Here is a 55,259-nt window from a genome sequence, read left to right as displayed (position 1 = left end):
TAGGCTTGGTCCGTATTCGCATGCCTCCACCCTTAGGGGTTTCGATTTCAAATGCATCCGTACTCCTCACCAGATCGCTCAGTTTGCTGAAGCCGTAGGTGCGAGGGTCAAAATCTGAAAACAGGTTTGACAGCTGCTTTCCAAATGTGCCGAGCAATACCCAACCATCCTCACTGTCCATCTGACCAATGACTTTCTTGAGTATGGGCATCGCAGCGCTGGACGATTGAAGCGGCTTGGCTGCAGGCGCGGTATCTTGAATGTTGGCCACGCCACGTAGAAGATTTTCGGTGTAGATGAAACGGCGGCATGCCTGCCGAAAACTCTCCGGTGTCTTCTGCTCGCCGAACCCGAATACATCGACACCCTGTTCGCGAATGCGGGCGGCAAGCCGGGTGAAATCACTATCGGAAGAAACCAGGCAGAAACCATCGAAGCGACCGCTATGGAGGAGATCCATGGCATCGATCACCAGCGTGATATCTGAGGCGTTCTTCCCGGTGGTATAGGCGAACTGCTGCTGCGGAATGATCGCATGCTTTGACAAGACGTCAGTCCATCCCTTCGACCGGACGTTTGAAAAGTCACCGTAGATGCGGCGGACGCTGGCTTCACCAATCTTCGCGATCTCCGCGAACAGGCCGTCGGCAATCTTGGCGGAAGCGTTGTCGGCGTCGATAAGAACCGCAAGGCGAGGTGATCGGGGCTCGGGAGGCATGCGACACTTCCTGCGGCTGGCGCCCTCTCAAGATTCGAACTCTAGCCGGCGAAACCATTGCCAAACCACGGTTCGCGCTACTTGCTGTTGTAGCAGAGGTGGGCTGCAAACAGGAATCTAAGGAATAGAAATCGTGACATTGTCAAGATTTCAATGGACCGCCAGAAATGGCGGAGCCGGCCCGGGGACGGGGCCGGCTCCTTTCACCCGGTCGTTGGGGACGGGGAGGGTGGGGACTCGACCGGGTTTCTCCTGAAGCGCCTCGCATTCACGCGGCGCGCTTGAGCTCTGTTCTAGCGGACGCTGGCGACCGCGTCGGAGCGGCCGTCATTGATCGTCACCCAAGCACCGGAATTCTGGTCCGACTGGCGCTTGAGATAGGTGTAGTCGGTGTCCGTCCAGGACAGGACCTTGGTCTCGAGATTGTCGAGGATGAATTCTCCGAGGCTGGTGCGCACTGTCAGCACCGCGTGGCCGTCGCCATTCGGCTGGCGCGCCACCGTCATCAGCAAATTGCCGGCCGGCATGCCCGCATCCATCAACTCGCGGCGCTTTTCCAGCGCGTAATCCTCGCAATCGCCATAGCCATTGGCCGGATAGGCCCAATATTCCTCGACACCGTAGTTTTCCATGTCGGTGCGCGGCTTGATGCGGGTGTTGACCGAATTGTTGACGTTGACGATCGTCGCCCACAGTTTGCGGGTCAGTTCGATCGGCGCACCCTTCGGGGTCCGTTCGCTGCATTCGCCAGGACTGCGCTGGCAGAACTCATAATGACCAACAGGCTGGGTGGTGCGTCCGCCGGTGTGCATATAGGCCGGTCCCGCGGCATATGCTGATCCCCAAGCGGAAAGCTGCATCGCCATTGCCACCAGCAACAGCTTGCCCCTCGTTTTCTTCATTGTTGTAGTCTCCCCGTTCGAAGGAGACATTGCCACATGTGGATTTATTTGACGCAAAAGCGCGAAGTAGATATTGAGTAAAACTCCAGTAGAATAAAAATAAAATTTGAATCATTTGAGTATTAATTCGTTTGGATCTTGAGGCGCGAATCTCGGCGCGCGGAGGGCTCCCAAGCCCGCCAAGAGTGGGCTAAGCATGCCGGTCATGGCGTCGAAAACAAAACCGGCCACAAGGGCCGGTTTCCTGGAGTGTCGCTGTCGGGCCTGCTCAGGTGCGTGGCGTGTTGAATTCGGAATCGAGCGTTTCGGGGCGCTGGATCACAGCGAATTCGATGGCGACGCCGTCCTCGAAATGACGCACGACCTGCCCGCGCATGGTGCCAAGCATGACCTGGATGCCGATCGCCGGTTTGACGTCGATCTCGACCGCGGCGCCGGAGAGCGAAAGGTCGATGATACGGCACTGGTACTGGCGGCCGTCGGTGAGCTGCAGCACGCTGGTCGGATTGCGCGGCGCGACGCGCTCGTGGCGGCGATCTTCCGGCAGGTCGAGTTCATGCTTGTTGGCGAGCCAGGTCAATTGCGCGGCCAGCTTGTCCTTCTTGCGATCCGACGCGATGACGGTCATCGCGAAACCGTCCTGCAAGGTGCGCGTGACGACACCTTCGATGCGGCCGATATGATCGATGTAGGCAATGATTTTTTCGCCGGGCATGCCGATGCGGTCGGTGCGAAACGCGACGTTGCCCGGTGACATGTCGACGACCTGGCAGGGGTGTTCGGTGCGGTCTTCCAGCATGAAGCGTCCGTAGATTTTGACCCGGACGCGCTGAAAGTTACGCCTTTCAGCTTGGGACGGCGCATAGTCGACCGCCGCTGACCTCATGACTGCCTACACCCCGTTTGGCATCCCGCGCGCCGATGCGAGGAACTTCATCAGAGAAGTACAACAAGGCGGGTTAACAAAGGGAAAAAGCGGCGCTCCAAGGTTTCCTTTTTGCAGGCCGTGGTGCCAAAACAGCGGCGCGGTTTTGGGCGACGTGCATCAGGCCGCAAACGGACTATTCCTCGCGCCCGCCATCGAAGACGACGAGATGGCGGATGCGGCGCGCCCGGCCGAGCGCCGAGATCGTCTCGGGTGCTCCAAGTTCATCGGGAACGAGCGAGGGAACATCGATCGCCGGACGGTTGTTGAGGAGCTCCTTCTCCGGATCTATGACGCGGATCGAATCGATCAACGCGTCGGTGATCGGGTCGGCACCCAGCCAGAAGGGCTTCTCCACGGCGCTGATGACGCCCAGGCAGCGTGGATTTTCGACGCCGCCGTCAAGCGGCAGGGCAAGCAGTTCGAACTTGTTGGAGCGCCCGTTGCGGCTGAAGCCCTCATAGCTGATGAGCACGACCGACTTCTGCTCGAAGACGCCGTGGATCAGCCGCGAGACGAGCCGTTGATCCTTCTCGCGCCACAGCGACGGAAAGGAAAACCCCTTGAGCTCGCGGCCGTAGCAGGCGCAAAGCCTCGTGCCGGCCAGCCGGAATACGGCTTGCCCGCGCGTGTCACGTTCCAGGATAAAGGTGTCGGCCAGCAGCGACTTGATGTCGGCCGGCTCGACCTCCGAACGCTTCGGGGCAGGGCGTCCGTCACGCAGGCGATTCCAATATTGGAACAGCGTGATCGATCCATTCTGATTCATGCTATGCTGCTCCGCGCATTCTGTCGTCTGATGTCCCATCGGTGAACAGAAGGGCGCCCTCCGATGACCTACATGCGTTGCGGAGCAGGAAGCGTGCCAGCGTCGTTAACACTTGTTCACGGGTCGGGGCCGTTAAGGTTAACAAGTGGTTTACGTTGCATAGAAGCGAGCCCCGTGGCACACAAAAACCACTCCAGAAGCGGTCGTTTCGCGACGATCGGCAGCACTTCAGTCAGAGTTTTAGGGGAGCAGGGGGCTCGACCAGCCGTTCAGGGGAAACCTTGAACGGCTTCTTTTTTGATTCGCGCCAGGCGATTCGGGGTTAACGGCGGGCGTGTATTTCTACCTGCCGACAAGTGCTGGCAACCATCCCGGCGGTCGCTAAGGCGGCATCGTCCGATCGCTATGCGACGAAAAATCTGCGTTCCGTGGTCGGCTGGTGTGAACTATCGCTTCTTCCCCGGGCCGAAGGTCAGCGCCAGAGCGCCAACCAACACGACACCCTTGACGAAGTCCTGCGTGTAGTAGGGCGCGTTCAGCATGGTGAGGCCGTTCAGGAGGACGCCGACGAAAATTGCGCCGGCCACCGTGCCGATCACATGCGGGCGACGCTTGTCGAGCACGGCATAGCCGATCAGCGAGGCCGCCACCGCATCGAGCAGGAGCGAGTTGCCGGCCGAGACGTCGCCGCGGCCGACACGCGAAGCGACGATCAGCCCTCCCAACGAAGCAAGCGTGCCGGACAGGATATAGGCCCAGAGTCGATATGCCTTGGTCGGCGCGCCGGATAGATGCGCGGCCGTTTCGTTGCCGCCGATCGCATAGAAGACGCGTCCCCAGCGCGTACGCTCCATCAGGAACCAGGCGAGGATGGCGACCACCGCCATGACCACGACAGACAGGGGTACGGTGTCGAAGAGCCGTGACCGGCCGAGGATCAGGAAAGCCGGATCGTAAGCACCGGGAACGGACGAGCCGTCGGGCAGCACCATGCCGGCGGTGATGGAGCGGCCGCCGGTCGGGATTAGCTGCAGGCCGGCGAGCAGGAACATTGTCGCCAGCGTGGCGAGAAGATCGGGGACGCCGATGCGGACAATCAGCAGTCCGTTCAGGAGGCCTATGAAGGCGCCCATCAGCAAGACCAGACCCATGGTCTGGGCCGCATCCAGCTGCCATACGACCATGGCATAGCTTGCCGCCATCACCGACGAGGCGGCGATGCTGCCCACCGAGAGATCGAAGCCGTCGGCCGACATCGTGATCGAGACCCCGACGCCGAGGATCGCCACGACCGAAACCGCCTGCAGGATGGAGAACAGGTTGGCCGAGCGGATGAAGGCGGGCTGCGCGTACCAGAAGCCGATCACCATCAGTGCCAGCAGCACGAACAGCGCGTAACGGCGCGTTTCGCGGAAAAGCGATGTGCGCGGGGCGGCCTGCTGGACCGTCGTCGGGTTCGTCATCGATGCTCTCCGGCCTTTTCGCTCTCGACCTTGCCGATCTGGTCGGTCAGCGGGCCATGGCCGTCACCGGCCTCGTGAAGGGAGTGATCGCGCATGACGAGGATGCGGTCGGCAACCTCCAGCGCCTCTTCGGTGTCGCTGGTCGCGATCAGCGTGGCGGAACCGCTTTGGCTGTTGCGGATTGCGGAGATCAGGTCGGCACGCGCCCCGACGTCGACACCCTGGAAGGGCTCGTCGAGCAGCAGCAGCCGGCAAGGTGCCGCCTGCCAGCGGGCGAGCACGACCTTCTGCTGGTTGCCGCCGGAAAGCTCGTCGAGCGTGTCATCGGGGCCGCGCGCCTTGATGCCGAGCCGGGCGATCGCCTCGGCGGCAACCTTGCGCTCGCGCGCGACCCGCAGCAGGCCGTCCGGAAACCAGCGCCGCAGATGCGGCAGGGCGATAGTACCGGCAATCGAGGCGCCGGGAACCTCGGGCGGTAGCAGCGACGATGCCCAGCGGTCCTCGGCGACCATGAAGACGCCGTTTTCGATCGATCGCGCCGGCCCGTTGGAAAGCCACGGTTTTCCATCGAGCACGAAGCTGCCTTGCGCCAGCGTTTCCAGACCAAAAAGCGCGCGCAACAGCCGGCTCTTGCCAGAGCCAAGCGTGCCGGTCAGAGCGACGACCTCGCCGGAGCGCAGATCGAGATCGAAAGGCCTCGCACCGGGAATCAGTTGCGCACCCTTGATGGAGGCGATGATTGGGGCCGCCGAAATCTTGCCGTCATGGGTGGCGGCTTCCAGCGTCCGCCCGATCATGGCCGCAACGGCGGCCGGGAAATCGATCGGTTTGGCAAAGGCGCCGACGATGCGACCGCCGCGCATGACCACGGCGCGGTCGGCGATGGCGGCAAGGTCGCCCAGCCTGTGCGAGATGTAGAGGATTGCCATGCCGCCCGCGCGCAGCCGCCGGATGATGGCGAAAAGCCGGTCCGCTTCCGTGGCCGAGAGGCTGGATGTCGGCTCGTCGAGGATTAGAACGGAGGCCTTGGCCGCGACGGCGCGGGCGATGGCGATCAATTGCCGCTCCGCCGGCCGCAGGTCGATGAAGTCGCGGTCGAGCGGCAGGTCGAGATCGATCAGCGCCGCGATGGCGCGCGCACGCCTGCGGATCGACCGGGCCGAGACGAAGAAGCGCTCGCCCGGCTGGCAAAGTTCATCGAGCAGAAGATTCTCCGCGACCGTCAGTCCGGCAGCCCCCGCCTGATCCGTCGCCTGATGGACGGTCGCGATGCCGGCGGCCTTGGCGGCGCTGGGCGAGGCGAGGGCGACGATCCCGCCGCCCAGGGTGATCGTTCCGGCGTCGGGTACATGCGAGCCTGAAAGGATTTTCACCAGAGTCGATTTGCCGGCGCCATTGGCGCCCATCAGCGCCACGACCTCCCCGGCTGCCACGGTAAGATCGGCTCCAGCGAGCGCGCGCGTCGGGCCAAAGGATTTTTCGATCCCGGCGACAGCGACGGCAATGGGGGCGGCGGTGAGGGACAATTGGTTCAGCCGGTTACAGGTTGAGCGGGAACTGGGAAAGGCAAGCAAGCCAACGGGGCACGGTCGTAATTGTCAGCCGCCATATTCCATGATCGCCAGTCCGGCATTGTAATCCGGCGAATAGACGATGCCGTTGGCGTCGACGAATACGTCGGTCGACTGGATCACTTGCGGCCGATTCGGACGTTTGTCGACCATGCGGCTGGGAGCCGGCGGCACCAGCGCCCCGGTCTCCTTTGGGCGATAGGGATCGGAGATGTCGAAAACGCGCACGCCGGCATTCTGGTAGGTTGCAAAGATCAGGGTGTCTGACACAAAGCTGCCCGGCCGGTTCTCGTGCAGATTGTGCGGACCGAAATGTCCGCCCTTGGCGGTGTAATCGGTCTCGTCCGGGGTCGGCAGGGTCGAGATCGAAATCGGGTTCGCCGGATCGCGTATGTCGAAGATCCAGGTGAGCTTGCGCCCATCCTCCTCATGGTCGAGCACGGCCTCGTCGGCGACAACGAGCAAGCCGCGTTTGAGCAGCGGCAGCGCCGAATGGGTGCCGCCACCATAGGGCGGCGACCAGTTCCTGTGGCTGATCAGCCTCGGCAGGGCAGGGTCGGCGACATCGAGGACGGTCAACCCGCCGTCGCGCCAGCAGGCATAGGCGGTATCACCCTCGACGACCGCATGATGCAACGCATAGCGGCGGCCGTCGGGCCAGCCGGGTGTCTCGCCGCCGGCAAGATGCATTCCTGGAATCCACCAGCGACCGGCCTCGACTGGCCGTGCCGGGTCCTGAAGGTCGACCGTCAGCAGGATGTAGTCGCTGTAGCCGTCGAGAAGCGCCGATACGTAGGCGTAGCGCCCGCCGACGTACCAGATGCGGTGGATGCCGATGCCGTCGACCGGGAAGAAGCCGATCTGGCGAGGCTGCGTCGGCTTCGAGATGTCATAGACGGCCATGCCGGCCGACCAGGTCCGCGCCGCGCCCGAACCAGACGCGGTGCCGATCGTCTCGCCGATCGACTGGGTGTAGTAGACCTTCTCGTCGAACGCGAAAGCGGCGTCGGCGAACAGATCGCGTGCATGGACGACCAACAGCAGATCCTCATGCGTCTGCAGATGGATGGTCCAGGTATTCGGCAGCGCGGGCACGAACACCGTCCCGCCCGGATTCTTGGGATCCCGTACATCGATGATGGAAAAGCCTTGTGACCAGGGATGCGCGACATAGGCGAAGCCGCGATGCACCATCACCTGCAATCCGTCCGGCCGCCCGCCTTGGTCGGAATGACCGATCAGGCGCATGTTCCTGGAATAGTCGGGGGTGGGGACAGAAACCATAATTGTCTTTCAAAAGGTCGGTCCGGCGTACTTTGCCTGTCGCAGCGGGTGGTGTGGCGGAGGCAGGCGCAATCATCCCCCAGCAGGCCGGGGGATGATTGTTTGGATCGCTGATTTTGTGAAGGCGCTGAAGCTCAATTCGTCGCCGGGATCCACGGTGCCTTTGCGGCATCGCTGTCCTTGAAGGCCGGGAATTTCGCCTGCAGGTCCTCGATCGTCTTGATGTTGTTGTCGACGAGGTCCTTTCTGGTGACGAGCGTCGGCTGGATCAGCACCGAATGGCCGGGATTCTGTCCGGCGATCAGCTGGGCCAGCGCGCGCACCGAAGCCTCGCCGACGACGGCCGGGTTGGTTGCCGCCGTCGCCACCCACGGGCTATTCGGTTCGAGGATGGCCTGGATGTCCGAGGTCGAGATATCGACACCGTAGATCTTCACCTTGTCTGCCACGCCAAGCTCGTCGATGGCGAGCTTCACGCCACGGGCGAACTCGTCCCATGGGGCGAAGACGACCGAAAGCGTCGGGTTGGCGGTGAGCACAGCCTTGGTCTGGTCGGCGACCGAAGCGGCAACGGTGTCGTTGACCACGCCCCAGGTGGCGACTTCCTTGATGCCTGGGTACTTCTTGCCGAAATCCTTCCACACCGCATAACGGCGGTCGAGCGGTGCGAAGCCGGCGACATAGAGGACGCCGCCGTCGAATTTCTCGCCCTGGTCCTTGACCGCCTGGTCGAGCACGAGGCGCGCCATGTCGGCATCGGACTGCTCGACCTGCGGGATCTTGGGGTTGTCGAGGTTGGTGTCGTAGGCCACCACTGGAATGCCGGCGTCAAGCGCTGCCTGTGCGACGTCCTTGATGGCTTCTGGCTGGCCGTTGTTGATGATGATGCCTTGCACGCCGAGATTGATCGCCTGCTGGATCAACTGCCGCTCGGTGTTGATGTCGTTGCGCGCCTGCGAGATGTTGGCCTCGATGCCGAGCGCATCGGCCTGGCGCTTCACGCCGGCCTCGAATGCCTGGAGCCAGTCACCGGAGCCGAGGAAGCTGACGACGGCGATCTTGACGCCGCCCTTATCGAAGGGTGCCGGCGCGCCGGATATGCCCTGCGCCGAAGCCGCGGTGGCGAGACCGGCTATGCCGGCGGCTGCCGCCAGCGAAAGAATATGCTTGATCATGTGGAGACCCCTTTGAAATTGGCCGCATTCTAGGGGGGAGGCCCATCGCTTCCGAGAACGCTCATTGCGAGTTTTTCAAATCCCGGAGCATTTCCACTTCGCTTCCTTTCGGTTTCGTAGCAAATGAAGACGATGCGGTGCCGGGCGTTCGCTGTTGAGAAAACAGAATTGTTCCAACCCGGACATCCTTGCTCTAAAGGACGCGCAGGAATTCCTGGACCAGATGCGCATGAACGAACCGGTAAACCCTTCGGACACGGAACAGATGGACGACGCGCCGCGACGACGGCGCGAGCCGGTGTTCAACCTGCCACCCGTCGTGTTGGCGGTGATCGGCATCTGCGTCGTCGTCTACCTGTTGCAGCAATATGTGTTGAGCGAATCCCAGCAGATGACATTGCTGTATGACGGGGCCTTCATCCCCGTTCTCTACACCGGGCAATACGGCTTCGACTGGTTCCTGTTTTCGCGGCCCTTCACCTATGCCTTCATGCATGGCGGCTTTGCTCATATCGCCATCAACATGGTGTGGCTCGCCGCGTTTGGTTCACCATTGGCAAACCGCCTGGGAACGCTGTGGTTCGCGCTGTTTTTTGCCGCAACCGGGTTGGCTTCGGTCGCGCTTTTCTGGGCGATCCATCCTTATGGTGAGGCGCCGCTGGTCGGGGCTTCCGGTGCGATATCAGGCATGATGGGGGCTGCGGCGCGTTTCGGCTTCCGCACCGACCGTTCGGCCGGCAAGGCCGCCTTCGCCGGCCCTGTGCTGCCGATCGCATTCGTATTGCGCTTGCGCGGTGTCGTGATCTTCCTCGCCATGTGGATGGTCATCAATCTCGCCACCGGCCTGCTCGGGTTTGCCCCAGGGGTAGATGGTCAGATCGCCTGGGAGGCCCATATTGGCGGCTTTTTCGCGGGCTTCTTCGGCTTGCGTTGGTTCGACAGGCGATGGCAGGCGCCTGAATGGGAGACGACCGACCACCGCACTTGAAATGCAACCGATCACGGCGCACGATGTTCACTCTTACGTGAAGGCCGGTCAGGGCAGGAACCGGCAGGCAAAGCAGAGGAGGACGCCATGACGGTGAAGGCAATTCTCGAGAGAAAAGGCCATGACGTGTTGACGCTCGGGCCGAACGAAAAGCTTAGCGAAGCCATCCGCATCCTGGCAGAGCACAAGATCGGTGCGCTGGTCATCACCAATGGCGATCGCAAGATCGTCGGCATCCTGTCAGAGCGCGACATCGTCCGGGTTGTCGCCCGCGAAGGTGGAGCCGCGCTGGATATCGCCGTGCGCTCGGCAATGACGCCGAAGGTGAAGATCTGCAACGAGAATCACACCGTCAACGAGGTGATGGAGATCATGACCCGAGGCCGCTTCCGCCATCTGCCGGTGGAGAAGGACGGCATGCTCGATGGCATCGTGTCCATCGGCGATGTGGTCAAGCGCCGCATCGAGGATGTCGAGCGCGAGGCCGACGAGATCAGGGCCTATATCGCCACCGCCTGAGCGGCGAGGCGAACCGCCGGCCGGAGAACCGACCGGCGGAGCCGTGGTTTACCTGTTGTCGAGTTCGGAGCGGACGAGCGCGAGCCCGCGCCGGGTGATGCGGTAAGGGCCGCCTCCCGACGAAGAAACCGCCTTCTTACGCTTCAGTTTTCGAAACATATCGAGATCGACGCCCGGATAATGCCAGCCGTCGCGGGTCAGGCATTTGACGGAGGCGATCCGCTTTTTCTCGTTCTTTTCGATTTCAATGCGTCCACCCTGCGCGAGCAGGTGCAGGATGCGCTGTTCTATGCGCGAAATGTCCATGTGAGAGTTTTCCGGGAAAACAAAAAATGCCGCCGCCGCGAAGCTTCGCGGCACGGGGTTTCGGTTTTCTGCCCTGCCTCGCCAGGAGGTCAGGGCCTTACCGGGACTGAGCGTAAGTGGACATCCACTCTCCATTGGAATGAGCGTCCTATAGGCGAACGCGGCTGAAAAGGCCAGTCCGTGGCTTTGCGCTTGTCTCTTTTGGCGGTTTGCACTAGCGAAGTTGCAAATCAGAATGTGCATTAATGCAGCTTCCCATCATTCCAGTTCGCAGGCCGCCATGTCCCTTATCGACACCCGTACTCCTGACGCAAAACGCCTGATCCCCGGCGCAACCGGCGACTGGGAGATCATCATCGGCCTCGAGGTCCATGCGCAGGTCACTTCGGAAGCAAAGCTGTTTTCGGGCGCCTCGACGGCCTTCGGCGCGCCGCCTAACGCCAATGTCAGCCTGGTCGATGCGGCGATGCCGGGCATGCTGCCGGTCATTAACGAGGAATGCGTCAAGCAGGCGATCCGTACCGGCCTGGGGCTGAAGGCGCAGATCAACCACAAGTCGGTCTTCGATCGGAAGAACTACTTTTATCCCGACCTGCCGCAGGGCTACCAGATTTCACAGTTCAAGCAGCCGATCGTCGGCGAGGGCACGGTCATCGTTTCGGTGGGCCCGGACCGCCAGGGCGAATTCGAGGACATCGAGGTCGGCATCGAGCGGCTGCATCTGGAGCAGGATGCCGGCAAGTCGATGCACGACCAGCATGCGACCATGTCCTATGTCGATCTCAACCGCTCCGGCGTGGCGCTGATGGAGATCGTCTCCAAGCCGGACATGCGCTCGGCCGACGAAGCCAAGGCTTATGTCACCAAGTTGCGCACCATTGTACGCTATCTCGGCACCTGCGACGGCAACATGGACGAAGGTTCGATGCGCGCCGACGTCAACGTTTCGGTGCGCAAGCCGGGCGGCGAGTTCGGCACGCGGTGCGAGATCAAGAACGTCAACTCGATCCGCTTCATCGGCCAGGCCATCGACTACGAGGCGCGCAGGCAGATCGCCATCCTCGAGGATGGCGGCAAGATCGATCAGGAGACGCGGCTGTTCGACGCCGTCAAGGGCGAGACGCGCTCGATGCGCTCCAAGGAAGAGGCGCATGATTACCGCTACTTCCCCGATCCCGACCTTTTGCCGCTGGAATTCGACCAGGCCTATGTCGATGCGCTGGCCAAGGAATTGCCGGAACTGCCGGACGACAAGAAGGCGCGGCTGATCGCGTCGCTCGGCCTGTCCGTCTATGACGCCTCGATCCTGGTTTCGGAAAAGCCGATCGCCGACTATTTCGAAAAGGTGGCCGCCGGCCGCGACGGCAAGCTTGCCGCCAATTGGGTCATCAACGATCTGCTCGGGCAATTGAACAAGGCCGGAAAAGACATTGAAAACGCTCCGGTTTCGCCCGAGCAGCTCGGTGCGGTCATCGATCTGATCAGGGATGGCACCATCTCCGGCAAGATCGCCAAGGACCTGTTCGAGATCGTCTGGAATGAGGGCGGCGACCCGCGCCAACTGGTCGAGAGCCGTGGCATGAAGCAGGTCACCGACACCGGCGCCATCGAGAAGGCCGTCGACGACGTTATCGCCGCCAACCCTGACAAGGTCGAACAGGCGCGCGCCAAGCCGAGCATGGCCGGCTGGTTCGTCGGCCAGGTAATGAAGGCGACCGGCGGCAAGGCCAACCCGCAAGCCGTCAACGACCTCGTCAAGGCCAAGCTGGGCATCGAGTAGCGCCGTGTTCGTCCGCACCGCAGGTGAACGCGACCTTGCCGCTGTGCGGACGCTGCTGGTGGAAACGTGGCATGCGACCTATGACGCCATTTATGGCGCTGCCAAAGTCGCCGAGATCACCGACGAATGGCACTCGATCGCTTCGCTCCGCTCGCGGCTGACGCGGCCCAACTCGGAATTCCTGGTGGCCGATGACGGCAAGCGGATCGGCGGCATGGCTTTCGCCGCCGCCACCGCCGATGCGAAAATCATCCTGTTGAACCAGCTCTACGTCCATCCGGACTGTCAGCGGCGGGGGATCGGGCAAGCACTGCTCGACGAGGTCGAAGCCAGTTTCCCGGAAGCGCGAACGTTGCGCGTCGAGGTCGAGGAGGCCAATGGCGGTGCCATCGCCTTCTATCGGTCGAAAGGGTTCTTGCCTGTCAGTGCCGCGGAAGAGTCCCGTGATACCTCAAGGCCGACGACGCTGAGTTTCGAGAAACCGCTGGGATAGACCACCGGGATGAATAGAGCGATCAAGCCATGCGTCATCGCGGCGTTTGCTGTGCCGGCTCACGACGGATATGCAAGGGCATGACCAAACTGTCCCGCATTACAGCGCTGGCGCTGCTCGCCATCATCATTTTCGCGACCTTGTCGCCGATCCAGATGCGGCCGCACCTCGCTGAAGCGAATGTCGAGCGTGCCTTGGCTTATGTCCTGCTGGGCTTCGCCCTGGCGATCGGCTTTCCCAACCGACTGTATCAGGTCGTGATCTTTGTGGCTGTGACCGCCGGCATGCTGGAACTGCTTCAGCTCATTGATCCCGGTCGCCATGCACGCCTCATCGATGCATTGGTGAAAGCCCTTGCCGGGGTGGTTGGGATCGTGGCGGGACACCTGATCGTCAGGGCCGGCGGACAAAAGAGCGAGAGCTAGGCGCGGCGGCAATCCGCCGGGAGTGCGGGACCATCGACCTTGGTCGCGGCCCGTGTCTATCTGGCCGAAGCCTTCTCGCTAGGCAGCGGGAACCTCCACATTGTCGATCAGCTTCGTCTTGCCGAGCCATGCTGCCGCAAGAAGACGCCCTTCGCGGTTTCGACGCCATGGCGCAAGCGTCAGGCTTTGGCGTGCCTCGACATAGTCGACCTTCTGAAAGCCGGCGGCGATGAGGGCGCGGCTGGCCTCTTCGGTTGCGTCGCTCTGGCCGGCGCCTGCCGCCAGGGCCGCAGCCGTATTGCGCAATATCACGTTGAGCTGGCGGGCGATCTTCAGTTCGGCCTCATCGAGATAGGCGTTGCGTGACGACATGGCGAGACCATGCGCGTCGCGGATCGTCGGTGCGCCGATGATCTCGACAGGCAGGTCGAGGTCGCGGCAGAGCTGCCTCACCACGCAAAGCTGCTGGTAGTCCTTCTCGCCGAAGACCGCACAGTCGGGCGTTGCCTGCAGGAGGAGCTTTGCCACCACGGTGGCGACGCCGTCGAAAAAAGTCGGCCGAAAGTCCGATTCGAGCCCGGCGGAGGGGCCGCCGACCGAGATTTTCGTGGCGAAGCCGGCGGGATACATCTCGCCAACCGTCGGTGTGAAGGCAAGGTCGGCTTTTGCCGCGCCCAGCCGGTCGAGGTCGCGGGCGAGTTGGCGCGGGTACTTGTCGAGGTCTTCGCTCGGCGCGAACTGCGTCGGATTGACGAAGATCGACACGACGCAGCGCTCGGCTTTTTGGAGCGCGATCCTGACCAGCGAGATGTGTCCGTCATGCAAAGCACCCATGGTCGGCACCATGGCGACACGAAGGCCGTCGCGCCGCCAGTCCCGGATTTGCGCGCGAAGTGCGGCCACGCTGTCGACGACGACGGGTTGGCTCATGCGTCGTCCCTGCTGTTTGTCGCCGAAAAGACATGGCCGGGGCCGGGGAATGTCCGGCCCCGCACCTCGGCTGCGTAGCTTTCAGCTGCACGCGAGATCACGCTGCGCAGATCCGCGTATTCCTTGACGAATTTCGGCACGCGATCGACGGTCAGCCCGACCATGTCGTCGATGACCAGGATCTGGCCGTCGCAGTCGCCGCTGGCGCCGATGCCGATGGTTGGAATGGCGATGCGGCGGGTGATTTCGGCGGCGACCCTCTCGACCGTGCCTTCGATGACGACCGAGAAAGCGCCGGCGTTCTCGACGGCAAGCGCATCGCGAAGCAATGCCGCAACAGCCTCCTCGGTGCGGCCTTTGATCTTGTAGCCGCCATCCTTCTCCACCGATTGCGGCTGCAGGCCGATATGTCCCATGACCGGAATGCCGGCGGCGGCGATGGCCTCGATCTGGCTGATCATGTCGAGGCCGCCTTCGAGCTTCACCGCCTGGCAGCCGGTTTCGTCGACGACCCGCCGCGCCGAGGCGACGGCTTGCGCTGCCGTTGCCTCATAGCTGCCGGCCGGCAGGTCGACGACGACGCAGGCCCTGGCCGAGCCGCGCATCACGGCCTGCCCATGTGCGATCATCATCTCCAGCGAGGCGCCCAGCGTCGTCTTGTGGCCATGCAGGACCATGGCGACACTGTCGCCGACCAGAAGCAGGTCAACATGGTGATCGAGCAGACGGGCGATGGGATAGGTATAGGCGGTCAGGCAAACGATCGGCGTGCCGCCCTTGCGGTGGCGAATCGCCTCGGCGCTGATGCGAATGTCGGTGGTCGGCAATTCCGTGGCCAATCGTCACCTCCTTTGGCCTCAAGCCGGGCTGGATGCAGGCATGGGCGCGCAGAGCTTTAGAAATACCGTAAAGGCTTGGCAAGCGTGCATGCAGTGACCGGCAGGATCACAGGCTTGTGTCGGGTTTCCGGCAAGCCATTTGCGCGCACGCCGTGGCAAAAGCCTTGCCTTCGGCAAGGCCTGACGCCATAAGCAGGAAAACGGGCGCTGCCGGCGCGAGGGTTTTGAAATGAAGACTTTCCTTACGCAGTTTTTCACCTGGTGGAACAGCCAGACGATTGGAACGCGCCTGCACACCTGGCGGTACGGCAAGAAGGTCGGCCAAGACGAAACCGGCAATTTCTACTACGAAGGCGGCATCGATTCGGAAGGCCGCACGCGCCGCTGGGTCATCTACCGCAATTATTCGGAAGCTTCGGCGATACCGCCCGGCTGGCACGGCTGGATACACCACCGCGTCGACGTCGCGCCGTCCAGCGAGGACTACAAGCCGCGCGACTGGCAAAAGCCGCATCAGCCCAATCTGACCGGCAGCCCGGCGGCCTATCGCCCGAAGGGCTCGGTGCTGACCAATCAGCATCGTCCGCAGGTTACCGGCGACTACGACGCCTGGACGCCCGGGTCGTAATGGTAGGGTGCAGGCCGGTGCTTTATCGCCACAATTGGTGTTTAGCTGCTTGCTGATCAGAAAACGGCGACTAGCCTTGGCGATCGACAGAATCACCCGGGCGCGAACCACCGGTATCCTTGCATGAGCTTTTTCAACCTGACATCGATGGGCGGTCTGACGCTAGCCGCCGGTCTTGCCGTCAGCACCGCGGCGTTTGCCGCTTCGCCGACCCCCGCCGCCCCCGCGCCGGCGCCAGCCCCGGGATCGGACCGGGTTACCAACGCCGTTGCCGAGTTTGCCGGTATCGACAAGATCACCGGCCGCATCATCACCTTCGATGTCTATATCGACGAGACGGTGCAGTTCGGTGCTTTGCAGGTGACGCCGCGCGTCTGCTATTCGCGGCCACAGACCGAAGAACCGAAGACAGATTCCTTCGTCGAGGTCGACGAGATCACGCTGGACCGCAAGATCCGCCGCATCTTCACCGGCTGGATGTTTGCCGAAAGCCCCGGCCTCAATGCCGTCGAGCATGCCGTCTATGACGTCTGGCTGAAGGCTTGCAAGCAGAAGTCGGATGTGCCGGCGCCCGATGGCGCCAAGGCAGACTCGACCAAAGCCGAGGCGCCCAAGCCCGCCGCGGCCAAACCGAAAGCCGCGACCGCTCCGGACGTGACAGAGCCTGGCGTGACGGAGCCGGACGCTTCGGACCCCGATACGACCGACACCAACTGATCCTCCGGAACCGTCCTTGCCACCATACGTTGGGGCACGGATGAGCGCGCATTTATGCGCAGGGAGGATCTTCCGATGTCAGACAGCAAGCGGATCACGGCCGGCAAGACAGAGTTGCTGGAACTCGAAAAGGGATTCTGGACGGGCGACGCGGCCTACTATGCGGCCAATGCCGACACCGAATGCTTGGTGGCGTTTCCGCAGATGGCACAGGCGATGGACAATGCGGATCTCGCCAAGACCGCAACCAAGCCCAACCGCTGGCGCGACCTGAAAATCGACCTCAAGGGTATTATCGAGCCGGGCAGCGACATCATCATGCTGACCTACGAGGCACATGCGACACGCGAGAACGGCGAACCTTACGCCGCGCTGGTCAGCACCGGCTATGTCCATCGCGTCAACGGCTGGAAGATGATGTTCCATTCGCAGACGCCATTGGAAGCCGCCACTGGGAAGTAGGCTCAATCTTCAGGGATAGAATTGGGCGTCAGGGATAGAATACGGCCTCGCCCTTCAGCGCGTCGGCCAGCATCTTTTCATATTTGCCGCGCGGCACGTCGACGGCGCCGAAGCGCTTGAGGTGCTCGGTGGTGAACTGCGTATCGAGCAGCGCGAATCCGCGTGCCTTCAAGCGCTCCACGAGATAGAAAAGGCAGGTCTTGGAAGCGTCCGTCTCCCTGGCGAACATGCTCTCGCCAAAAAACACCCGGCCGAGCGACACGCCATAGAGGCCACCGACCAGCCGGTCCTCGCGCCACGCCTCGACCGAATGACAATGGCCTATCCGATGCAACTCGACATAGGCTTCGCGGATCGGCGCATTGATCCAGGTCGAGCGCCGTTCCACCCGCTTCTCGGCGCAACCGTCGATCGTGGCTTCGAAATCGAAATCGAAACGGATGTCGAAGGGGTTCTTCTTGATCGTTTTCCTCAGGCTCTTCGGTGCGTGAAAACCATCGAGCGGGATGATGCCGCGAGTCTCCGGCCGCACCCAGAACACCTCCGGGTCGCCGGCACTTTCTGCCATTGGGAAGACGCCCGAGGCGTAGGCCTTGAGCAGCAGGTCGGTGGGGATGCGATAGCCGGGCGCGTAGGGGCGGGTCATCGCGTCTCCGCGCTACTCTTCCTTGGCCAGATATTTTTCCAGCCAGTGGATGTCATAATCGCCATTGGCGATGTCGGCATTGCCGACGAGATCGCGAAACAGCGGCAGCGTCGTCTTGATACCGTCGACGACGAACTCGTCCAGGGCGCGGCGCAGGCGCATCATGCACTCGACGCGATTACGCCCATGCACGATCAGCTTGCCGATCAGGCTGTCGTAATAGGGCGGGATCTTGTAGCCGGAATAGACGCCGGAATCGACGCGGATGCCCAGGCCGCCCGGTGTGTGGAAATGGGTGATCGTGCCGGGCGAGGGGGTGAAGGTGCGCGGGTCCTCGGCGTTGATGCGGCATTCGATGGCGTGGCCGTTGAACTTTATGTCCTCCTGCTTCACCGAGAGGCCGCCGCCGGAGGCGACGCGGATCTGCTCGTGCACGAGATCGATGCCGGTGATCGCTTCGGTCACCGGATGCTCGACCTGCAGGCGCGTGTTCATCTCGATGAAGTAGAACTCGCCATTCTCGTAGAGGAACTCGATCGTGCCGGCGCCGGAATAGCCGAGGTCGGCGATCGCCTTGGCGCAGATGCCGCCGATGCGGGCGCGCTCTTCGGCATTGAGGGCGGGAGAGGGCGCCTCTTCCCAGACCTTCTGGTGGCGGCGCTGCAAGGAACAGTCGCGCTCGCCGAAATGCACGCCGCGGCCAAAGCCGTCACCAAACACCTGGACTTCGATATGGCGCGGCTTTTCCAGATATTTTTCAATATAAACGGCATCGTCGCCGAAGGCGGCACCGGCTTCGGTGCTCGCCGTCTGCAGGGCGATCTCCAGGTCAGCCTCGGTGAGGGCGACCTTCATACCGCGCCCGCCACCGCCGGCCGATGCCTTGATGATCACGGGATAGCCGATCTCGGCGGCAATGCGCCTGGCTTCCTTCTGGTCGGTGACGGCGCCGTCCGAACCGGGCACAACCGGAATGCCGAGGCGCTTGGCGGTTCGCTTGGCCTCGATCTTGTCGCCCATGATGCGGATATGGTCGCCGGACGGACCGATGAAGGTGATGTTGTGCGCGGCCAGTATGTCGGCGAACTTGGCGTTCTCCGACAGGAAGCCGTAGCCCGGATGCACGGCGTCGGCGCCGGTGATTTCGCAGGCCGCAACGATCTGATGGATGTTGAGATAGCTGTCGCGCGATGGCGGCGGACCGATGCAGACGCTCTCGTCCGCGAGCCGCACATGCATGGCGTCGGCATCGGCGGTCGAATGCACCACCACCGTCTGGATGCCGAGTTCCTTGCAGGCGCGCAGCACCCGGAGGGCGATTTCGCCGCGATTGGCGATGAGGATCTTCTGAAACATCAGGCCCGCTCTACTCGATCACGACGAGCGGCATGCCATATTCGACCGGCTGCGAATCCTCGAAAAGGATCGCGGTCACCGTGCCGGCGCGTGGCGAGGGGATCTGGTTCATCGTCTTCATTGCTTCGATGATCAGCAGCGTCTGGCCTTCCTTGACCTTCTGGCCGACTTCGATGAATGCCTTGGCGTCCGGCGACGGCGCCAGGTAGGCCGTGCCGACCATCGGCGAGGTGACTGCGTTCTTGGAAATATCTGCCACAACGGGCAGAGCTACGGAGGCAGCTTGCGCTGCTGCCGGCGCATAGGCCTGCTGCGGCGCTGCGATTGCATGAACAGCCGGCGCCTGCCGCGAGACGCGCACCTTCAGGTCGCCCAGTTCAACCTCGATCTCGGTGAGGTTGGTGTCGTTCAGTATGCCCGCCAGATCGCGAATCAGTTGCTGGTCAACACCGGTCTTCTTTATCGACATTTTCGAGCCTTCTGTTTGTTGGCCGGTCATAGGCGTGCGGCCAGCGCCTGTAGCGCCAGCGTATAGCCGAGCGGCCCAAAGCCACAGATCATGCCGACGGCGACCGGCGCGACCATGGAGACGTGGCGGAATGGTTCCCGCGCATGGATGTTGGAAAGATGAACTTCGGCCACCGGCAACGGTGCGACGGCGCGGATGGCGTCGTGGATGGCAATCGAGGTGTGGCTGTAGGCGCCCGGATTGATGACGATGCCGACAGCCTTGTCGCCGGCTTCCTGAATCCAGTCGACAAGGTCGCCCTCATGGTTCGACTGGCGGAAATCGATCTCGAACCCCAGCGCCGTGCCTGCCTGCTTGCAGTCGTCGGCGATCGCGGCAAGCGTCTTGCCGCCATAGATGCCCGGCTCGCGCTTGCCGAGCGCGTTGAGATTGGGACCGTTCAGGACGAAAACCGTTTTCAAAAAGCCGACCTTTCCCGGCGCCGTCATCAAGCCGGCGCGCTGGGCCCTCTATAATGGGCATAACCGCCCGCGGAAAGAGCGCAAGTGCGTTCTTTCACTGTCCACAACAGGCGGAAATGTGCCCGTGAGAAATAGCTGGCGAGCAAGATCAGAGCGCGGCTTTCGCCGCCTCGATCTTTTCAGCCAGCACTTCCTGCCCGAGCGCCCCGAACACCACCTCGTTGCCGACGACATAGGACGGCGTTCCGGTGATCGCCAGCTTGTTGGCAAGATCGTAGGTCTTGGCGAGGGCCTCGTTGATTGTCGGGTCCTTCATCTTCTCGCGCAGCGCCGCTTCGTCGGCACCGAGCGATAGCGCGACCTTCATGGCCGCCGCCTCGGTGGCGCGCCCCTGGCCACCGAGCAACGCATTGTGGAACTCGCCGTACTTTTCCGGGTGCATCAGGTGGAAGGCCATCGAGACCACGCTCGCCTTCTGCGAATCCGGTCCGAGGATGGGGAATTCCTTGAGCACGAAACGCAGGTCCGGATCGGTCTTGGTCAGCGCCTGCATGTCGTCGATGGCGCGTTTGCAGAAGCCGCAATTGTAGTCGTAGAACTCGACGATGGTGACCTTGCCGTTGGGATTGCCGACGACGCCGTCGAAGGCGGAGTTGAAGATCTGGTCCTTGGCATCCTTGATCACGCCGAGATGAGCGATGCGCTGCTCTTCCTTCTGCTTGGCCTCAAGCGCATCCTGGACCTCCAGGAGGACTTCCGGGTTTTTCAACAAATAGTCGCGGATGATGCCTTCGACCTCGGTGCGGTCGATCTTGGTATTGGCCGCCGCCGTCTCGACCGGCTGCGCGGTACCGGCCTTGGCGATCTGCGGGTTTCCGGCAACGAATCCGAAAGCCAGCATGGCCAGGGCGACCGCAACCCCCGTGGTGCCCAGCAGCAGTGCCTTTTTCATCGTTCCTGTTCCTTCTACCTGTTTTCCGGTCTGGCTATGTCGTGGCGCGCGACCGGAAGGTTCACTTGATCTTGGTTGACGGCCTGTAGTTTATGATATCCTGGGCGCGAAGCCAGCGCGGCTCGCCGCGTTTCATCTGCTGTTGCGCCCGCATGGCGAAAATCTTCGCATCCTTGTAGCTGCCGGAATAAAAATGGCTTTCGGCGGTGGCAAGTTCAGCGCCGGATATGTCGCCCAACTCGCCATAGGCCTGTGCCAGATAGCGATATCCGGCTGAATTTTCCTTGTCGCGACCGAGGCCATTGTTGATCTGCACGACGGCTTTTTTGAGGGAGTCGGGCGTGCCGACGGCCATCAGCGCCTGACCCACGGACACCGGCAGCAGACCGGACCGAGCCGAATCGAGGCTGACCGCCTTGGCGTAAGCGTCCGCAGCTTCCTTGGGTTTGTTTGCTTTCATCAGGATGTCGCCGCGCAGTTCCTGGAAGTAGGCATTTTTCGGCTGCGCTTTGATCAGTGCATTGGTCTTGGCGAGAGCGGCGGCGATGTTGCCGAACAGGTAGGTCGACTGGGCGTCGCCGTACTGCGCGGCGAGGGTTCCTTGCATCTTTCGCATCAGCCGGGACGCGGCCGCCTGGCCTTCCATGTAGACGGCGATCTTCACCCGCATCATGTCATGGCGCTGCTGCAGCGCGGGCGGGTCCGGCCTGTCGACATTGGGGTCCTGTTTCACCAGCACTTCGAGATTGGCGATGCGGTCCTGCGGCATCGGATGGCTGATCCGATACGGATCGACCTGGGCGCCCGAAAGCGACAGTGCGGTCTGGAAGCGGCGGAATGTCTTCAGCATGCCCATGCCGGACTGGCCGGTGGCATTGAGATAGGTGATCGCCGAGCGGTCGGCCGTCATCTCCTCGGTGCGCTGGTAGGCGAGGATGCTGCGCTGTGCCATCTCGCCGCCGCCAGCGGCCACGCCCATGCCAGCGCCGGCGAGACCGCGGCTGCTGGTTGTGGCACCGGCGACAATGGCGCCGGCGCCAAGCAATGTCGCGATGACGGCCATCGTCTTGGCTCGTTCGAGTTGGTCGCGCAGCTTCTGCTGGTGGCCGCCGGCGATATGGCCGGCTTCGTGCGCGATGACGCCGATGATCTCGTTGGGCGTTTCAGCCGTCATCAGCGCGCCGGTGTTGATGAACAGCCGGCGCCCGGTGACGAAGGCGTTGAAACTCTGGTCGTTGACCAGAACGATGTCGATGCCGTCATTCGCCAGGCCGGCCGCCCTGAAGATCGGCCGCGCGTAATCGCGCACCAGCGCCTCGATCTCGGCGTCGCGCACCACCGGCACGTTCTGGGCGAAGGCACTGACCGAGCTCGCCATTGCAACGGCAACGCCAAGCGAAAGCGTCGCGAAGACGCGCGCTGCCTGGGCAATCGTCGATCTGGGTCGGCTCAACATGATGGCTCCACTGGTAGACGAGCGGGCGAAAGATGAAAAGTCGGCGCCGGAAACTTCCTCAACTTGTGATCCTCACATCAATCGGGCATTTGTGCGGCACATGCGCCAGTGCGTGGCGCCGTCAGTCATCGGGAATACTGGTTAAATGGTCGTTTCGCTCTCACGCCGTGGCAATGTCGAGCCCTTCCATGCGATGGACATTCTGGCAGAGGCAAACCGGCTGAAGTCCCAGGGCGTGCCGGTTGTTTCGATGGCCGTCGGCCAGCCCTCCGATCCCGCACCGGTTCTGGTTCGCGCCGCAGCCGCCAAGGCGCTGCAGGATGGACGCATCGGCTACACCGATGCGCTGGGACTGGCAGGTTTGCGCAAGGCGATCGCCGGACACTATGCCGATCACTACGGGCTTGATATCGAGCCCGGCCGGATCGCGGTGACCACTGGATCGTCGGCCGCCTTCAACCTCGCCTTACTGGCGATGTTCGATGGGGGTGACCGGGTCGCCATCGCGGCACCCGGCTATCCCGCCTATCGCAACATCATGGCCGCACTCGGCATCGAGGTGGTCGAGATCGAGCTCGGCGACGCCGCCTATCTGCATGCCGGCCATCTCGAGACCGCGCATCGTGAAAAGCCGCTGAAAGGCGTTCTCTTCGCCAGCCCCGCCAATCCAACCGGCGCGGTCATACCGGCCGATGAACTGGCGGTTCTGGTGAGGACGGCACAAGAGCTCGGCATCGCCGTCATCTCCGACGAAATCTATCACCGGCTGGCCTATGCCGCCCCCGACACCACGGCGCTGGCCTATGGCGGCGACGTGACGGTGATCAACTCCTTCTCCAAATATTACTGCATGACGGGCTGGCGCATCGGCTGGATGGTGCTGCCGCAAGAGCTGGTGCGGCCGGTCGAGCGCGTCGCCCAGAGCCTCTACATCTCGCCGCCGGAACTGTCGCAGATCGCCGCGATCGAAGCGTTCAGGGCGACCGAGGAGCTGGAGGCGGTAAAAGGCCGCTACGCCTGGAATCGCGAGCTTTTGATGAAACGCCTGCCGGAACTCGGCTTTCCGCTGGCAGCGCCCATGGACGGCGCCTTCTATGCCTTCTGTGACGTCACCAGGCATACCAATGACAGCATGGCCTTCGCACGCAAGATGCTGGCTGAGGCGCATGTGGCGGCAACGCCCGGCCGCGACTTCGACACTCAGGCTGGGCACCGGACGATGCGGTTTTCCTATGCCGGCAGCCACGACGACATGGTCGAGGCAATGGCGCGCATCGAACGCTGGTTGAGGTAGCACCATGCCGGAACTCGAACAGCCCCTCAGACTTGATCAGGCCTCCAAACTTGATCAGGCCCCCAAACTTGATCAGGCATTGGCCGAAGTCGCCGCCGAAATGGCCGATCGCATCGATCGCGGTGATGTCGCTTCCTACATTCCGCAGTTGGGCAAGGTCGATCCGAAGAAATTCGGCATCGCAGCGGTCACCAATGACGGCCGCGTGCTGACGGCAGGGGACGCCGACCAGGCCTTTTCCATCCAGAGCATCTCGAAAGTGTTCACCCTGACACTGGCGCTCGGCAATGTCGGCGACGCGCTGTGGCAGCGGGTCGGCCGCGAACCGTCAGGCAATCCGTTCAACTCGATCGTGCAGCTCGAGCATGAGAACGGCATTCCGCGCAATCCGTTCATCAATGCCGGCGCCATCGTCATTTCCGACATCCTGCTTGCCGGCCACCAGCCGCGCGAGGCGATCGGCGAGATCCTGCGCTTCATCCGTTTCCTGGCCGACGACGAGACTGTTGTCATCGACCGCGAGGTCGCGGCGTCCGAACGGGCCACCGGCTACCGCAACTTCGCACTCGCCAACTATATGAAATCCTTCGGCAATCTCCACCATGCGCCGGAACTGGCGCTGGGCGTCTACTTCCACCACTGCGCCATTGCCATGAGCTGGCGGCAGCTGGCGCTCGCAGGCCGCTTCCTCGCCAATGGCGGCAAGAACCCGGCGACCGGGCATTCCGTGGTGTCGGCCGAGCGGGCACGCCGCATCGGCGCCATGATGCTGACCTGCGGTCACTATGACGGCTCCGGCGATTTCGCCTTCCGCGTCGGCATTCCCGGCAAGAGCGGCGTCGGCGGCGGCATATTGGGCATCGTGCCGGGCGTGGCCTCGCTTGCCGTCTGGTCGCCGGGCCTCAATGCCAACGGCAATTCCAAGCTGGGGTCGATCGCGCTGGAAAAGCTGGCCAGGATGATGAACTGGTCGATCTTCGCGCCGTGATGCATGTCGCCCAAAAGTGCGCAGCGGTTTTGGGACAACGACATGCTTGGAATCAAAGAAGCGTTTTAGCCTTCGCGATCCGCCATAACGCCAGATAAGAAAATCCCGCACCGTCTTCGAGACGGCGCGGGATTTTTTTGTCAGAGAACTAGCTCAGGTGGCTGAAAGGCTTAGAAAAAGCCCTTCCGCTGCCACCATCCGCCGCGTTTCGGCTTGTCCTCGGTCTTGTCCTCGGTCTTGGCCGCGGGTTCTTCCGCTACGGTCGAAGACACCACCGGCTCGACCGGCGCATTCACCGCCGCCGGCTTGCGCCGCGACGGGCGGGCCTTCGGCGCCTTCTCGACAGCCGCTGCCTCGTCGGACGCCGTGGCCGGCGTCTCGACAGGTGCTTCCGCCTCGGCAGCCGGCTCTTCGGCGACGATTTCGGCCGCGGCCTTCTTCGGCTTGGCGGCACGGCGTGGCTTCTTGGGCTTCTCCGTGCTCGGCGCGTCGTCATTGGCCGGAGCAAGCGCCACCGGCTCTTCGGCCGCTGCGGTAACCACCGGCTCGCTGGCGATCACCTCGGTTGCCGAGACTTCGACTTCGGACGCGTCGGCTGCTTCGCCAGCACTTGCCTCGGCCTCGCCTTCACCGTCCTCGCGGCGGTTGCGCTTGCCGCCGCGCTTGCCGCGCCGGCGCTTTTTACCCTGGCCGTCGTCCGAAGCTTCAGCTGTCTCGGACGTTTCGGCAACACCAACAGGGGCGTTGTCGTCCGTTTCCGTGTCGCCATCGCCGGCGGCCGAGTCCGAGTCCGAAAACTCGCCGGCCGGAGCCGAGACGGAAGCACCGTCCGCAGGGGCGCCATGTTCGCGATCGCGATCCTTGCCGCCGCGCCGACGCCGGCGCTTGCGGCGCTTGCGGTCGCGGCCTTCGCCTTCCTCGCCACCGGCGGCAGCAGGTCGGGGTTGTTGCTGCGGCTGCTGGCGTGGCTGTTCGGCCTGGACCGGCGCCTCGTCATCCTCCTCCTCGGCGACGACAATCTCGTCCTCGGGCTCTTCCGGCTCGACATAGGCCGGGAAGCTGCGCGCCTCGACAAAGCCTTCCGGCTTTTCAGCCAGCGCGCCGCGGAAGATCGCATAGTGCTGCGAACCGACCGAATCGTCGGCCTCGACGGTGATCGTCAGCCCGAAGCGGCTTTCGAGTTCGACCAGCGTGCCGCGCTTGTGGTTGAGCACGTAGAGTGCGGTCGCCGCCGGCGTCCGTACCGTGATGTGGCTGCGCGAATCCTTGAGCAGGAATTCCTCGATCGCCCGCACCACCATCAGCGCGACCGACGAATCGGAGCGCACATGGCCGGTGCCGCCGCAATGCGGGCAAGGCTTCATGGTCGATTCCAGCACGCTGGCGCGGATGCGCTGGCGGGACATCTCCATCAGGCCGAAATGCGAGATACGGCCGACCTGGATGCGCGCACGATCGTTCTTGAGGTGATCCTTCAACCGCTTCTCGACGGAGCGGTTGTTGCGGTTCTCCTCCATGTCGATGAAGTCGATGACGATCAGGCCGGCCAGATCGCGCAGCCTGAGCTGACGCGCGACTTCCTCGGCCGCTTCCAGATTGGTGTGGAGCGCGGTGTCCTCGATCGAGTGCTCCTTGGTGGAGCGGCCCGAATTGACATCGATGGCAACCAGCGCCTCGGTCTGGTTGATGATGATGTAGCCGCCGCTCTTCAGCGTCACCTGCGGCTGCAGCATGCGGTCGAGCTGCGCCTCGATGCCGTTGCGCACGAAGATCGGCGTCGTGTCGCGGAACGGCTGAACCACCTTGGCGTGGCTCGGCATCAGCATGCGCATGAAGTCCTTGGCCTCGCGGTAGCCTTCCTCGCCGGAGACAAGAATCTCGTCGATATCCTTGTTGTAGAGGTCGCGCACCGAGCGCTTGATCAGGCTGCCTTCCTCGTAGACCAGGGCAGGGGCCGTGGACTGCAAGGTGAGATTGCGGACATTTTCCCAAAGCCGCATCAGATATTCGTAATCGCGCTTGATCTCGGCCTTGGTGCGGCTCTCGCCGGCGGTGCGCAGGATCACGCCCATGCCCTGCGGCACTTCGAGATCGGCAACGACCTCCTTCAGGCGCTTGCGGTCGACCGCGCTGGTGATCTTGCGCGAAATGCCGCCGCCACGCGCCGTGTTCGGCATCAGCACCGAATAGCGGCCGGCAAGCGACAGGTAGGTGGTCAGTGCCGCACCCTTGTTGCCGCGCTCTTCCTTGACGACCTGCACCAAGAGGATCTGCCGGCGCTTGATCACTTCCTGGATCTTGTACTGGCGGCGCACCGGCTTGCGGCGGTTGCGCACTTCCTCCAGCGCGTCCTCGGCGCCGACCGATTCGACCTCGTGATCGTCCGGATGCGAGGACTGCACTTCTTCCAGCATGCCGCGATCATTGTCGCCGGAGGTCGCTTCGCTGCCTTGTTCGGCCTGCGGAACGGCTTCGGAAATCACATCGGCCTCGACCGAGGCGGCGATCGACGTCGGGCCGCCTTCGCGGGTTTCGCCTTCGTCCTGCTCGGCGGAATCCTCGCCATGTTCGGACGCATCGGCATGTTCGGACGTATCGGCCGCATGTTCGATGATCTCGGACGTGTGCGAGATCTCTTCGAAACCAGCGTCGGCCCCTTCTTCTGCCTCGTCGGCAGCGTCGTTTGCCTCGCCGGAATCGGCTGCATCGCGCTTGTGCTCACCCCGGTCACGGGGCTTTCCGCCGCGCCGGCGGCCGCGCCGTCCGCGATCGCGGCTCTGACGGTCATCGCCGTCGCCGTCCTCGTTCTCCTCGTCCTCGGCCTCCTGCGCTTCCGCGCGTAGCAGTGCCTGACGATCGGCGACCGGAATCTGGTAGTAATCGGGGTGAATTTCACTGAAGGCGAGAAAACCGTGACGGTTGCCGCCATATTCGACAAAGGCTGCCTGAAGGGAGGGCTCTACGCGCGTTACGCGGGCTAGGTAGATGTTTCCTTTGAGCTGCTTCTTGTCCTGGGATTCAAAGTCGAATTCTTCAATACGGTTACCGCGTACGACGACAACGCGTGTTTCCTCCGGGTGGGAGGCGTCTATCAGCATTTTGTTGGGCATTATTTCGTTTCCCCCCGGCAGCCGTCAGCCGCAGCTTGCGAGGCAAAGCCTGCTGCTGCGTGTCTGGAATGTGGGTGCCGGATATTTGAACGTCCGCCGGCCGCCGCTTGAGCGCCATGGCGGTGCCGCCCGCAGCCATAATGGCGCGGTTTGATGCGGACCTTTCCATGATTGCGCTTGAAGCCATCGTCACCAACAGAACCTTTTGAACCAAAGCCCGGATGAACCGGACCAGCTTGTTTGCTCATACAGAGCCGGCGCGGGAACAAACCCGGCCGTTTTCCTCACGCAGGCGATTCCCCCGCCACGGGAGCACGCCTGCGAAATTCGTCGCGATCACCTGAACCCTTTTCGCCTGAAGCGAAAGGAGCCGCCTTTACATCTGACCCTGTAGCAAGAAGCTGCGGAGGAGGGCGGTTCCAGGATTGCAGTGATCCACCATCGCTTTTATGATTTGGCGGGATGGAAGGCAACCCCGATTTCCGATGCCGGCAAAAAGCCGTTCCGTAGCGTAAGCCAGGCTTGCGGCCTTGCATGAAAAGGCTTGGTTAACCTTCTCTGGATACCAATCGTTAATCGAGTTCGCGGCCTAACCGGCATATGGACGAAATGACCGGGCGCCGGGCGCCAAACCGGGAGCGACTGGAAGAGAGATGGGATTGGCGGACTTCACAGACAAGGGATGTCGTGTCGGCGGCCGGATCCTGGCCGCTTTCTGCCTCTTGCTGCTGCTGGCGGTCTCATCTGCCCTGTCCTCAAATGCCAATGCCGCCGACGCTCCGCTCGTGGCAAAAGGTTACAAGATGGCCGGCGATGCCACCAAGATGCGCATCGTCATGGACTTCGATCGCGAACCCGGTATCAAATGGTTCCTGCTGCGCGGTCCCAACCGTCTTGTCATCGATCTCGCGAATACGAGATTCGCCGTTGATGCCAAGGATTTGAAGGCGCGGGGCCTGGTCAAGAGCGTGCGCCTGGGCGCCCTCGGCGAGGGCGTTTCGCGGCTGGTCCTCACCGGCAAGGGACCGTTCGCCGTCGACAAGCTCGATGTGCTCAAGAACGAGGACGGCACCGGCTACCGCCTTGCCATCGACATGTCGGCGGCATCCGAGCGCGAGTTCGACCTGGCGCTGGCCAATCAGGCGCTGACCACCGGATCGACCGTTTCGACCGACAAGGGAGGGCGGGTCGGCACCGGACCGGTCTCAAATCCCGGCCATCGGTTCACCGTCGTCATCGATCCCGGCCATGGCGGCATCGACGGCGGTGCCGAGGGCCTGAACGGCACCATCGAAAAGAACGTCACGCTGGCCTTCGCCACAGAACTGCGCGACAAACTCGCAGCCGTCGGCAATTATGATGTCTTCATGACCCGCGACACCGACGAATTCCTGCGCCTGGACGACCGCGTGCGCATTGCCCGTCAGCATGAGGCCGACCTGCTTATTTCGATCCATGCCGACACGATCAGCGTCAAAGGCATTCGCGGCGCCACCGTCTACACCGTCTCCGACAAGGCTTCGGATCCCGAGGCGCAGGCGCTTGCCGACCGAGAAAACCTCTCCGACCAGTTCGCCGGCATGGAAATCAAGAACGACAACAAGGAAGTCACCGACATCCTGATCGACCTGATCCGCCGCGAAACGCACAATTTCTCGATGAGTTTCGCCCACACGCTGGTCGGCCAGTTGTCGACCAGCGTCGGCCTGATCAACAATCCCCAGCGTTCGGCGGGCTTCAAGGTGCTCAAGGCACCCGACGTGCCGTCAGTGCTGGTCGAACTCGGTTATCTCTCGAACGCCAAGGACGAGGCGCAGTTGCTCAACGCCGACTGGCGCGGCAAGGCGGCCCAGAGCATAACCAACGCCGTCGCGCTGTTCGCGTCGGCCAAGGCCGGACCGGGAACCGGAGGTTGACATGACCGGCGGCGCCTGCAACCAGAGGCGGCGTTGCGCGACGACAACACCCAATGCTTTTATTTCCGGCTCGCGACCGCGAAATCAGGCATTGCCGTATTTTGTCCACATGGCGGCGACAAGGGTTTTCGATTACGGATTGGGACCGGCTCGAAAGCTTGCGCGAAAGGCGGCTTCGTTTAGGAAATTCCCGAACCAAGGACTGGAGCGGGTATGATTCGTCTCATTGGCTATTTTTTCGGCATCGGCACGACGCTGGCCCTTCTGGTCGCGGCGGGCGTTGCCATCTATATCGGCCATTTGTCGAAGGATCTGCCCGACTACGAGGTGCTGGCCAAATACGAGCCGCCGGTGACCACCCGCATCCACGCGTCTGACGGCGCGCTGATGGCCGAATACGCGCGCGAACGGCGCCTGTATTTGCCGATCCAGGCCATACCGGACCGCGTCAAGGCGGCCTTCCTGTCGGCCGAAGACAAGAATTTCTACAACCACCCGGGCATCGATGTGACCGGCCTCGGCCGCGCCATCATCGTCAACCTGCAGAATCTCGGCTCGGGCCGGCGTCAGGTCGGTGCCTCGACGATCACCCAGCAGGTGGCGAAGAACTTCCTGTTGTCCTCGGACCAGACCTACGAGCGCAAGATCAAGGAGATGATCCTCGCCTTCCGCATCGAGCAGGCCTATCCCAAGGATCGCATCCTCGAGCTCTACCTCAACGAAATCTTCTTCGGCTTCGGCGCCTATGGCGTCGCCGGTGCGGCGCTGACCTATTTCGACAAGTCGGTCAACGAACTGTCCGTGGCCGAGGCCGCCTACCTGGCCTCGCTGCCCAAGGGGCCGAACAACTACCACCCTTTCAAGCATGCCGATCGCGCGATCGAGCGCCGCAACTGGGTCATCGACCAGATGGTCGAGAACGGCTACGTCACGCGTGAGGAGGGCAACAAGGCCAAGGCCGAGCCGCTGGGCGTGACGCCGCGCCGCAGCGGCACCTATCTGTTCGCCGGCGAGTATTTCACCGAAGAGGTGCGCCGCCAGATCATCGCCCGCTACGGCGAGAATGCGCTCTACGAAGGCGGCCTCTCCGTCCGCACCACGCTCGATCCGAAGATCCAGCTCATTGCCCGCAAATCGATGCAGAACGGGTTGATGAAATACGACACGCTGCGCGGCTATCGCGGGCCCGTGACATCGATCGACGCCTCGGGCGACTGGGGCGTGCCGCTTGGCGCCGTCAAGGGGCTGGAGGATGTCCCCGAATGGTCGCTCGCCGTCGTGCTCGACAGTTCGGCGACCGGGCTGTCGATCGGCCTGCAGCCGGCACGGCAGGCGTCGGGCGAGATCGTCAAGGAGCGCGTCGAAGGCACCATCAGCAAGGAGGACATGGGTTTTGCCATGCGCCATGTGGTTGCCGGCAAGACCGTCAAGGCCAAGTCGCCGGCGGAGGTGCTGAAGCCGGGCGACGTCATCTTCGTGCAGAAAAACGATGGTGCCGATGGCGCCTACAGCCTGCGCCAGGTGCCCGAAGTGGAAGGCGGCCTGATCGCCATGGACCCGCACACCGGCCGCGTGCTGGCCATGGTCGGCGGCTTCTCCTATGCGCAGTCCGAATTCAACCGCGCCACGCAAGCCATGCGCCAGCCGGGCTCCTCGTTCAAGCCGATCGTCTATTCGGCCGCACTCGACAATGGCTATACGCCGGCCTCGGTGATCATGGACGGGCCGATCACGATCCAGAGCGGTAACACGAGCTGGACGCCGAAGAATTACGACGGCACCGTCGCCGGTCCGGCGACCCTGCGCTCCGGCATCGAGAAGTCGCGCAACCTGATGACGGTGCGGCTTGCCAATGACATGGGCATGAAGCTGGTCGTCGAATATGCCGAGCGCTTCGGTGTCTACGACCATCTGGCACCCTATCTGCCGATGGCGCTGGGTTCCGGCGAAACCACCGTGATGCGCATGGTGTCGGCCTATTCGATCATGGCCAATGGCGGCAAGTCGATCAAACCGTCGCTCATCGACCGCATCCAGGACCGCTACGGCAAGACGGTGTTCAAGCAGGACGAGCGTGGCTGTCAGGGCTGCAATGCGCCCGAATGGCAGAACCAGCCGGAGCCGGAACTCGTCGACAATTCCGAGCAGGTGCTCGATCCGATGACGGCCTACCAGATCACCTCGATGATGGAAGGTGTCGTGCAACGCGGCACCGGCGCGACCATCAATGAACTCGGCCGTCACATCGCCGGCAAGACCGGAACGACCAACGACGAAAAGGACGCCTGGTTCATCGGCTACACGCCCAACCTCGTCGTCGGCCTCTACATGGGCTACGACACGCCGCGCGGCCTCGGCCATGGCGCCACCGGTGGTGGTCTCGCGGCGCCGATCTTCAAGGACTTCATGCGGGTGGCGCTGGACGGCACGCCCAATGTCGACTTCAAGGTGCCCGAAGGCATGAATCTTGTCGCCATCAACCGCAAGACCGGCATGCGTGCCGCATCGGGTGATCCCGGCACCATCATCGAAGCCTTCAAGCCGGGTACCGGTCCCGCCGACAGCTATTGGGTGATCGGCATGGGCGCCGACGGCTCCAATGCCACGGGGGGCGCGTTGTCGCCGCAGGCCAACCAGGCCATTCAGTCCGGCGGCGGCGGCCTCTACTGATGATTTTCATGAGCGGATGGGCTGGCCTTGGCGCCAGCCCATTTTGCTTTACAGCCGGCGGCGGCCTGCCTATGTATCGCGCCAACCGACTTCAGCAAACAGGACAGAACAGCCAACCATGCGCGCGGAAACGCAGAATATTGTCGACGAGATCAGGCAGGCGATAACCCTGCTGAGGAGGCATCTTTGACTGGGATCAGGCCATAAAGCGGCTTGAATACCTCAATGTGCGCGCCGAGGACGCCAGCCTCTGGAACGAGCCGCTGGAAGCGCAGAAGCTGATGCGCGAGCGCCAGGGCCTTGAAGAGGGCATCGCCTCGGTGAAAGGCCTGACGCAGGCGCTGGAAGACAATATCGGACTGATCGAGCTCGGTGAGGAAGAGCGCGACGAGGGGGTGATCGCAGAGGCGGAAGCCGCGATCCGCTCGATGCAGGGCGAAGCGAAGGCCCGCCAGGTCGAGACGCTGCTGTCGGGTGAAGCAGACTCCAACGACACCTATCTCGAAATCCATGCCGGCGCCGGCGGTACCGAAAGCCAGGACTGGGCCTCGATGCTGCTGCGCATGTACACGCGCTGGGCCGAGCGCCGTCGCTTCAAGGTCGAAGTGCTGGAAATGCATGACGGCGAAGAGGCCGGCATCAAGTCCGCAACGTTGATGATCAAAGGCCACAATGCCTATGGCTGGATGAAGACGGAATCGGGCGTTCATCGCCTGGTGCGTATCTCGCCCTATGACAGCAATGCGCGCCGGCATACGTCCTTCGCCAGCGTCTGGGTCTATCCGGTCATCGACGACACGATCGAGATCGACGTCTCCGAATCCGATGTCCGCATCGACACTTATCGCTCGTCAGGCTCGGGCGGCCAGCACGTCAACACCACCGATTCGGCGGTGCGCATCACGCATCTGGCCACCGGCATCGCGGTCGCATGCCAGGCTGAACGTTCGCAGCACAAGAACAAGGCCAAGGCCTGGGAGATGCTGCGCTCGCGCCTTTACGAGGAAGAGCTGAAAAAGCGCGAGGCGGTTGCAAACGCCACCGAAGCGTCGAAAAGCGATATAGGCTGGGGTCACCAGATCCGCTCCTATGTGCTGCAGCCCTACCAGTTGGTGAAGGATCTCCGCACCGGCGTCGAGAGCACCAGCCCGTCGAGCGTGCTCGATGGCGACCTCGACGATTTCATGGAAGCCTCGTTGTCGCAGCGCATCGAGGGCGGCGCGGGCGAAGCCGTAGCAGACCTGGATTAGGATATGTCCATGTTCAGGTGAGTTTAGCTGACCTCTATCTGAACATACCCCTGCGCACCACAGCGACGGAGGAGTGTGTTGCCGAGCAAGCTCACCGGAAAGTGCTTCTGCGGTGCGGTTCACTACGAGGTCACTGACGAATTCATCTATGCCGCGAATTGCCATTGTTCGGACTGCCGGCGCACCACCGGTTCGGCCTTCAAGCCTTTCGCCGGTATCGAGCGTGAAAAGCTTGTCCTCACCGAAGGCGAGGACAAGCTCCTGATCTTCGGCGACCAAAGCGGCCATAACGCGCATTGTGGCCGGTGCGGCTCCTTGCTTTATTCGCTCGTGCGCGACGGGGCCTATGTCCATGTCGCCATGGGAACCCTCGTCGACGACCCATCCATCCGCCCGACCGCGCACATCTTCGTCGGTTCGAAGGCGGGCTGGTCCACCATCACCGATGACCTGCCGCAGTATCAAGAGCACGTGATTGCCGGCTCTGACCAGCAGTAGGCTGGAACCACAGCGGGCCTATTCCGTTTATCCGACGCCCGTTTGCCGGGAATTGACCTTGGCCTCATCTCGTCGGCGGTAGCGGATACCTGACGTCCATAGAACGATGTCGGGAATGCATCGTCTTGCGCCGACCAAGGAATCAGCCCAGCATCCAATGGCTGGGAGAGAAAAAGCATTTATGGCCGGACGCGGCATATCTGCGACCCGACGATCCGGCCACTGGGAAGATACGTTCCGGGAACGGGCAAGCGAAACGCTTGAGCTCGTTTGAAAGGAACGCGTCATGTCTGCTGCCACACTCAGATCGGCCAATGCCGTTCAACCGGCTGGCCGACTTTTGTTTTCCCTGTTCGCGATCGGCGCGATGGCAATGCTGACGACACCTGCCTTCGCGCATGACGCCACGCCCACGGCGGCAAAGCCACAGGGCTGGAGTTATCCGTTCGCATGCTGCGCCAACTATGATTGTCGCACGACCCATACAGGCGAAGTGCTGGAGAAACCCGAGGGCTATGTCATCGCCGGAACGGGTGAGATCGTTCCAATGACCGACAAGCGTGTCAAGGACAGCCCGGACGGCGAGTTCCATTGGTGCGCGCACCAAGCGGGCCTCGACGCCGGCAAGACAATCTGCCTGTTCGTGCCGCCGCGCTCCTATTGACGACAGGACGGCGGTCGGACGTCCGCGGTCGCGTGTGACCGGGGGCCGGGTTTGCGCGGTTCGGGTGTGCCTGCTGACAGACAGTTGTCAGGAGCACCTCGTTATGCTGCCTTTGCCGCACAGGGTGGCGGGCGACGGGAGGAGTTCGTTGATGATCATCAAGGCAAGCTGTCATTGCAAGGCGACGACATTCGAGGTTTCGCAGGCACCGCAGACGGTGACGCAATGCACCTGTTCTTTCTGCTCGAAGCGCGGCTCGCTCTGGGCCTACTACGTGCCTTCGCAATTCAAGCCCACCAGCCCGATGGAGAACGTCTCTTTCTACCGCTGGGGATCGAAAACCGTAAAGCACGGTTTTTGCGCCACCTGCGGCTGCGGCACCTTTACCGAAACGCCGGACTGGTCGACCGGCGAGCCGGATTTCGACAATCCCAAGATCAGCGTCAACGCGCGGCTGTTCGATGATTTCGATCTCGACAAGGTCGAAGTTGTTGTCATAGACGGCAAGAACCTCTGGTAGCCTGATCCAGACCATTCCGGCACGGCGATACGGTGCCACAACCGCGTATTGGTCCCTCGGGAAAAGCCGTGAGCGGCGCTTTTGCCGTTCCGCTTTTCGCCGCAATTCGTGGTACAAGTCGCGGGAAGGGCTGATTTGGCGCCACCGCAAGGCGTGACTTGGAGAGGGACCATCCTATGAAAAAGACTATGCTCGTCGTCGTGGCGACGGCTGTGCTCGTGAGCGCCTGCACCACCACTGATCCGTATACGGGCGACCAGAAGATTTCCAACACGGCGGCCGGCGCCGGCCTTGGCGCCCTGGCGGGCGCCAGCCTTGGCCTGCTTGCCGGCGGCAATGACCGCCGCAACGCACTGATCGGCGCCGGCATCGGCGCGCTGGCCGGCGGCGCCATCGGCGCCACCATGGACCAGAACGAGGCCGAACTGCGCCGGCAGCTCGAGGGCACCGGTGTCAGCGTCACCCGCAGCGGCGACCAGATCATTCTCAACATGCCGTCCGACATCACCTTCAACTCGGATCAGGATGCGGTGAAGCCCGGCTTCTACCAGGTCCTGAACTCTGTCGCGCTGGTGCTGAAGAAGTTCAAGCAGACCACGGTCGACGTGTTCGGCCACACCGATTCGACCGGTGGCGACCAGCACAATTTCGATCTGTCGCAGCGTCGTGCTTTGGCGGTCGCGAACTATCTGTCCGGTCAGGGCGTGGATCAGCGGCGCTTCGCAGTCACCGGCTTCGGCAAGACACGCCCGGTCGCATCCAATGCCACGGCCGAAGGCCGCGCCCAGAACCGCCGCGTCGAAATCCAGCTGTCGCCGCTCACCTGATCCGTTCGGCAAACCAAGCGAAACGGCTCCCATGGGGCCGTTTTTGTTTGCGCGGATATTGGCGTTGTTGAATTAGCCATTGCTAAAATATAGCTTTCCCGGAGCTATGGAAAGGAATAGCATCATCGCTGTTCCTGAGGGGATGAGGCGGTGTCACTGGCCGCGCAATCAGCATTTTTCCGCCTCGGTCTTGCACGGCCAGATCAGAAATCTGGGAGGAATGCATGACAAGAACAGCCAGCCTTGGGCGCTGCGGCGTCCTCGTTTTGACAGGTTTGGTGGGCGCGTGGCTGAACGTTGCTTCGGCTCGGGCCGAGGACGCCAACAAGGCCGACATCGAAGCCTTGAAAAAATCGCTCGCCAAATATGAGGATTACACCGTCGCCGTCCGCGACCTATATCTGTCGACGGTCGGCTGCGTCTACTACAGCGGAGAAAAGATAGCGGGTGCGATGGACTACCCGAAGGGCGCCATGGGTATCCACTTCGTCAATGTCCCGAGTGTCGGCCAGAAGCTCGACCCGATGCACCCCAATGTGCTGATCTACGAACCGACCAAGAAGGGCTTGCGGCTGGTGGGCGTGGAATGGCTGGTACCTCTGACGCCGGACATCAAGGAGCCCCCGAAGCTGTTTGGCCAAACCTTCATGGGGCCTATGGAGGGGCACTACCCTCTCATCCCGAAGGAGTTCGTCCACTACGACCTGCATGCCTGGCTCGGGGACAATCCGAACGGCATGTTCAGTCCGACGAATCCGAACGTGAAATGCAACAAGGCCGAGTTTCCGATGCTGGAAAAACCGACCAAGATGATGCCTGGGCCGATGTAACGGGCGAGCCAGGCAGGAACCTTTGCCGAGAAGACAAGCCGGATGGCTGGCTTGCCTTTGAAGCGGTCGGGAATCAGACCTTGGCGACGATCCGCATGAAGGCCGGCATGTCATCGCCGAAGCCGACGGTGGAATCATTGTCTTCCTGGTGTCGTTGGCGGGCAGGGCGGCTGTTGTCACGCTGCGGCCTCGTGTCGCCGCGTTCCGGTGCGCGCTGTTCATTGCGATCGGATGATTTGCGGTCGGTGTTTTCCGAACGGATCGCTTCCTTGCGCGAGCGCCGTTCGCCGACGTCGGCGGCTGCGGCCTCGGCCACCGGCTGATCCTCGCGGACTGTTTCCGGTGCCGTGTCTTCGCTGCGCTTGGCGTGGCGTTCGCGCGGTTTGCGCTCGCCGCCCTTTTCCCTGCCGCGATCGTCGTCCTTGCGGCCGGCGCGGCGCGGTGCGCCCTTGCCACGGCGCGGAGCATCATCCTCGCCGCCTTCGCTGGCAACCACCGTCGACAAGTCTCCGTCATGCCATTCGATCTTGTTGCCGATCAGCCGCTCGATGGCGTCGACGTATTTGGTGTCCGACTTGGTCGCGATGGTGAAGGATTTTCCGGAGCGTCCGGCGCGGCCGGTACGGCCGATACGGTGGACATAGTCCTCGGCGTGGATCGGCACGTCATAGTTGAAGACGTGGCTGACATCGGGGATGTCCAAGCCGCGCGCGGCGACGTCGGAAGCGACGAGGTAGCGCAGCTTGCCGTCGCGGAAATTGGCCAGCATCTGCATGCGCGCGCGCTGGTCCATGTCGCCATGCAGCGCACCGGCGTCGAAATCATATTTCAGCAGCGAGCGGAACAGCTCCGCCACTTCGACTTTGCGGTTGCAGAAGATGATGGCGTTCTTCAGCTCCGCGTCTTCGGCCTTGATCAGATTGCGCAGCGTCTCGCGCTTGTCCCACGGCTTGGAGCCGGATTTGACCAGCCGCTGGATGATGTTGGTGGCGGCGGATGCTGCCTTCGAGACCTCGACGCGCACCGGCGCGTGCAGGAATTTCTCGGTCAGCTTGGTGATTTCCGGCGGCATCGTCGCCGAGAAGAACAGCGTCTGCCTGGTGAACGGAATCATTTCGCAGATGCGCTCGATATCGGGGATGAAGCCCATGTCGAGCATGCGGTCCGCTTCGTCGATGACGAGGATCTCGACGCCGTTGAGCAACAGCTTGCCGCGCTCGCGGTGATCGAGCAGGCGGCCGGGCGTCGCGATCAGCACGTCGACGCCGCGCTCCAGCTTCTTGTTCTGTTCGTCGAATGAGACACCGCCGATCAAGAGCGCGATGTTGAGCTTGTGGTTCTTGCCGTAGCGGATGAAATTCTCTTCGACCTGCGCGGCGAGCTCGCGCGTCGGCTCCAGGATCAGCGTGCGCGGCATACGGGCGCGGGCCCGGCCGTTTTCGAGGCGGGTCAGCATCGGCAGCACGAAGGAAGCCGTCTTGCCAGTGCCGGTCTGGGCGATGCCCAAAATATCCTTGCCGAGCAAGGCGTGCGGGATCGCACCAGCCTGGATCGGCGTCGGCTGGGTATAGCCGGCGTCGGTGACTGCGGAAAGGACCTTCGGCGACAGGCCGAGGTCTGCGAAGGTCAACGCTTCTTGAGCGGTCGTGGTGTCTGAGGACAAGTGTTGTTGTCTTTGGCTGGTTCGGGGAAGCGCAACGGCGTCTAATGGCGTCTGTCGCGGCAAGCGCCACGCGCCTGCAAGATTGGTATTGCAATTAGGAGCAAGCCCTCGATTTGTCAACAGAAACGGGCAGCAATGGCACGATTGTGAAGTTGTAACCTTAATCGGGATGCTTAATCGACCTGTCGGTCGCAGCGCCGGCTCAATAGCGGAACTGTTCGGCGAGAATACGCTCGTTCCAGGAATGATTGGGATCGAACAGCAACGTTGCTGTCGCCGTTGGTGATTCTCGCACCGTTACCGAGGTCACCGCCTTGACCTCGGTATGGTCGGCGGCGGCGTTCACCGGCCGCTTTTCCGGCTCGCGGATGTCGAAGCGCACGGTCGCCTTGTTGGAGAGCAGCGCGCCGCGCCAGCGGCGCGGGCGAAACGGGCTGACCGGGGTCAGCGCCAGCAGCGGCGCGTCGAGCGGCAGGATCGGTCCGTGCGCCGAAAGATTGTAGGCGGTGGACCCGGCCGGGGTTGCGATCATGACGCCGTCGCAGTTCAGTTCCTCAAGCCGGACCTGTTCGTCGACGGTGATGCGGATCTTGGCCGTCTGGTACGATTGACGCCACAGCGCCACCTCGTTGATCGCCAGTGCCGAAATCGTTTCGCCTTCCGAGGTCACGGCCAGCATCTCCAGCGGGCGGATCGTTTCGGCGACGGCGGCTTCGAGACGCTCCGTCAGGCCACCGGAACGATACTCGTTCATCAGGAAGCCGATGGTGCCACGGTTCATGCCGTAGACCTTCTTGCCGGTCCCCATCGTGTCGCGCAGGGTCTGCAGCAGGAAGCCGTCACCCCCAAGGGCAACGACGATCCCGGCCTCCTCGACGGAAGACTGGCCATAGCGCGCCGACAGGCTTTCCAGCGCCGTCTTGGCGTCAGCGGTGTCGGACGAGACGAAGGCGATGCGGCTGGCGGCTTTGCTCATGGCTCCCCGATGACGACCAATTGGCAGCGGCAGGGCCGCGCCAGCGTCGGGGTAGCATGGGCGGGGTACGTCTGCAAAGGGAGCCGCCATGCCGGATGGCAACGACATCCCGGATGGCAACGCCATCTGGATGGCAAGGCGACCGCGGGACGGCGGATGCGGACTCGCCGTTCGCGTATCATGTCAAAGGCTACGCGAATGTGATGGTTAAGACCGGCCTTAAAGTCTCGTAAAGCCGGATCGGTCATGTTAGCCGGCAGTGGATGGGTGGCGTGGGGGCTAGCCAGTCGAGGCCGACATATTGCCGGTAACACGCCTGATCATCGTCTTTCTGATGCTGGGAAGCTTCGCGCTGCTCTTTGCCGAACTGGTGCGCCAGTCCGAAGAGACGAGCTTCCGGCCGCAGCCCACGGCGTCGCGCTGTGGCGATGCAGCCGGAGCGCCATGCCCGCAAAGGGCGCTGTAGCGCTGTAACCTGATCATCCTTTCGGATGACCGGCGGCATTGGCGGCCGCTTCGGTGCGCGACATCGCGCGGCAGTTTCTCTCCTTAAAAGCAGTGGCCGGTCGGCCACCGCGAATTGCGGCCGCGAGCATTTCGGCCTCAACGGCCTGACGCGTCCGGCATCGCGGCTAAACCTCTTTCCTGGCTGCTCACTGAGTCACCACCGCATCGGGCGCATCAATGGGCGAGCCATGGCCGTATCCACGATAAGATATTGACTGTATGTTTAGTCATAGTTATTCCTGAGGTCGAGAATTGAGTTGGACAGCCGGGTTCCAGCCGGTGAATGGCCACAATAAAGGGGGGAATATCTTGACTGCCATGCGGCTTGCCGTTGCCGGCGCGCCGCAAATGCGATGTCGACGGCCTTTCTCGTGCCGTCGATCGGCATTGTCGCGGCCATCTTTTCGTCAGCAGGAAACGGACTTGGGGCCGTAGTGCCGCCGGTCCCAACAATGGGAGCATGCAGCATGAACTGGAAACTGACCGCGACGGCCATCGGCCTGTCGTTGCTGACTGTCACGGGCGTGGCCCGTGCCGAAGGCGAGCTCAACATCTACAATTGGGGCAACTACACCAGCCCCGACCTGATCAAGAAGTTCGAAGAGACCTACAAGGTCAAGGTCACCGTCACCGACTATGATTCCAACGACACCGCCTTGGCCAAGGTCCGGCAGGGCGCCTCCGGCTATGACATCGTCGTGCCCTCGGCGAGCGTCGTGCCGGTCTGGATCAGCGAAGGTCTGCTCTTGGAGACCGATCCCAACAAGATGGAAAACTTCAAAAACGTCGATCCCAGATGGGTCGATGTTCCATTCGATCCAGGCCGTAAATATACCGTTCTATGGCAGTGGGGCACGACCGGCATTTCGGTGAACAAGTCGGTTTATGCCGGCGACCCGAACACATCGGCGATCTTCCTCGACCCACCCCCCGAACTCGTCGGCAAGATCAATGTCGTACCCGAAATGGGTGACATCATGTTCCTCGCCATCGCCTACGAGGGTGGCAAATATTGCAGCAGCGACATGCAGATGCTGAAGAAGGTGCATGACAAGCTGGTGGAGGCGAAGGCGAAATGGCTTTCGCTCGATTATGCGGCCGTCGATGGCCTGGGCAGGGGCGACATCGCCGCGGGCGTCAACTGGAACGGCATATCGCTGCGCGAGCGGCTTGAGAACGACAAGATCGTCTATGGCTATCCCAAGGAAGGCTATCCGATCTGGATGGACAATGTCGCTGTCCTCAAGGACGCCAAGAATATCGACAACGCCAAGCTGTTCCAGAACTTCATCATGGATCCGCAGAATGCGGCGCTGATCTCAGCCTTTGCGCGTTATTCGAACGGCATCAAGGGCTCGGAAGCCTTCATGCCCGACGACATGAAGACCGCGCCGGAAGTGAACATCCCCGCTGAGTTCGCCACCAAGGGCCAGTTCATGCAGGCCTGCCCGCCGGATGTGCAGGCGCTCTACACGAAGATCTGGACCGACCTGCAGAAATGACCTGACCCGCGTTTTCCGCGCCGCTGCACGCGGCGCGGTCATCTCCCGTCCATGCCAAACGCGATGCGCAGATCGCAGGAGACTTCCCATGACCGATCTCGACCTTTGCTACATGCCGGCCGGCGAGGCGCTGCGGCTGTTCAAGGCGAAGAAGCTTTCGCCTGTCGAACTGATGCAGGCCACCATCCGCCGCGCAGAGGCAACCAAGGCGACGATCAACTGCTTCACCTTCACGCATTTCGACGAGGCGATGGACCTGGCTGGGAAGGCCGAGGCGAAATACGCCAGGGGCGCCCGGACCGGGGCGCTCGAGGGGTTGCCGATCGGCATCAAGGACGAGAGCTACATCAAGGGCAAGCCGACCTCGCACGGCTCGCTGCTGTCCGGGGATGCGATAGGCGGCCATACCTCGACGATGAACGAGCGCATCATCAAGGCCGGAGGCATTGTCCATGCCCGCACAGCGACGCCTGAATTCAGCTGCGCCGGCTATACCTGGTCGAAACGCTGGGGCGTGACGCGCAATCCGTGGAACCCGGATTTCACACCCGGCGGTTCGTCGGGCGGTGCCGCGGCGACGCTGGCATCCGGCACGTCGTCGATCGCCACCGGTTCGGACATTGCCGGATCGATCCGCATTCCCGCGTCGGCCTGCGGTCTTGTCGGCTTCAAGCCGCCTTACGGGCGCAATCCGGACGAGCCGCCGTTCAACCTCGATTTCTACTGCCACACCGGACCTTTGGCACGAAACGTCGGGGATGCGATCCTGCTGCAGAACGTGATGGCCGGGCCAAGCCCGCTCGACATCGCCACGCTGCGCCCCAAACTGCGCCTGCCCAGCGACTACAAGCCGATCAAGGGCTGGAAGATTGCTTTCTCGATGGACCTCGGTTCTTTCGAAGTGGACGCCGATGTGCGCAAGAACACGCTTGCCGCCTGCGACGTGTTCCGCTCGCTCGGCGCCACGGTCGAGGAAGTCGATCTGGGCTGGGGCGACGACGTGCTCAGGGCGGGCATGGCCTATCTCGAACATCTCTTCGGCGCTTCGCTGTCGCAGCTGCTCAAGGAGCACGGCAAGGACATGACGACCTATGCACGTCAATTCGCCGAGGACGGGCAGAAGTCCAAAGCCACGGATTTTGTCGGAACCCTCGATGTGGCGGCCAGGATGTACCAGACGCTGGGGCCGCTGCTTGAGACTTATGATGTGCTGGTCTGCCCGACCAACGCGCTTCCCTCCGTGCCGGCGGAGTTCGATCAGACCACGGGCACGGTTGAGATCAACGGCAAGCAGGTGAACCCGTCGCTTGGCTGGGTGATGACGACGCCGTTCAACATGATGAGCCGTTGTCCGGTTCTGTCCATCCCTTCGGGCCGGGCGGCAAGCGGCGTGCCGACAGGCATCCAGATCGTTGGCCGCACCTATTGCGATGCCGATGTTTTCCGCGCGGCCATGGCCTATGAGACGGCCAAGGGGCAGTGGTACACAAACGCCGAAACGCGCCCGTCGCTATAACAGGGCGCTGCGGCCCTTGCCGCACCGGTGCTTGATCCGCGGTCTCGGTTGTGGTGAGCCGGCGCCGGACATCTCGAATAGACGGATCCGTGGCGGCGCCGGTGATCGCCGCCAGAAGGTCCGAAAGGAGCTGGACGAAGATGGCGCAACAAAAGGCCGCGGCGGCAAAACGCAAAGGCGCAATGGCGAAGAATGGAAGTGCGGCAAACGATGCCGCGCCGCCCAAGGACCGTCGGCGCGAACGCGGCGAAGCCAGCGTGCAGCGGATCATCGACGCCACCATCGAGCTCATCGCGGAGGAGGGGCTGGCAAGCGTCACCATGCAGCGCATCGCCGAACATGTCGGCTCGTCCAATGCCCTGGTCGTCTTCCATTTTCGCAGCAAGGAGAACCTGTTTCGCGCCGTCCTGCAGTATCTCAGCGATCGCTATGACGAGCTGTGGGTGACGTTGGTGCGGGCGCCCGGCCTGTCTCCGGTTGAGCGGGCCCTGGGCGCGGTCGATTGCGCGCAACGTTTCGCCCGCCAGCACCCGAAATGGGTTTCGGTCTTTGTCGTGTTCTCCAGCGACCGCAAGAGCATGCAGATCTACGACGAGATCGGCCTTCCGAGCGATCTCGCCTACACCGCCGAGGCGCGCGAGCTGCTGATCGAGATTTCGCGCAGCGGCGGTTATACCGGCGTCGACATCGACACGCTGTCGGAGAGCCTGAATTATCTGGTTCATGGCGCCTGGTATTGGGATCATCTCAATCCGTCCAGCCGTGACACCAACGTGCTGCGCAAGACCATGCTGCTCCTGCTGCATCAGGCGTTTCCGCGGCATTTCGAACTGATGCGCTAACCGCTTTCAGGGCTGCCGCAGATGGCAGCCTGCCTGCCGCTTCTGTTCCAGATACTCGTCGACAAGCTGGCGGTAGCGCACCTTGCCGAAGCTGGGGAAATGGCCGCCATGCACCACCGAGACATCGAGGTCGCGCATACACAGCAGCGTGGCGACATAGTCACCGACAACCGAGTGGTAGACGTCGTCGATCAGCGGGCCGTCATAGATGATGTCGCCGGATAACAGGATGCCCGTCCTGTTTTCGTAAAGCGCGATGCCGCCGGGTGAATGGCCGGGCGTGTGGATCACCTCGAAGGCCCGGTCGCCGAGATCGACGATATCGCCATGGTCGAGCAGACGGCCGGCGGGTGCGGGTAAAATGCCGTAGCGCGCCGTGTCCCAGCCTTGCGGCATGCGATCGAACATCTCGTCGGTCGCATAGGTGCCGGCTGCCGTCCATTCGTTGCGCGGATCGGCGAGGATGTCGGCCTCGGCGGCGTGTACGCAGCGGTCCGGAAATTCGTGATGGCAGCCGATATGGTCGAAATGCGTATGGCTGGCGACGCAAATCAGCTTGCGCTCGCTGACCAGCGGCACATGACGCCGAAGGCTGAAATGGCCGAGCCCAGTGTCGAAGAGGAGATCGCGGTCGCGGCCGCGCACATGCCACATGTTGCAGCGGAAGAACGGTTTTATCCATGGCTCGTGGATCAAGGTCACGCCATCGCTCATGCGGATGGTCTCGTACCAGTCTGGTGCCTCGATGACCGCGAGCGTGCCCATTTCAATCCGTCAGCAGAATGATCTGGTCGGTATCGCACGAAACGGCAACCGTGTCGCCCGGCCGGACGGTAGCTATCGCGGGCAGCCTGGCGATGAAGTGAAGCGAGGGGTCTTCGACGGAGACGGCGAGCACGCGTTTGAAGCTGCCCTGGAAAACGATGTCGCTCACTCTGGCAGTACCGAGTTTGACGCTGCCTGCAGCCGTGCCGAGCACAAGATGCTCCGGTCGTATGGCCAGCACAACGCCAGAGCCCACCGGCAAGGCGCCGGGTACCGAGACCGGCCCGACCGGCGTCGCGACAGTGCCTGTCCGGTCCCCGGCCTCCGTGACCGTGCCGGCAAGGATCGTGCTTTCGCCCATGAAGGTCGCCGAAAAGCGTGTCGCCGGCCGTGCGTAGACGCGCTCGGGCGGGCCTTCGTCCTCGATGCGCCCGTCATTCATCACCACGCAATGGTCGGCCAGCGCCATCGCTTCTTCCTGGTCGTGGGTGACGTGGATGAAGGCGGTGCCGACGCGCTTCTGGATTGCTTTCAACTCGTCCTGCATCTGCCGGCGCAATTTGAGGTCGAGCGCGCCGAGCGGCTCGTCGAGCAGAAGCACCGCCGGCTCGATGACCAGCGCCCGCGCCAGAGCTACGCGCTGCCGCTGGCCGCCGGAAAGCTGGTGCGGTTTCTTGTCGAAAGCAGCGGCGAGACCAACCAGGGCCAGCGCCGCGCGCGCCTTTGCCGCCCGCGTCGCGCCATCGACCCCCTGCATGCGCAGGCCGAAGCCGACATTGCTGCCGACACTCATATGCGGGAACAGCGCATAGTCCTGGAACACCGTCGTCGTCGGGCGCTTGGCCGGCGGCACGGACGTGCAGTCCTCGCCACGGATGAACACCTTGCCTTCGCTGGGCGTGACGAAGCCGCCCAGAATGGACAGCAGCGTCGTCTTGCCGGAGCCCGAGGGCCCGAGCAGGATCGTGTAGCTGCCGGGCTCGATCTGCAGCGAAACGTCCTTCAGCACCGTATGCTGGCCGAAGCGATGCGAGACGGAGCGAATATCGACCAAAGGCGCAGTCATGCCTTTCTCCTGCGCAGCAATGTCAATTCGAACAGCACGACCAGCACGATGGAAACGGCGAAAACCAGCGAGCCGACGGCGTTGGTCTTCGGGTTGAGGCCGGAACGCAGCAGGTTCCAGATTTCGACCGGCAGCGTGGTGTCGAAGCGGGTGAGCAGGAAGGAGATCACGAACTCGTCCCAGGAGAAGGTCATCGACAGGAAGAAGCCGGCGAAGATGGCCGGCGCCATGACCGGCACGGTGATCAACAGCAGCACCTTCCATTCCGGCGCGCCGAGGTCGCGCGCGGCGCGTTCGATGTTGATCTGGTGGTCGCCCATCTGGCTGTAGATGATGGCAAAGCACAGCGGCAGGTTGATCACGACATGGCCGATCCCTGCCGCAAGCAGCGATTTCGGCAAGCCGGCCCAGTTGAACAGCACCAGCAGCCCCATGCCGATGATGAGATAGCTGACCGTCAGCGGCAGCGTGATCAGCCCGCGCAGCAGGCCGGAGCCCGGCAGGACGAAACGGGCAAAGCCCCAGGCGGATAGGAAACCGAGCGTGGCGGCGGCGAGCGACGAGATGGACGCCACCAGCAGCGAATTGACCAGCGCCGAGGTCAGCCTGACGTCGGAGAGCACCGCGTCGTACCAGCGCAGCGATGGGCCGGTGAAGGGCGGGATCGGAAACGACGTCGCCTGCAGTGAAAACAGCACCAGCACGATCACCGGCAGGAAGATGAAGCCGTAGATCAGGACGGCGTAGAGCCAGGAGGCGATGCGGACAATCCTGCGCATCTCAGGCCCGCTCGATCTTCAGCCAGCGGGCGCAGGCGAGGTAGGCAATGGTGACCACCGCCATCAGGATGATCGACAGCGCCGAGGCCAGCGGAAAGTCGCCGCGCCGGCCGATCTGCATCATCACCAGCTGCGGCATCAGCAGCTCGTTGTTGCCACCCAGGATCTGCGGCGTGATGTAGTCGCCGATGCACAGCACGAAGGTCAGGAAGGCGCCGACCATGATGCCGGGCAAGGTCAGCGGCAGCACGACATGCAGGAAGGTGCGCACCGGCCCGGCGCCGAGATCGGCGGCTGCCTTGCGGTAGCTCGGGCTGAGTTGCTTGACATTGGCGAAGATCGTCAGCGTCAACAGCATGACGAAGAAATGCACGAAGCCGGTGACGGTGGCGAAACGAGTGTTGGCGAGTTGCAGCGGCTCGCTGAACAGGCCGGAGCCGGTGAGCGCCCGGTTGAGCACGCCATTCTGCGCCAGCACCAGCAGCCAGGAGTAGGAGCGCACGACATAGGAGGTCCAGAACGGCAGCACCGCCAGCATCAGCGCCAGCCGCTGCCAGCGTTCCGGCACCTGTTCGGCGAGAATCCAGGCAAAGGGATAGGCGAGCAGCACGGAGATCACGGTGACGATGGCGGTGACCTGCAGCGAGTTCACCATCGCCTGCCAGTAGGACGGATTGGTGAAGAACTGGCTGTAGTTGGACGCCGTGAAACCGCCGCCCTCATGCGCCGTCAGGCTGGAAAACCCCATGGCGATGAAGGGCAGCACGAAGAACAGCAGCGTCCAGCCGAGCGCCGGCGTGACCAGCGCCCAGGGCAGGGCCGCCCGGGGCAGGGGGTTATTTGCCGAGCTGCTCATGAGCGGTATCGGCTCATTTCGCCTGCAGCATTTCGGTCCACATGTCCTGCATCTTCTTGTCGAGATCGGCGTTCGGCGCCGGATAGGCCTGGGCGCGCGCCAGGAAGCCCGGCTGCTCGTCGAAGCGCAAAACCTTCTTCTGGTCGTCGGTCAGAGCCGCCTTGGTGTTCGCCGGCATGCCCCAGTAGCAGGAGGAGGTGGCAAGGCGCGCCTGGCCCTCCGGGCTCATAATGTACTGGATGAACTTCAGCGCCATGTCCTTGTTCTTGGAATCCTTGAACATGGCCAGCGACTGCGACCACAGCACCGCACCCTCCTTGGGGATGGAGAAGTCGAGCGCCGGGTTTTCCTTGGCCAGGCCCGCCGTCACCCATTCGCCGCCGCCGACCAATATGTCGACCTCGCCGGTCGCAAGCGCCGTCTGGCTGGCGGTCACTTCGCCGACCAGTTTGGCATTGGCCTTCATCTTCAAGAGCTCTTCCTTGAGGGCAGGCAGGTCGGCTTCGGTGAGCTCGGCCGTCTTCTTGCCGATCGCGAGCGCGGCCATGCCGATGACCGGCAGGTAGTAGTCGTAGATGGCGACCTTGCCCTTGTACTTGTCGCCGGTGAGTGCTGCCATCGACTGCATGTCGGCGGGGTCAACCTTGGTCTTGTTGTAGCCGATCGTGTTGTAGCCGAACTTTTCGGTGATGCCGTAGCGCTTGCCGCCGACGACGGTGGAGCCGTCCATCTTCACCTGCGGGAACAGATCGGCCAACGGCAATTTGTCGTCCGGCAATGGCTCGAACAGACCCTTTTCGACGCCGCGCGGCACGTCGATGCTGTCGATCACCATCACGTCCCAATCGCCCGGCTGCGACTGCTCGACGATGGCCAGCCCAGCGCCGGTACCCTCGAACTCCTTGACGTTGACCTTGACGCCATTGGCCTCCTCGAACGGCTGCAGCAAGGCCGGATCGGCATGATCGCACCAGATCAGCGCGTTGAGGTCGGCGGCCTGCGCGCCCGTCGAAAGCAGCAGCGCCGCGGCTGCGGCAGCTGTGCGCAAACGGGTCCTCAGGATGGAAAGCGGATTGCTGGCTGTGTGTGACATCGAGTGTTCTCCCTTGCCTTTGTGGCTTCTTGCAAAAAATTGAACCAATTCTAAAATTGAGTCAATTCTGTTTTTATGGCAAGAGGCTGACATGAGCGGATTGCGGGCAAGGCAAAAGGCAGACCGGCACCGACGCATCATCGAGGCGGCGGCGGAACTGTTTCGCGAGGCCGGCTACGAAGGCGCCAAGATCGAGGCGATCGCCGCCCAGGCCGAGGTCTCGGTCGGCACCATCTACAATTACTATGAAAACAAGGGCGACATCCTCGGCGCCATCGTCTCGCTGGAGGTCAACGAGGTGCTGAATGCCGGTCAGGGCGTCGTCGCCCGGCCGCCGGCCAATGTCGGCGACGCGCTGGACACGCTGATCGGCATCTATATCGAGCATTCGCTGCACTATCTCAGCAAGGAGATGTGGCGGCAGGCGATGGCGATCTCAACGCAACTGCCCGATAGCCCCTTCGGCCAAGCCTACACCGCGCTCGACCGTGCTCTAACCGAACAGATCCGCGCCCTGATCGTCCGCCTGCAAGCGCTCGGCCTTGTGCGGCAGGACATCGACGGGGCAGCGCTCGGCGAACTGATCTTCAACAACATGAACATGATGTTCATCGAATTCGTGAAGCGCGATGCGGCGAGGATTGCGGAATTGCGGGCGGCGGTACGGAGGCAGAACAGGATTCTGGTGGCGGCGATTGCGGTGTGAGTGGCAGGAAAGGGCAGGAGAAAGCGTTGCTTCCGCATAAGACCTGGTTTCAGATGCATGTCGGCTCTTGAGTTGAATTTAAAACCTGATACAACTTATAGGAGCAAAAACGGGGGAGGGGTAAATGGGGACGTTTTCTATCTGGCATTGGGCGATCTTGCTGCTGTTGATCGGCGTGCCTGTTTTCTTTGCTGTTCGATCAGCCGCGAAGCCGTCGCAGAATCCCGAGGCTCTTGTGGGCTTCGGCGGCTGGTTAATGCTGCTGGCGATCGGTCAGAAGTTATCACCGTTGCGCACACTTGCCGACTTCGCCAATTCGGCCGACGGCTACCAGCAACTCATGACCCTCCCGAACGGACCCCTGGCGGTGTATGGCGAACTTGCTCTCAATCTGGCATTTCTGGCGCTTCAGCTGGTTGTGCTCGTTTCGATGCTGCGGCGAAGCCACCGCTTTCCGCAATTGTTTCTGCTCCAGTGGCTGGCGATTCCTGTCGTTTTCATCCTGGACACGATCTGGGTTGCGTCAGTTCTGGGCGTTCCGGTGAGCCTGGTGCTCGCAGGCGATGCGCTGGTGGCCCCGATAGTCTCGTTTGTGCTGACAGGGCTCTGGGTCGCCTACGTCTACAAGTCCGTCAGGGTCCGGAACACGTTCACCGGGGTTGGGGCATCCACCCAGGTCGCGAGCGTGTCATAAAAGACAGCAAACTTGGAATATTTGGAGCATCACGGGCTCGGCGAACTGATGTTCATTGAATCCGTGAAGCGCGAGGGGGGAGAACCCGAACTGCGCGCGGTGATCGGCAGGCAGAATCGGATTCAGGCAGAATCGGATTCAGGCAGACGCGCGTCCTGCATGAGGTGCTGTTAAACGCGTTGCGGGAAGTCACCGGGAAGGAAGTCGAGTTAATCCGGTGGAACATTACTGGGCCGGTGCCTCCTACGGCGGGGTAGAACCGACTGCAAAGGCGACGGCTGTGCCCCATAACGGGTCAAAAAGTTTGGCATCTAAATTGCTCTGACAGGTATGGGGTGGGCGAGAGCCCGTCGCTTCGCAAATGGAGCGGCGGGTCTACTCTACCAGCGACTGTCGAATGGCCACGGCAGCAGAATGTACCCGCTTTTCAGCAGAAGCTGACGGAACAACCGTGCGCACACAAAGTTGGATTGCAGGAAGCACCGCATGCCGGCTTCCGCAGCCCGTTTCGTGTCACCGGCAATGTGGGCGGGACGGGCTGTTTTGCGTTGGTGACTACTTGTGGGTGATCCAATCCAACAGGCCAACGTCGATCTGCTCGCACCCGACATATTCGCGGACCAAGCTCTCAGCCAAATCGCGCCATTGACATTCAGGCACGCTCATATCCCTGACCAGGGCTCGAAATGCAGAGCGAAGAATATCAGCATCGAAGGCGGAGACGGAAGCAGGAGTCGGGCCCGGATCTTCCCACCCCTGGGCCATTTCATCGCGGTGACGTTGGCGAAGGCGCGTGAGCAGTTCGCGTGATGCCTCGATTGCGCGTCGGGAGTGATCCATATCCCGGCGAAATGAGGCAGTTCCGGCCAGGGAATGGTGCCGCAACCGAAAGCTGGTTTCGATAGCCGCGCGTGCGACTTCCATATGCGTTTCAACCATCGCGGCCTCCCTTGCTGCGAAGGGATTTATTTACTCTCTTCTCACGCGTGACCCAAGAAGGATTCAACGTACGGTTTGATACGCAAGGGCCGCGCGCAGATGGGCGCGGATCGCGGCGGCGTCTCTAACGAGCATTCGGGCGTGAGTAAGCTGTTCAAACAAGACGTGCATTCGCGCTCGCTCATGGAATCCGCTGTTACCAAGCTCAACGGGATATTACGGGCGTGAAGCCGGTAACTGCCGAGGTCACCCGTTGGAAGTTGATGGGCCTGGGGGCCTTGGGCGTCACTGGCATGGCTGCGGCGGCGCCGGCCTCGCTTGTCACAGCCTATTGGGCGGATATGTGGCGCGTGCTGCGGGGCGGGTGTTTGATATCACGCGGCAGGGGCCAATGCCTCATCTATTTACCGTGCGGCTCCAACCTTTGGCGGTCGGCCTCAGCGGCATGCCAATCTCGGTCAATCGAACCTTCTGCTGCCTTGTGGAAATATTGAGAACACACGAGCCAGCCTTTAAGGGGTCGAAGCAACAATATGCATGCCCCGATGGTCAGGGGCAGGCTTGTGAGAATGTGTATCCAGAAAGGTGGCTCGAACCGCAACTGAAGCCAAAGAGCAAAGGCAAGGGCCGGGAATGCAACTATCGACATTGAGAAAAATGCAGGCCCATCAGCCGGGTCGGCAAAGGAAAAATCGAGCCCACAGACATCACAACGTGGAGCAAGCTTCAGGTAACCTGCGAACAGGTGTCCCTGCTGACACCGTGGGCACTGGCCCTTGAAACCGGTCAGGATCGGGTTTGTGGTTTCGTTGTAGTCAGTCATGACCGGCAACGCGGCAGACTCGGCATAGTTCCGGTCCGCTGTGGATGGGCGCCCTTAGCGCGATGTCATCCAGGACAGGAGGCGGGAGCTCGACGAACTGCCAATGCGGGTTGGAAAAAGCGGCAGCGTGCCCGCTGCCGGTCGAGGCACCCAAGCCCCGGCCGGTCCGCCTCTGCCCGGAAGTGGGGGCGGCCCCACTGAAACTCCGATTTTTGGTCAAGGGAACCTGGTTCTGAAAATGAAGTTTGGTTGTTAGCTTGGCTTAGCCCCCCGGCCAAGTGGTCTCGAGGCAGGGCCCGTCATTGCTGATCAGTGACGGGCCTTCGCGTTGACGCTGCTACGCCAACCCTCTGCCAATGACGCAACCGCCAAGGCCTTGTTTGGGTCCGACTAAAGCCCGATGCCGAGGCGCAAAGGTCTGACCCCTGAAACAACACAGCCTTTTCGACATTTGGAACGTGGCCGTCGATCATCGTCCCTTCATCGCCGGTTCGTTGATTACCCGCCACGGCTCGCTTGGCGTGGCGGGTAATCATTCACGGAGAGCGCATGCAGCTTGGCCAGATCATTGCGAACGCATTTGCAGCGGGTTTGGTCGCCGTCCTGATAGCAGTCGCGTTCCTGATCTTCGGAAAGCCGCTCTGGCCTGAACGAAACGTCCGGATGGTAATCATCCCGCCCGTCCATCGAATGACGACCACCGCCATTCACAATACGGGACCCGACCTGCCAACCAAGTTTGATTTGAACATTGTGCGGCCGAGACCGCTTACCAATGAAGGGACATGAGGGCTGCCCGATGATTTAGGGGTTCCTAGCGGCAGCGCGCCCCGCGCTGCTGGTCGAAGAAAGGCAACCTTGGTCGGACCCGCGTCGGTACTCACCCAAGTGGTCTGGGCCTACTTCCGATGGAACATCAGGTAATGCTAATGGTTATGGCTTGGCAGGGACCGCCCTCCCGTCCTCCTTGGGGACGCCCGCTGCTGCCGTGAATGGGGCAGCGGGTGGCAGTTCAGAACCGATCCTCAACCACCTCGCTGAACGGCATCACGAGCACCGTTGTGCCGCTCTCGTCCGTGACTTCGAAGCTGCAGTCGAACCAACTGCGCATCGTGTCCATGCGGGTGTTGAAAACGAGATCACGCGCGTTCGCTAACGCATGGCCGCGCACGGCCGCCTCACTTGCCAGCTCGTCGCCCTCGTGGTCGGGGATTAGCCTTCCCCGGCAGCGCACGTTCATGAAGTAGCGCAAGTGCCCCTCTCATTGCTCTCGCTTGATGGGGAACTGGAACACGTTCGAGTATTCCCTCTCGGCATAACCATAGGCCTGTCCTGCGATCGATTCCAGCTTGGCGCGATCCTTCATTAGGATCTGACCACGCGTGTTCTTGATCGCACCGACGCCCTCCAGCATCTGCACCGCAAGGGTCACACCGGGGCGACGCGCGCCCAGCATGATGCTCATGAACTCATGCGTTACAGGCATGTCGTCCTGTTCCAGCCGATCATGGGTCATAAGCAGCCAGCGCGCCAGCCGCTCCTCGATGGAGTAGCCAGCATTGGCATACGCGGTCTGACTGACTTGCACGATGAAGGTATGCACGAAGCGAAGAAGAAGCTCGCGCAGCGTGGCGCTGTGGTCCATCGCCGCCTGAAGCTCGACCGCCCCGATACGGAATGCTTCACCCGCAGCCTGAACCATGCAGGTGTGAGGCGTGCGGTCGACGCCGAGCACGACAGAAATTCCCGCGAGGCCCTCTGATCCGACCATGCCTACCTCAAACCGTCCTTCCTCGGTGTCGGCGACAATCGAGGCAATCCCTCGTTCCGGGAAGGTTACATGCGTGATCTGCTGCTCCGCTTTGAACAAGTGTTCGCGGACCCCCAACGTGACCGGTTCGAGATGCGGCGCGATGAGCGCGAAGTCATCTGGCGACAAAGACGTCAGTAGCCGATTACGGATGTGTGGTTGATGAAGCTGAGCCACGCTCTCGCCTCCCAGTTTGGGGCAAGAGCACCGCACCTCAGCTATCTCTCAGTCGCCTGCGCCCAAAAAGTTAGCAGGCGATGGAGATTTATCCTCCTGAAATCGATCAAAGGCTACATTTAAACGTCTAACCAGCCGTTGGGTACGATTCGTACAATGGCTCCGCTGCTACGTTGCGGGCGGGAAGAGACACGGCGCGCCGGCCTCTTCAAACCGTAAGAACTTTTTGTCGTCGGGTGAAGAACGCACATGAAACCGGATTGCGGCGGCGTCTCTGACTTCCATGCGAACATGAGCAATATCGTCGAGCAGCGCACGCATTCGGGCCCGCTCATGCGCAAGGCTGGCGCGCAGGGCACGTGCTAGCTCCAGGTCATTCAGCACGGTGTCAATGGCGTTCATAGGCGGGTCAAAAGCGAGGCGTAGTTGGTTTCATACCAAGCCATATCACATCCAAGTTACCCTTTAGATGGAACTAAAGTTCTGTCCCGCCGTTGCTTTGGCCGACGTAGGGGGCCTCATGAGCGACATTGCTATTCTGGTCGTCGAAGACGAACCCCTGATCCTGCTCGACCTTGAAACAGCTTTGCAGGAAGCTGGCTTTCTCGTCGTAGGAGTGCCGAATGCCGAAGCCGCCGTGGAGGCGTTTGATGAGGATCCAAGCAAGTTCGCCGGCCGCCTTACGGACATTCGCCTCGGCTCAGGAGAATCTGGGTGGGAAATAGCCAGGCATGTAAGGCGAGGCAACTCAAGCCTACCTGTGGTCTACATCAGCGGCGATAGTGCGGATTTGTGGGGGTCTGAAGGCGTCCCAGACAGCGTGATGATCGTCAAGCCATTCTTCCTCCCCCAGATTATTACGGCGCTGTCGACACTGCTCAATCAGCAACACCCAACAGCAGCGAACGGAGGCGAACCCTCTCATTAGAGCAAGTCGGCGTATTGGAAGGCGAATACTGCTTCAGTGGGCGGATCACTATGTGCACCTACTTCGAAAGCCCCATAGCCCACCCCAGAGACAAGGCTAACGCGAACCCAATACAAACAGCCGCCAAGATCCACATTGTTGCTATCTCCGCTCGTTATGCGGGTAACAATGCAGAAAGCGATCAATGGTTGCACGCGGCCGCGCGGCGCCTTGTCGACGTTGAGCCTCTACAGAACGGTTGTAGGAATTGTCCTTGGGCGGGGCGACTCTTAAAAGGTGTCGCAATGGCAGCAGGTCGAACTCGGCGACGATAGATTTAATTGCTTGAATCTGTCATTTCGCACTGTGCTGGTGCCCCCGGACGGAATCGAACCGCCGACCTTCGGTTTACAAAACCGCTGCTCTACCAGCTGAGCTACAAGGGCACGGCGCTCCGGTTAGCATATTTGTTGCGCCAGTAAAGACAAAACTCCATTTTTTCCCGGCATGTCCCATGCGCTGTCGGGGCAGGGCATGCTGAAAAGCGCCGGATCGCTTCCTACATCTAGGGGAGGTGCAATCGCTTCGCGCAGGGGTGTCGCATGATCAGATTTGTCATCATTCTCCCGATCATCTTCGTGGCCTGGATGCTGCTGGTGAAGATCATCAGCGATGTGAAGAAGGCCAATGTCGACTGGACCGGCCTCACCACCATCATCGGCTTCATCGCGCTGGCCTTCTGGCTGCGCCATGTCACGGGGATGGGGTGAGGGAATAGGGGAATAGGGGAATAGGGGAATAGGGGAATAGGGGAATAGGGGAATAGGGGAATAGGGG

The 55,259-nt window shown here is 62.1% G+C and carries 58 protein-coding genes and 1 tRNA gene (1 of these 59 running past the window's edge); 28 read left to right on the top strand and 31 right to left on the bottom strand.

Annotation, left to right across the window (positions count from 1 at the left end):
* The 8 genes from NKH97_RS06535 to NKH97_RS06500 form a co-directional block, all read right to left on the bottom strand.
* Positions 1-718: the 5' portion of an NYN domain-containing protein gene (locus NKH97_RS06535; protein ID WP_023812151.1), read on the bottom strand. The gene continues 35 nt to the left of window position 1, outside the view; only the first 718 of its 753 coding nucleotides appear in the window; its start codon is at positions 716-718; the stop codon falls past the left edge of the window.
* 293 nt (positions 719-1,011) lie between these two features.
* Positions 1,012-1,620: a transglutaminase-like cysteine peptidase gene (locus tag NKH97_RS06530; protein ID WP_352795806.1), complete on the bottom strand. Its 609-nt coding sequence runs from the start codon at positions 1,618-1,620 to the stop codon at positions 1,012-1,014.
* A 268-nt stretch (positions 1,621-1,888) separates the two neighbouring features.
* Entirely contained in the window at positions 1,889-2,506 is a 618-nt protein-coding gene (locus tag NKH97_RS06525; RefSeq protein ID WP_023812149.1) for a PilZ domain-containing protein, read from the bottom strand.
* 175 nt (positions 2,507-2,681) lie between these two features.
* Complete coding sequence (locus NKH97_RS06520; protein WP_023812148.1) at positions 2,682-3,314, bottom strand: PAS domain-containing protein; 633 nt, start codon at positions 3,312-3,314, stop codon at positions 2,682-2,684.
* A gap of 446 nt (positions 3,315-3,760) precedes the next feature.
* Positions 3,761-4,777 carry an ABC transporter permease gene (locus tag NKH97_RS06515; RefSeq protein ID WP_023812147.1) on the bottom strand — a complete coding sequence of 339 codons (1,017 nt, stop codon included), beginning with the start codon at positions 4,775-4,777 and terminating at the stop codon, positions 3,761-3,763.
* Entirely contained in the window at positions 4,774-6,303 is a 1,530-nt protein-coding gene (locus NKH97_RS06510; protein WP_352629426.1) for a sugar ABC transporter ATP-binding protein, read from the bottom strand. The genes NKH97_RS06515 and NKH97_RS06510 overlap by 4 nt, the downstream gene beginning before the upstream one ends.
* A gap of 72 nt (positions 6,304-6,375) precedes the next feature.
* Positions 6,376-7,632, bottom strand: coding sequence for an LVIVD repeat-containing protein (locus NKH97_RS06505; RefSeq protein WP_023812145.1), 1,257 nt, complete (start codon positions 7,630-7,632; stop codon positions 6,376-6,378).
* 134 nt (positions 7,633-7,766) lie between these two features.
* On the bottom strand, positions 7,767-8,807 hold the full coding sequence (locus tag NKH97_RS06500) for a substrate-binding domain-containing protein (protein WP_023812144.1): 1,041 nt from the start codon (positions 8,805-8,807) through the stop codon (positions 7,767-7,769).
* 229 nt (positions 8,808-9,036) lie between these two features.
* On the opposite strand from NKH97_RS06500, the gene NKH97_RS06495 reads away from it, so the two are divergent.
* Positions 9,037-9,795, top strand: a complete 759-nt coding sequence (locus NKH97_RS06495) for a rhomboid family intramembrane serine protease (RefSeq protein WP_023812143.1) — start codon at positions 9,037-9,039, stop codon at positions 9,793-9,795.
* An 87-nt stretch (positions 9,796-9,882) separates the two neighbouring features.
* Complete coding sequence (locus tag NKH97_RS06490) at positions 9,883-10,314, top strand: CBS domain-containing protein (RefSeq protein WP_023812142.1); 432 nt, start codon at positions 9,883-9,885, stop codon at positions 10,312-10,314.
* Between the two features lie 48 nt (positions 10,315-10,362).
* Here NKH97_RS06490 and NKH97_RS06485 read toward each other — a convergent pair whose 3' ends face one another.
* Positions 10,363-10,620 carry a YjhX family toxin gene (locus NKH97_RS06485; RefSeq protein WP_128304037.1) on the bottom strand — a complete coding sequence of 86 codons (258 nt, stop codon included), beginning with the start codon at positions 10,618-10,620 and terminating at the stop codon, positions 10,363-10,365.
* A gap of 280 nt (positions 10,621-10,900) precedes the next feature.
* Between NKH97_RS06485 and gatB the strand changes: the two genes are divergently transcribed.
* The 3 genes from gatB to NKH97_RS06470 all read left to right on the top strand — a co-directional run bounded on the left by gatB (position 10,901) and on the right by NKH97_RS06470 (position 13,318).
* Complete coding sequence (gene gatB / locus NKH97_RS06480) at positions 10,901-12,400, top strand: Asp-tRNA(Asn)/Glu-tRNA(Gln) amidotransferase subunit GatB (protein ID WP_128304038.1); 1,500 nt, start codon at positions 10,901-10,903, stop codon at positions 12,398-12,400.
* A gap of 4 nt (positions 12,401-12,404) precedes the next feature.
* Positions 12,405-12,893 (top strand): GNAT family N-acetyltransferase, encoded by a 489-nt coding sequence (locus tag NKH97_RS06475; RefSeq protein ID WP_023812140.1) that lies wholly within the window; start codon positions 12,405-12,407, stop codon positions 12,891-12,893.
* Positions 12,894-12,973: 80 nt separating this feature from the next.
* The gene (locus NKH97_RS06470) at positions 12,974-13,318 is read left to right on the top strand and encodes a VanZ family protein (protein ID WP_023812139.1); all 345 of its coding nucleotides are present in this window, start codon (positions 12,974-12,976) and stop codon (positions 13,316-13,318) included.
* A gap of 78 nt (positions 13,319-13,396) precedes the next feature.
* Here the strand turns inward: NKH97_RS06470 and panC are convergent, their stop codons facing one another.
* A complete protein-coding gene (gene panC / locus NKH97_RS06465) occupies positions 13,397-14,248 on the bottom strand; it encodes a pantoate--beta-alanine ligase (protein WP_352795800.1) in 852 nt (283 codons plus the stop codon).
* Positions 14,245-15,087: a 3-methyl-2-oxobutanoate hydroxymethyltransferase gene (gene panB, locus NKH97_RS06460; RefSeq protein ID WP_023812137.1), complete on the bottom strand. Its 843-nt coding sequence runs from the start codon at positions 15,085-15,087 to the stop codon at positions 14,245-14,247. The genes panC and panB overlap by 4 nt, the downstream gene beginning before the upstream one ends.
* 229 nt (positions 15,088-15,316) lie before the next feature.
* Here panB and NKH97_RS06455 point away from each other — a divergent pair, with 229 nt between their 5' ends.
* The 3 genes from NKH97_RS06455 to NKH97_RS06445 all read left to right on the top strand — a co-directional run bounded on the left by NKH97_RS06455 (position 15,317) and on the right by NKH97_RS06445 (position 16,894).
* Positions 15,317-15,715 (top strand): NADH:ubiquinone oxidoreductase subunit NDUFA12, encoded by a 399-nt coding sequence (locus NKH97_RS06455; protein WP_352795798.1) that lies wholly within the window; start codon positions 15,317-15,319, stop codon positions 15,713-15,715.
* Between the two features lie 123 nt (positions 15,716-15,838).
* Positions 15,839-16,432 (top strand): DUF2155 domain-containing protein, encoded by a 594-nt coding sequence (locus NKH97_RS06450; protein ID WP_023812136.1) that lies wholly within the window; start codon positions 15,839-15,841, stop codon positions 16,430-16,432.
* Between the two features lie 75 nt (positions 16,433-16,507).
* Positions 16,508-16,894 (top strand): hypothetical protein, encoded by a 387-nt coding sequence (locus NKH97_RS06445; RefSeq protein ID WP_023812135.1) that lies wholly within the window; start codon positions 16,508-16,510, stop codon positions 16,892-16,894.
* A gap of 28 nt (positions 16,895-16,922) precedes the next feature.
* Here the strand turns inward: NKH97_RS06445 and aat are convergent, their stop codons facing one another.
* The 6 genes from aat to NKH97_RS06415 form a co-directional block, all read right to left on the bottom strand.
* A complete protein-coding gene (aat, locus tag NKH97_RS06440; protein ID WP_023812134.1) occupies positions 16,923-17,540 on the bottom strand; it encodes a leucyl/phenylalanyl-tRNA--protein transferase in 618 nt (205 codons plus the stop codon).
* A gap of 12 nt (positions 17,541-17,552) precedes the next feature.
* Positions 17,553-18,896, bottom strand: coding sequence for an acetyl-CoA carboxylase biotin carboxylase subunit (gene accC / locus NKH97_RS06435; RefSeq protein ID WP_023812133.1), 1,344 nt, complete (start codon positions 18,894-18,896; stop codon positions 17,553-17,555).
* Between the two features lie 10 nt (positions 18,897-18,906).
* Entirely contained in the window at positions 18,907-19,365 is a 459-nt protein-coding gene (gene accB / locus NKH97_RS06430) for an acetyl-CoA carboxylase biotin carboxyl carrier protein (protein ID WP_023812132.1), read from the bottom strand.
* Between the two features lie 26 nt (positions 19,366-19,391).
* Positions 19,392-19,826 (bottom strand): type II 3-dehydroquinate dehydratase, encoded by a 435-nt coding sequence (gene aroQ, locus NKH97_RS06425; protein ID WP_013531359.1) that lies wholly within the window; start codon positions 19,824-19,826, stop codon positions 19,392-19,394.
* A 148-nt stretch (positions 19,827-19,974) separates the two neighbouring features.
* Entirely contained in the window at positions 19,975-20,778 is an 804-nt protein-coding gene (locus NKH97_RS06420) for a DsbA family protein (protein ID WP_352439930.1), read from the bottom strand.
* 61 nt (positions 20,779-20,839) lie between these two features.
* The gene (locus NKH97_RS06415) at positions 20,840-22,234 is read right to left on the bottom strand and encodes a M48 family metalloprotease (RefSeq protein WP_023812130.1); all 1,395 of its coding nucleotides are present in this window, start codon (positions 22,232-22,234) and stop codon (positions 20,840-20,842) included.
* A 145-nt stretch (positions 22,235-22,379) separates the two neighbouring features.
* Between NKH97_RS06415 and NKH97_RS06410 the strand changes: the two genes are divergently transcribed.
* Positions 22,380-23,528, top strand: coding sequence for a pyridoxal phosphate-dependent aminotransferase (locus NKH97_RS06410; RefSeq protein ID WP_352795793.1), 1,149 nt, complete (start codon positions 22,380-22,382; stop codon positions 23,526-23,528).
* Between the two features lie 4 nt (positions 23,529-23,532).
* Positions 23,533-24,516, top strand: coding sequence for a glutaminase (locus tag NKH97_RS06405; protein WP_352795791.1), 984 nt, complete (start codon positions 23,533-23,535; stop codon positions 24,514-24,516).
* A 170-nt stretch (positions 24,517-24,686) separates the two neighbouring features.
* Here the strand turns inward: NKH97_RS06405 and NKH97_RS06400 are convergent, their stop codons facing one another.
* A complete protein-coding gene (locus NKH97_RS06400) occupies positions 24,687-27,626 on the bottom strand; it encodes a ribonuclease E/G (protein WP_352795789.1) in 2,940 nt (979 codons plus the stop codon).
* Between the two features lie 653 nt (positions 27,627-28,279).
* Between NKH97_RS06400 and NKH97_RS06395 the strand changes: the two genes are divergently transcribed.
* The 8 genes from NKH97_RS06395 to NKH97_RS06360 all read left to right on the top strand — a co-directional run bounded on the left by NKH97_RS06395 (position 28,280) and on the right by NKH97_RS06360 (position 36,801).
* Complete coding sequence (locus NKH97_RS06395) at positions 28,280-29,542, top strand: N-acetylmuramoyl-L-alanine amidase (RefSeq protein ID WP_352773766.1); 1,263 nt, start codon at positions 28,280-28,282, stop codon at positions 29,540-29,542.
* 213 nt (positions 29,543-29,755) lie between these two features.
* A complete protein-coding gene (locus tag NKH97_RS06390) occupies positions 29,756-32,212 on the top strand; it encodes a penicillin-binding protein 1A (protein WP_352795787.1) in 2,457 nt (818 codons plus the stop codon).
* A 118-nt stretch (positions 32,213-32,330) separates the two neighbouring features.
* Positions 32,331-33,462, top strand: a protein-coding gene (prfB, locus tag NKH97_RS06385; protein WP_127272597.1) for a peptide chain release factor 2 whose coding sequence is annotated in 2 segments (ribosomal slippage) — positions 32,331-32,396 and positions 32,398-33,462 — 1,131 coding nt in all. Because the reading frame shifts where the segments join, the coding sequence is not laid out codon by codon here.
* 78 nt (positions 33,463-33,540) lie between these two features.
* The gene (locus tag NKH97_RS06380; protein WP_352795784.1) at positions 33,541-33,960 is read left to right on the top strand and encodes a GFA family protein; all 420 of its coding nucleotides are present in this window, start codon (positions 33,541-33,543) and stop codon (positions 33,958-33,960) included.
* A gap of 286 nt (positions 33,961-34,246) precedes the next feature.
* Positions 34,247-34,624, top strand: coding sequence for a hypothetical protein (locus NKH97_RS06375; RefSeq protein ID WP_128305863.1), 378 nt, complete (start codon positions 34,247-34,249; stop codon positions 34,622-34,624).
* Positions 34,625-34,775: 151 nt separating this feature from the next.
* A complete protein-coding gene (locus tag NKH97_RS06370) occupies positions 34,776-35,144 on the top strand; it encodes a GFA family protein (RefSeq protein ID WP_352795782.1) in 369 nt (122 codons plus the stop codon).
* A 176-nt stretch (positions 35,145-35,320) separates the two neighbouring features.
* Positions 35,321-35,971 (top strand): YiaD family glycine zipper/OmpA-like lipoprotein, encoded by a 651-nt coding sequence (locus NKH97_RS06365; RefSeq protein WP_352439939.1) that lies wholly within the window; start codon positions 35,321-35,323, stop codon positions 35,969-35,971.
* 224 nt (positions 35,972-36,195) lie between these two features.
* Positions 36,196-36,801 carry a hypothetical protein gene (locus tag NKH97_RS06360; RefSeq protein ID WP_127291379.1) on the top strand — a complete coding sequence of 202 codons (606 nt, stop codon included), beginning with the start codon at positions 36,196-36,198 and terminating at the stop codon, positions 36,799-36,801.
* Between the two features lie 73 nt (positions 36,802-36,874).
* On the opposite strand, the gene NKH97_RS06355 is transcribed toward NKH97_RS06360, so the two are convergent.
* Entirely contained in the window at positions 36,875-38,464 is a 1,590-nt protein-coding gene (locus NKH97_RS06355; protein WP_352795779.1) for a DEAD/DEAH box helicase, read from the bottom strand.
* Between the two features lie 202 nt (positions 38,465-38,666).
* A complete protein-coding gene (locus NKH97_RS06350) occupies positions 38,667-39,440 on the bottom strand; it encodes an NAD kinase (RefSeq protein WP_023812117.1) in 774 nt (257 codons plus the stop codon).
* Between the two features lie 301 nt (positions 39,441-39,741).
* Between NKH97_RS06350 and NKH97_RS06345 the strand changes: the two genes are divergently transcribed.
* From NKH97_RS06345 to NKH97_RS06330, 4 genes are all read left to right on the top strand, one after another.
* Complete coding sequence (locus NKH97_RS06345) at positions 39,742-39,906, top strand: hypothetical protein (protein WP_164748845.1); 165 nt, start codon at positions 39,742-39,744, stop codon at positions 39,904-39,906.
* Between the two features lie 508 nt (positions 39,907-40,414).
* A complete protein-coding gene (locus tag NKH97_RS06340; protein WP_352795778.1) occupies positions 40,415-41,449 on the top strand; it encodes an extracellular solute-binding protein in 1,035 nt (344 codons plus the stop codon).
* Positions 41,450-41,537: 88 nt separating this feature from the next.
* Entirely contained in the window at positions 41,538-42,965 is a 1,428-nt protein-coding gene (locus NKH97_RS06335; protein ID WP_352552289.1) for an amidase, read from the top strand.
* A gap of 140 nt (positions 42,966-43,105) precedes the next feature.
* Positions 43,106-43,807 carry a TetR/AcrR family transcriptional regulator gene (locus NKH97_RS06330; RefSeq protein ID WP_352751394.1) on the top strand — a complete coding sequence of 234 codons (702 nt, stop codon included), beginning with the start codon at positions 43,106-43,108 and terminating at the stop codon, positions 43,805-43,807.
* A gap of 6 nt (positions 43,808-43,813) precedes the next feature.
* On the opposite strand, the gene NKH97_RS06325 is transcribed toward NKH97_RS06330, so the two are convergent.
* Genes NKH97_RS06325 through NKH97_RS06305 form a run of 5 tightly spaced genes read right to left on the bottom strand, consistent with a single transcriptional unit; the run spans position 43,814 to position 48,366 of the window.
* A complete protein-coding gene (locus NKH97_RS06325; RefSeq protein ID WP_352629453.1) occupies positions 43,814-44,572 on the bottom strand; it encodes an MBL fold metallo-hydrolase in 759 nt (252 codons plus the stop codon).
* A gap of 1 nt (position 44,573) precedes the next feature.
* A complete protein-coding gene (locus tag NKH97_RS06320; protein ID WP_352439946.1) occupies positions 44,574-45,638 on the bottom strand; it encodes an ABC transporter ATP-binding protein in 1,065 nt (354 codons plus the stop codon).
* A complete protein-coding gene (locus tag NKH97_RS06315; protein WP_352439947.1) occupies positions 45,635-46,417 on the bottom strand; it encodes an ABC transporter permease in 783 nt (260 codons plus the stop codon). Before NKH97_RS06315 ends, NKH97_RS06320 begins: the two co-directional genes overlap by 4 nt.
* 1 nt (position 46,418) lies before the next feature.
* Positions 46,419-47,273, bottom strand: coding sequence for an ABC transporter permease (locus NKH97_RS06310; protein WP_352552284.1), 855 nt, complete (start codon positions 47,271-47,273; stop codon positions 46,419-46,421).
* A 13-nt stretch (positions 47,274-47,286) separates the two neighbouring features.
* Positions 47,287-48,366 carry a polyamine ABC transporter substrate-binding protein gene (locus NKH97_RS06305; protein ID WP_352751402.1) on the bottom strand — a complete coding sequence of 360 codons (1,080 nt, stop codon included), beginning with the start codon at positions 48,364-48,366 and terminating at the stop codon, positions 47,287-47,289.
* A 91-nt stretch (positions 48,367-48,457) separates the two neighbouring features.
* On the opposite strand from NKH97_RS06305, the gene NKH97_RS06300 reads away from it, so the two are divergent.
* Entirely contained in the window at positions 48,458-49,072 is a 615-nt protein-coding gene (locus NKH97_RS06300) for a TetR/AcrR family transcriptional regulator (RefSeq protein WP_352629460.1), read from the top strand.
* Between the two features lie 124 nt (positions 49,073-49,196).
* On the top strand, positions 49,197-49,766 hold the full coding sequence (locus tag NKH97_RS06295; protein WP_352795774.1) for a DUF2569 family protein: 570 nt from the start codon (positions 49,197-49,199) through the stop codon (positions 49,764-49,766).
* Positions 49,767-50,321: 555 nt separating this feature from the next.
* On the opposite strand, the gene NKH97_RS06290 is transcribed toward NKH97_RS06295, so the two are convergent.
* Positions 50,322-50,705 (bottom strand): hypothetical protein, encoded by a 384-nt coding sequence (locus tag NKH97_RS06290; protein WP_352795106.1) that lies wholly within the window; start codon positions 50,703-50,705, stop codon positions 50,322-50,324.
* Between the two features lie 224 nt (positions 50,706-50,929).
* Here NKH97_RS06290 and NKH97_RS06285 point away from each other — a divergent pair, with 224 nt between their 5' ends.
* Positions 50,930-51,199 carry a DUF1515 family protein gene (locus NKH97_RS06285; protein ID WP_352795107.1) on the top strand — a complete coding sequence of 90 codons (270 nt, stop codon included), beginning with the start codon at positions 50,930-50,932 and terminating at the stop codon, positions 51,197-51,199.
* Here the strand turns inward: NKH97_RS06285 and NKH97_RS06280 are convergent.
* The gene (locus NKH97_RS06280; RefSeq protein ID WP_127291340.1) at positions 51,106-51,528 is read right to left on the bottom strand and encodes a DUF983 domain-containing protein; all 423 of its coding nucleotides are present in this window, start codon (positions 51,526-51,528) and stop codon (positions 51,106-51,108) included. The two genes, NKH97_RS06285 and NKH97_RS06280, sit on opposite strands and share 94 nt — an antisense overlap.
* Positions 51,529-52,077: 549 nt before the next feature.
* Between NKH97_RS06280 and NKH97_RS06275 the strand changes: the two genes are divergently transcribed.
* Positions 52,078-52,317 (top strand): hypothetical protein, encoded by a 240-nt coding sequence (locus NKH97_RS06275; protein WP_127291337.1) that lies wholly within the window; start codon positions 52,078-52,080, stop codon positions 52,315-52,317.
* A 223-nt stretch (positions 52,318-52,540) separates the two neighbouring features.
* Here the strand turns inward: NKH97_RS06275 and NKH97_RS06270 are convergent, their stop codons facing one another.
* The 3 genes from NKH97_RS06270 to NKH97_RS06260 all read right to left on the bottom strand — a co-directional run bounded on the left by NKH97_RS06270 (position 52,541) and on the right by NKH97_RS06260 (position 53,917).
* Complete coding sequence (locus NKH97_RS06270) at positions 52,541-52,780, bottom strand: DUF6894 family protein (RefSeq protein ID WP_352795772.1); 240 nt, start codon at positions 52,778-52,780, stop codon at positions 52,541-52,543.
* 9 nt (positions 52,781-52,789) lie between these two features.
* Positions 52,790-53,515 (bottom strand): Crp/Fnr family transcriptional regulator, encoded by a 726-nt coding sequence (locus NKH97_RS06265; protein WP_352556254.1) that lies wholly within the window; start codon positions 53,513-53,515, stop codon positions 52,790-52,792.
* A gap of 168 nt (positions 53,516-53,683) precedes the next feature.
* Positions 53,684-53,917 (bottom strand): hypothetical protein, encoded by a 234-nt coding sequence (locus NKH97_RS06260; protein WP_352556252.1) that lies wholly within the window; start codon positions 53,915-53,917, stop codon positions 53,684-53,686.
* 118 nt (positions 53,918-54,035) lie between these two features.
* Here NKH97_RS06260 and NKH97_RS06255 point away from each other — a divergent pair, with 118 nt between their 5' ends.
* Positions 54,036-54,443, top strand: a complete 408-nt coding sequence (locus NKH97_RS06255; protein WP_352795770.1) for a response regulator — start codon at positions 54,036-54,038, stop codon at positions 54,441-54,443.
* 349 nt (positions 54,444-54,792) lie between these two features.
* Here the strand turns inward: NKH97_RS06255 and NKH97_RS06250 are convergent.
* Positions 54,793-54,868 (bottom strand) — tRNA-Thr (locus NKH97_RS06250).
* A 156-nt stretch (positions 54,869-55,024) separates the two neighbouring features.
* Between NKH97_RS06250 and NKH97_RS06245 the strand changes: the two genes are divergently transcribed.
* On the top strand, positions 55,025-55,192 hold the full coding sequence (locus tag NKH97_RS06245) for a hypothetical protein (RefSeq protein WP_352795768.1): 168 nt from the start codon (positions 55,025-55,027) through the stop codon (positions 55,190-55,192).
* Positions 55,193-55,259 lie beyond the last annotated feature (67 nt).

This window comes from Mesorhizobium sp. M0870, assembly GCF_040319775.1.
Taxonomy (GTDB): domain Bacteria; phylum Pseudomonadota; class Alphaproteobacteria; order Rhizobiales; family Rhizobiaceae; genus Mesorhizobium.
This window is presented reverse-complemented; position numbering and strand designations above follow the sequence as displayed.

Bases quoted from the DNA above. Each gene is read 5' to 3' on its own strand.
- NKH97_RS06530 (WP_352795806.1), bottom strand. From the start codon at position 1,620: ATGAAGAAAACGAGGGGCAAGCTGTTGCTGGTGGCAATGGCGATGCAG.
- NKH97_RS06525 (WP_023812149.1), bottom strand. From the start codon at position 2,506: ATGAGGTCAGCGGCGGTCGACTATGCGCCGTCCCAAGCTGAAAGGCGT.
- NKH97_RS06520 (WP_023812148.1), bottom strand. From the start codon at position 3,314: ATGAATCAGAATGGATCGATCACGCTGTTCCAATATTGGAATCGCCTG.
- NKH97_RS06515 (WP_023812147.1), bottom strand. From the start codon at position 4,777: ATGACGAACCCGACGACGGTCCAGCAGGCCGCCCCGCGCACATCGCTT.
- NKH97_RS06505 (WP_023812145.1), bottom strand. From the start codon at position 7,632: ATGGTTTCTGTCCCCACCCCCGACTATTCCAGGAACATGCGCCTGATC.
- NKH97_RS06500 (WP_023812144.1), bottom strand. From the start codon at position 8,807: ATGATCAAGCATATTCTTTCGCTGGCGGCAGCCGCCGGCATAGCCGGT.
- NKH97_RS06495 (WP_023812143.1), top strand. From the start codon at position 9,037: ATGAACGAACCGGTAAACCCTTCGGACACGGAACAGATGGACGACGCG.
- NKH97_RS06490 (WP_023812142.1), top strand. From the start codon at position 9,883: ATGACGGTGAAGGCAATTCTCGAGAGAAAAGGCCATGACGTGTTGACG.
- NKH97_RS06485 (WP_128304037.1), bottom strand. From the start codon at position 10,620: ATGGACATTTCGCGCATAGAACAGCGCATCCTGCACCTGCTCGCGCAG.
- gatB (WP_128304038.1), top strand. From the start codon at position 10,901: ATGTCCCTTATCGACACCCGTACTCCTGACGCAAAACGCCTGATCCCC.
- NKH97_RS06470 (WP_023812139.1), top strand. From the start codon at position 12,974: ATGACCAAACTGTCCCGCATTACAGCGCTGGCGCTGCTCGCCATCATC.
- panC (WP_352795800.1), bottom strand. From the start codon at position 14,248: ATGAGCCAACCCGTCGTCGTCGACAGCGTGGCCGCACTTCGCGCGCAA.
- NKH97_RS06455 (WP_352795798.1), top strand. From the start codon at position 15,317: ATGAAGACTTTCCTTACGCAGTTTTTCACCTGGTGGAACAGCCAGACG.
- NKH97_RS06450 (WP_023812136.1), top strand. From the start codon at position 15,839: ATGAGCTTTTTCAACCTGACATCGATGGGCGGTCTGACGCTAGCCGCC.
- NKH97_RS06445 (WP_023812135.1), top strand. From the start codon at position 16,508: ATGTCAGACAGCAAGCGGATCACGGCCGGCAAGACAGAGTTGCTGGAA.
- aat (WP_023812134.1), bottom strand. From the start codon at position 17,540: ATGACCCGCCCCTACGCGCCCGGCTATCGCATCCCCACCGACCTGCTG.
- accC (WP_023812133.1), bottom strand. From the start codon at position 18,896: ATGTTTCAGAAGATCCTCATCGCCAATCGCGGCGAAATCGCCCTCCGG.
- accB (WP_023812132.1), bottom strand. From the start codon at position 19,365: ATGTCGATAAAGAAGACCGGTGTTGACCAGCAACTGATTCGCGATCTG.
- NKH97_RS06420 (WP_352439930.1), bottom strand. From the start codon at position 20,778: ATGAAAAAGGCACTGCTGCTGGGCACCACGGGGGTTGCGGTCGCCCTG.
- NKH97_RS06415 (WP_023812130.1), bottom strand. From the start codon at position 22,234: ATGTTGAGCCGACCCAGATCGACGATTGCCCAGGCAGCGCGCGTCTTC.
- NKH97_RS06410 (WP_352795793.1), top strand. From the start codon at position 22,380: ATGGTCGTTTCGCTCTCACGCCGTGGCAATGTCGAGCCCTTCCATGCG.
- NKH97_RS06405 (WP_352795791.1), top strand. From the start codon at position 23,533: ATGCCGGAACTCGAACAGCCCCTCAGACTTGATCAGGCCTCCAAACTT.
- NKH97_RS06400 (WP_352795789.1), bottom strand. From the start codon at position 27,626: ATGCCCAACAAAATGCTGATAGACGCCTCCCACCCGGAGGAAACACGC.
- NKH97_RS06395 (WP_352773766.1), top strand. From the start codon at position 28,280: ATGGGATTGGCGGACTTCACAGACAAGGGATGTCGTGTCGGCGGCCGG.
- NKH97_RS06390 (WP_352795787.1), top strand. From the start codon at position 29,756: ATGATTCGTCTCATTGGCTATTTTTTCGGCATCGGCACGACGCTGGCC.
- NKH97_RS06375 (WP_128305863.1), top strand. From the start codon at position 34,247: ATGTCTGCTGCCACACTCAGATCGGCCAATGCCGTTCAACCGGCTGGC.
- NKH97_RS06370 (WP_352795782.1), top strand. From the start codon at position 34,776: ATGATCATCAAGGCAAGCTGTCATTGCAAGGCGACGACATTCGAGGTT.
- NKH97_RS06365 (WP_352439939.1), top strand. From the start codon at position 35,321: ATGAAAAAGACTATGCTCGTCGTCGTGGCGACGGCTGTGCTCGTGAGC.
- NKH97_RS06360 (WP_127291379.1), top strand. From the start codon at position 36,196: ATGACAAGAACAGCCAGCCTTGGGCGCTGCGGCGTCCTCGTTTTGACA.
- NKH97_RS06350 (WP_023812117.1), bottom strand. From the start codon at position 39,440: ATGAGCAAAGCCGCCAGCCGCATCGCCTTCGTCTCGTCCGACACCGCT.
- NKH97_RS06340 (WP_352795778.1), top strand. From the start codon at position 40,415: ATGAACTGGAAACTGACCGCGACGGCCATCGGCCTGTCGTTGCTGACT.
- NKH97_RS06335 (WP_352552289.1), top strand. From the start codon at position 41,538: ATGACCGATCTCGACCTTTGCTACATGCCGGCCGGCGAGGCGCTGCGG.
- NKH97_RS06330 (WP_352751394.1), top strand. From the start codon at position 43,106: ATGGCGCAACAAAAGGCCGCGGCGGCAAAACGCAAAGGCGCAATGGCG.
- NKH97_RS06325 (WP_352629453.1), bottom strand. From the start codon at position 44,572: ATGGGCACGCTCGCGGTCATCGAGGCACCAGACTGGTACGAGACCATC.
- NKH97_RS06320 (WP_352439946.1), bottom strand. From the start codon at position 45,638: ATGACTGCGCCTTTGGTCGATATTCGCTCCGTCTCGCATCGCTTCGGC.
- NKH97_RS06315 (WP_352439947.1), bottom strand. From the start codon at position 46,417: ATGCGCAGGATTGTCCGCATCGCCTCCTGGCTCTACGCCGTCCTGATC.
- NKH97_RS06310 (WP_352552284.1), bottom strand. From the start codon at position 47,273: ATGAGCAGCTCGGCAAATAACCCCCTGCCCCGGGCGGCCCTGCCCTGG.
- NKH97_RS06305 (WP_352751402.1), bottom strand. From the start codon at position 48,366: ATGTCACACACAGCCAGCAATCCGCTTTCCATCCTGAGGACCCGTTTG.
- NKH97_RS06300 (WP_352629460.1), top strand. From the start codon at position 48,458: ATGAGCGGATTGCGGGCAAGGCAAAAGGCAGACCGGCACCGACGCATC.
- NKH97_RS06295 (WP_352795774.1), top strand. From the start codon at position 49,197: ATGGGGACGTTTTCTATCTGGCATTGGGCGATCTTGCTGCTGTTGATC.
- NKH97_RS06290 (WP_352795106.1), bottom strand. From the start codon at position 50,705: ATGGTTGAAACGCATATGGAAGTCGCACGCGCGGCTATCGAAACCAGC.
- NKH97_RS06280 (WP_127291340.1), bottom strand. From the start codon at position 51,528: ATGACTGACTACAACGAAACCACAAACCCGATCCTGACCGGTTTCAAG.
- NKH97_RS06275 (WP_127291337.1), top strand. From the start codon at position 52,078: ATGCAGCTTGGCCAGATCATTGCGAACGCATTTGCAGCGGGTTTGGTC.
- NKH97_RS06260 (WP_352556252.1), bottom strand. From the start codon at position 53,917: ATGAACGCCATTGACACCGTGCTGAATGACCTGGAGCTAGCACGTGCC.
- NKH97_RS06255 (WP_352795770.1), top strand. From the start codon at position 54,036: ATGAGCGACATTGCTATTCTGGTCGTCGAAGACGAACCCCTGATCCTG.
- NKH97_RS06245 (WP_352795768.1), top strand. From the start codon at position 55,025: ATGATCAGATTTGTCATCATTCTCCCGATCATCTTCGTGGCCTGGATG.